Raw genomic sequence first — 56093 nt, forward strand, 5'->3', positions numbered from 1 at the left:
TAGCTCGCCGCATAGTTGATGACGATGGCAATAGTGAAGGCGGCAATCGACCAGGCCAACGCAGAATGGTTGCCGCCGGGCGACATGCCATGGTCGATGGCATAGCGGATGATCAGCGGGATGATGAGCTGCATCATCGTGAAGGTCAGAACGGCGACGACGGACCAGAGGACCTGACGGCGATAGGGGTGAACGAAAACCCAGATGCGCTTGACGATGTTGCCGTCGAAGGCCTTGCCGAACATCTCCTCCTCGACGCGATGCGAACCGACCACCGCCCGCGGCGGGCGGCGTCCATCCTCGCGAACGTCGGGACGCTCGGTTTCCAGTTCCTCGGCCATGACATTCCTCCCGCGGCCATCACTTCCGGTGGCCTGCATAGTCACTACACATTCCTCTCCACTTGGCAGCAGTGGGGAACGTCTCCGTTGCTAGGCACTCATCGCCTCGTCGCCCGGCCGCACCTGAAGGTCGTAGAGCGCCTTGTAGCGCCCGCCGAGCGAAAGCAGCGCCGCATGCGTGCCGCGCTCGACGATCCGGCCGTCTTCGACGAACAGGATCTGGTCGGCATGCATCAGCGAGCTCAGGCGGTGGGCAACGATGATCGTTACGCGGTCAGCGGCATAGCGGCGCATGGCACCGCGGATGCGCTGCTCGGTGGCCGCATCGATTGCCGCCGTCGAATCGTCGAACACCATCACCGCCGGTTTCAGCATCAGCGCGCGGGCGATCGAAAGACGTTGCCGCTGGCCGCCGGACAGCGAAACGCCACGCTCGCCGACGACGGTGCCGTAACCGGTGGGCAGGCCGAGCACGTAATTGTGGAGCTGGGCGCTTTCGCTGGCGCGCTCGATGCGGCCTTCCTTCGCCCACGGGTCGCCATAGGCGATATTGTTTTCGATCGTCGTGGTGAACAGGAAGGAATCCTGCTGCACGACGGCCACCGCCCGGCGCAGCGATTGCAGCGTCGCCTTGCGGATGTCCTGGCCGTCGATGGTGATCTTGCCGCCGGTGACGTCGTAGAAGCGCGGGATGAGATGGGCGATCGTCGACTTGCCGCTGCCCGGAGGCCCGACGATGCCGATCGTCTGGCCGCGCCTGGCTTCGAAGGAGACATCGTGGAGCACGGTGCGCTTTTCCGAACCCGGATAGGCGAAGCTGACATTCTCGAAGCGCAGCACGCCATCGGTGAGCTTCAATTCCTTCGCATCCGGCGCATCCTTGATTGATATGTCGAGGTCGAGCAGGGCAAAGAGGCGCGTGCCGCAGGTGGAGGCGCGGGCAAAGGCGTTGACCATCAGGCCGAGCTGGCGCACCGGCATCTGCAGGATGGTCATGAAAGTCAGGAACGAGGCCAGCGTGCCGACGGTGATCTCGCCCGACATCACCTTGCCGCCGCCGACCCAGAGCACCAGGCCCATCGCCGCGAAGAAGGAGAAGGTCATGGCGCTGGTATTGGTGACGCGGATGCCGACGCGCTGATGCGCGAGGGCCAGCGCATTCTTCGACGCCGCCTCGAATTTCGACATTTCGTGATCCTGTGCGGCAAAGGCGCGCACGACGCGGATGCCGCCAAGATTCTCCTCCATGATGCGGGTCAGCACCGACAGCCGCTCCTGCAGGTCGAGCCAGGTGGCGCGCAGCCTGAGCTGCGTCACCGAGGAGCGCCAGCCGACGAAGGGCACGAAGGAGAGCGCCAGCAGGCCAAGGACGATATCGGTCGACAGGAGCATATAGGCGCCGATTCCGATCAGGATCGACAGCAGGATCATCCGGACGAGCGCGGTGGAAAAATACATGCGCACGCCTTCGAGATCGAGCAGGCCGACGGTGATCAGGTCGCCGGAATGCACGGTGTCATGAAAGCTGAAGGAGAGCCGCTGGATCTTTTCGTAGCAGGCCAGCCGCAACTCGTAGCCGATGTGATGGCCGACCGATTCGCTGTAATAGTTCTGGACCATGGTGAAGAGGCCGCGCAGCACGCTGGCCCCGAGCAGCAGCAGCGCCGTGGTCAGAAGCGCGTCCTGCGCCACCTGGCCTGCCGCTCCGCCGGTCATCGCCATCTGCGTGTGGTCGACGGCCTGGCCGAGAAGGCGCGGGATCATCAGCTGGAAGGTGGAGGCGACGAGCGTGGCGCCGATCGCAAAGCCGGATTGCCAGGGGTGGCGGAAGGCCATCATGGTGATGCGCACCAATGTGTAGAGGCCTCGGCCCCAGCCTGCCGCAGTTGCAAGCGCCATCGAAGCCGAAGGCTTCGTCGCGCGTGTTAACGCATCGCTGCTCACGGTATTTTTTCCAATAGATGTGTGGTCGGACGCTGGCCCGAAAAGACGGCAAATCCATGAAGGGATTGATAGCATCTTCACTTTTGCCGATTCCATTTGGGGGTTCAAGTAAAGAATTCACCAGTTGGTTATTTTTACGTGAGGTCGCCTCGCCACCCCGGCGGGAACAATCTGCACGCGAACAGGTTGCAGCAGGCGAATGCCCGACAGCCAGCCTTTACCGGAGAGACCCATGCCGCTCAAAGCTCTCGCCCTCAATGCCACGCTTAAGACCAGCGACGCCAAGGAGGCGTCCTCGACCGACCGGATGATCGGCCTGATCGACAAGGCAATGTCCGCGCACGGTGGCGTGACCGAGGTGCTGCGCCTTGCCGATTTCAACATCAAGCCGGGCGTCACTTCGGACGAAGGCGCCGGCGATGACTGGCCTGATATTCGCGCAAAGCTGCTCTCCGCCGACATCCTGGTGATGGCGACGCCGATCTGGCTCGGCCAGCCATCCAGTGTCTGCAAGCGGGCGCTGGAGCGCATGGACGCCTTCCTCGATGAGACGGACGATCAGGGCCGTATGGTCTCCTATGGCCGGGTCGCGGCCGTCGCCGTCGTCGGCAACGAGGACGGCGCCCATCACGTGTCGGCCGAGCTCTTCCAGGCGCTGAACGACGTCGGTTTCACCATCCCCGCGAATGCGGTCGCCTATTGGGTCGGCGAGGCCATGAGTTCCACCAATTTCGTCGATCTCGACAAGGTGCCGAAGGTCGTGGCGACATCAGTCGAGATGCTGGCGCGCAACACGGTGCATCTGGCAAACCTGCTGAAGGCCAAACAATATCCGGGCGAGGGCAGCTGAAGAGGGGCGGCCCGGCCGGACTTTATCCGAAATATCTGTAAATTATCTTTATATTTCAATGGATTGAAACGATGTGGCAATAAAGCTCTTGCCACATGCGCCATTTAGCGCTTTCATACACTACTAGTTTAATAGACTATGGACGAGCGTGATTGCTCCCCTAGTTTCCTTGCGGGGCCGCTGGTTCGGACCGCCGATGCCGCGGCAGATGTTGCGAATGGCCGCATGAACCTCATCAACGCATGATCCGCTGTTTTATGCGTTGAAACCTCGATCGACCCATAGTGCGGATGAAGCCGCAAAGGAGTTGCGATGACGGTTCAGGGACTTTTTTCGGCGAGAGCCAATGCGGCGGCGCAGATTTCGGCCGTGCCGCGCATCGCCATCGTCGGGCGCGGCTTTTCCGGCATGATGACGGCGATCGCGCTGATGAAGACGGTGCGCGCGCCCTTCCATCTGCAGCTGTTTGATCCGAATTCGTCGGTCAGCGGCGGGCAGGCGCTGGCTTCAGCCCGCTCGTCGACGATCCTCAACACCCGCGTGCGCGATCTTTCGGTTTCGCTCGGCGATAATGACGATTTCAACGACTGGCTCTGCAGCAACGCCGCCTTCCGCGCCGCCGTGCCGGCGGCCATCCCCGGATTCCGGCAGATCTTCGTGCCGAAGGAAATTTTCAGCGATTATGTCTACCAGCGCTTTTCGGAGGCGCTGGCCGCCCGCAGGGACATCACCGTCCAGGTCTGCAACGATCCGGTCGTGGCGATCCGAAGGAGCCACGGCAACCGCTTCCTGCTAGAAAGCGCCAATCCCGCCAATCCGCTGTTCGATACCGTGATGCTTGCCACCGGCTACGGCCTGACTGCGCCGGATGCCGGCGAGCAGGAGGCTTCGCCGGTCAGAGCCCAGCGCCTGGTGGCGCGGCCGCATGCCGTGCTGCTCGGCAGCGGCATCCGCGTCGTCGACCAGCTGCTGCAGCTGCGCGATTCCGGTTATGCCGGCCAGGTGACGATCATTTCCCGGCACGGCTTTCTGCCCCAGAGCCATACGCCGAATTCCGCCGATCCGGTCTTCCCGGCCGAAGCGCTGCCGCAGAGCCTGCCTGACATCGTCCACTTCATCCGCCAGGCCTGTCGCGAGGCGGAGGAGGAGGGCCGGAGTTGGCAATCGGTGATGAACGGCCTCAGGAAACACGCCCGCTCGCTTTGGCGCTCGCTGCCGGCGCGGGACAAACATCAGTTCAACCGGCACCTCAGGGCGATCTACGACAGCCATCGCAACCGCCTGCCGGAGGCCATGCACCTGCGGCTGAAACGCGAGCTCGCCGAGGGTCGCACGGTGCTGCGCCGCGGCCGCGCTGGTCGCCGGGGCCTGAGCGGCCTGTTCTTCACGCCGGCCGGTTCCGCTGCCGAGGAAGTCATCCATGCCGAGCGCATCATTGACTGCCGCTGTCAGGCGCCGGATCTTTCCGCGCCGCTGATGCAGAGCCTGCTTTCGGCCGGCCTCGCCATGCCGGATGAGCTGTCGCTGGGGTTGGCGGTCAATGCGCGTGGCGAGCCCTTCCTCGAGGACGGTTCGACGGTCGCCGGGCTCTTTGCCGTCGGCCCGCTCGGCCTTGGCAGCCTGCCCGATATCGATCTCGTGCCGGAGATCGTCTCGCAGGCCTATGCGGCTGCCGAGCGCGTCGGTGAGCGGTTCTACCCGCAGGTCAAGGCCGTCTGAAATTCGAGGCTGTTTCGGAACCATCCGCCCGCCGCTGCGTTATAATGCGCTGGTGGTTAAGAGGGGCCGATGGAAGCGCTGAATCGACATGATACGTCTCTCAACGAGGAGGGACGCTTTCGCCTTCTGGTCGATGCCATCACCGACTACGCCATCTATATGCTGAGCCCTGAAGGCATCATCACCAGCTGGAATACCGGCGCTCAGCGCTTCAAGGGTTACAAGCCTTCCGAAATTCTCGGCGAGCATTTCTCCCGTTTCTATCTGGAAGAGGACCGCGCAGCGGGAGTTCCGGCGAGGGCTCTCGCCACGGCGGCGGAACACGGCCGGTTCGAGGGGGAAGGCTGGCGCCAGCGCAAGGATGGCAGCCGCTTCTGGGCGCATGTGATCATCGATCCGATCCGCCGCCCCTCAGGCGAGCTCATCGGCTATGCCAAGATCACTCGTGACTTGACTGAACGCAGGGCGGCCGAAAAGGCGATCCGTCAGAGCGAGGAACAGTTCCGCCGGCTGATCCAGGGCGTCTCGGACTATGCGATCTACATGCTCGATCCCAACGGCAACGTCAGCAGCTGGAATTTCGGCGCCGAGCGTATCAAGGGCTATCGGCCTGATGAAATCATCGGCCGGCATTTCTCGACCTTCTACACCCCCGAGGATCGCGCCACCGGCGTGCCGGAGGCCGCTCTCGCCATTGCGCGCGCCGAGGGCCGGTTCGAGCGGGAAGGCTGGCGCATGCGCAAGGACGGCACCCGTTTTTGGGCGAGCGTCGTCATCGACGTCATCCGCGACGACGAAGGCGGTGTGCTCGGTTTCGCCAAGATCACCCGCGATATCACCGAGAAGATGGAGACCCAGCGGGCACTGGAGCAGGCGCGCGAAGAGCTCTTCCAATCGCAGAAGATGGAAGCCATCGGTCAATTGACCGGCGGTATCGCCCATGATTTCAACAATCTGCTGATGGCTGTACTCGGCAGTCTCGAAATCCTCAAGAAGCGCATGCCGCAGGATCTCTCCCTGACGTCGTTGGTCGACAATGCCATGCAGGGTGCTCAGCGGGGTGCTGCCTTGACGCAGCGCATGCTGGCCTTTTCCCGCCGGCAGGAACTGCTGATGGAGCCGATCGACGTTTCCGGCCTGGTCCGCGGCATGATGGATATGCTGAGCCGTTCGCTCGGACCACTGACCGTGATCGAAACCTCTTTCCCGGTCAGGCTGCCGACGATCCTGACCGATCCGAACCAGCTCGAGATGGCGATCCTGAACCTCGTTGTCAACGCCCGCGATGCCATGCCGTCCGGGGGCCGGATCGTGCTTCGCGCGTCCGAGGAATCGGTGCCGGCGGGCAAGGGTCCGCTGCCGCCCGGCCGCTATGTCCGCATCGCGGTGATCGATGAAGGCGAGGGCATGGATGCAAAGACGATGGAGCAGGCAATTACTCCGTTCTTCACCACCAAGGGTGTCGGCAAGGGCACCGGCCTCGGCCTTTCCATGGTGCAGGGCCTTGCGTCCCAGTCCGGCGGCCGCCTCATGCTGAAGAGCAGCCTCGGCGAAGGCACGACGGCCGAAATGTGGTTCCCGGTCGTCACTGTCGAGCGGGTGACCGAGGCCGCTGCCGGCCTGCCGCTAGGCGAGGACAATGCGCCGCGCCGGCTGCGCATCGTTGCCGTCGATGACGATGGTCTGGTGCTGATGAACACGACGCTGATGCTGGAGGACCTCGGCCATACGGTGTTCGAGGCGATGGCGGGTTCCGAGGCGCTGGAGATCCTGCGCAAGCAGAAAGTCGACCTGGTAATTTCAGACCATGCCATGCCGCGCATGACCGGCGCACAGCTCGCACAGGCGATCCGCAAGGAATGGCCCGATATGCCGATCATCCTCGCAACCGGTTACGCCGAGATCCCCGAAGGGGCAGGCATCGTTGACCTGCCGCGCCTCGGCAAGCCGTTTTCGCAAGCGCAACTCGCCGAGGCGATCAGCCGGATCGCTTCATAGCGGCTTTCTCGCCGCGAAGAATGAACACCAGCAATGCCAACACCATCGCCGCCAGCCCGTACCAGGTGATCGCGTAGAGGAGATGGTTGTTGGGAAAAGCGATGATCGTGAGGCCGCCGACGGGCAGGCCGCCCGGATTGGCCGTGGCATCGGCGTCGATGAAATAGGGAGCGACCGCACTGATGCCGCGCTTTTCAGCGATCGCCGCGACATCGCGTGAATACCACCGGTCGGCTGCGACGTCGTTGGATTGCAGCAGCGATCCCTTCGGCTCCGTCATGCGCATCAGCCCGGTGATCTCGACCGGGCCGGACAGTTCGCCCTCGCGGCGCGAGGCCGGGTCGCGCCTGTCGGTCGGCACGAAACCGCGATTGACGAGGATCGATGTGCCGTCGGCAAGTGTGAGCGGCGCCATCACCCAATAACCCGGACCGAGTATCGTGGAGGCATAGACCAGCGTCTCCTTGTCGTTCGCCAGCATCCCCACCGCGGTCACCCGCCGATATTCGTCATCGGCGGCATTGACCTTGCTCCACTCGGCGCGCGTCGGTGCAGGCACGGGTGCGGCATGCACACGCTGGTCGACGCGGGCGATGAGGTCGCGTTTCCAGGCGAGGCGCTCAACCTGCCAGGTGCCGAGTGCCGCGAGTGCTGCGGCAAGCAGGATCAGGCAGACGGCGAAGACCGCGCGTTTTACCTGATAACGCCGTTTTTCCGAGGGAGCCTGCGGGTGACGCTGCCGCCGCCCCTTCGTAGCAGTCACGGCATGTTCTTCATCATTTCGGGGCTCATCGGCATCATGTTGGTGTTGAGATGATGCATGACCCAGAGCGAGCCGGAGAGCGCGATGGCGACGATGATGAGGGTGAAGATCAGCGCCATGATCGTCCAGCCGCCCTCGCTCCTGGTGTTCATGTGCAGGAAGAAGACCATATGGACGACGATCTGGATCGCGCCGAGGCCCATCACCAGCACCGCCGTCACCGCCGGGCTTTCGAACACGCCTGCCATCACAAGCCAGAAGGGAATGGCGGTGAGGATCACGGAGAGCACGAAGCCCGCCATATAGCTGCGGAACGTGCCGTGGCCGGCCTGATGGCCGTGGCTGTGGCCGTGATGAGCCTCGTGGGCATCCTCATGTGCAGGTGCTTGCGAACTCATCCGAGAACTCCCAGCAGGTAGACGAAGGAAAAGACGCCGATCCAGACGACGTCGAGGAAGTGCCAGAACATCGAAAGGCACATCAGGCGGCGGCGGTTGGCCTCGATCAACCCGTGCATCGACACCTGCACCATCAGCGTGATCAGCCAGATGATGCCGAAGGTGACGTGCAGCCCGTGCGTGCCGACCAGCGTGAAGAAGGAGGAGAGGAAGGCGCTGCGCGTCGGCCCGGCTCCCTCATGGATCAGGTGGATGAACTCGTAGAGTTCGAGCCCGATGAAGGCTGCGCCGAACAGGCCGGTCACACCAAGCCAGAACAGCGTTTCCGCCTTGGCGTTTCGCTCCATCTGCAACATGGCGAAGCCATAGGTGATCGAGGAGAACAGCAGCATCGAGGTGTTGAGGGCAACGATCGGCAGATCGAACAGATCGGCCGGCGACGGGCCGGCGGCATAGTTGCGGCCAAGCACGCCGTGTGTTGCAAACAGCACCGCGAAGATCAGGCAGTCGCTCATCAGGTAGAGCCAGAAACCGAGATTGGTGCTGTTCTCCGGATGATGATCTTCCGTCAGGTAGAATTCAGGCTTTTCGGCCGTGTCGATGGTGTGATCGCTCATGGTCTCTTACACCTGCTCGGCAAGCAGCGCGGTGCGCTTGCCTTCCGTTTCGGTTACCTCTTCGGCGGGGATGTAGAAGTCGCGTCTGTAGTTGAAGGTATGGCCGATCGCCACAGCCAGCATGGCGACGGCGGAGACGACCACCAGCCACCACATGTACCAGATCAGGCCGAAGGCAAGCGCGACGCTGATGCCCGACAGGATTGCGCCGGTGCCGGTGTTCTTTGGCATGTGGATCGGCCGGAAGCCTTGCAGCGGACGCGCATAACCGCGGTTCTTCATGTCGTACCAGCCGTCATGATCGTGCACGACGGGCGTGAAGGCGAAGTTGTAATCCGGTGGCGGCGAGGAGGTCGACCATTCCAGCGTGCGGCCGTCCCACGGGTCGCCGCTGTCGTCGCGCAATTCCTCGCGCTTCATGAAGCTGACGACGATCTGGATCAGGAAGGCGGCGATGCCGAGTGCGACCAGGCCGACGCCGAAGGCGGCGATGATGAACCAGATCTGCAGCGACGGGTCCTCGAACTGGCTGACCCGGCGGGTGACGCCCATCAGGCCGAGCACGTAGAGCGGCATGAAGGCGAACCAGAAACCGATCTGCCAGAACCAGAAGCTCAGCTTGCCCCAGAAGGGATCGAGCTTGAAACCGAAGGCCTTCGGGAACCAGTAGTTCACGCCGGCGAACATGCCGAAGAGAACGCCGCCGATGATGACATTGTGGAAATGGGCGATCAGGAACAGTGAATTGTGCAGCACGAAATCGGCCGGCGGCACGGCAAGCATGACGCCGGTCATACCGCCGATGACGAAGGTGACCATGAAGCCGACCGTCCACAGCATCGGCACCTCATAGCGGATGCGGCCGCGATACATGGTGAAGAGCCAGTTGAACATCTTCGCCCCCGTCGGGATCGAAATGATCATCGTGGTGATGCCGAAGAAGGAGTTGACGCTGGCGCCCGAGCCCATCGTGAAGAAGTGGTGCAGCCAGACGATGTAGGACAGGATCATGATCACACAGGTGGCGTAGACCATGGAGGCGTAACCGAACAGGCGCTTGCCGGAGAAGGTGGCGACGACTTCCGAGAAGATGCCGAAGGCCGGCAGCACCAGGATGTAGACCTCCGGATGACCCCAGATCCAGATGAGGTTGATATACATCATCGGATTGCCGCCGAGGTCGTTGGTAAAGAAGTTCGTGCCGGCGTAGCGGTCGAGCGACAGCAGCGCGAGCGTCGCCGTCAGGATCGGGAAGGAGGCGACGATCAGCACGTTGGTGCAAAGCGCCGTCCAGGTGAAGACCGGCATCTTCATGAAGGTCATGCCCGGAGCCCGCATCTTGACGATGGTGGCGATCAGGTTGATGCCCGACAGCGTCGTTCCGACGCCGGCCACCTGCAGCCCCCAGATATAATAGTCGACGCCGACGCCCGGACTGTAGGCCGCCCCCGACAGCGGCGGGTAGGCGAGCCAGCCGGTCTGCGCGAACTCGCCGATGAACAGCGACAGCATGATGATGATCGCGCCGGCGGTGGTCATCCAGAAAGAGAAGTTGTTGAGGAAGGGGAAGGAGACGTCGCGCGCGCCGATCTGCAGCGGCACCACGAAGTTCATCAAACCGGTGACGAAGGGCATCGCCACGAAGAAGATCATGATGACGCCGTGGGCGGTGAAGACCTGGTCGTAATGGTGCGGCGGAAGATAACCCTCCGAACCGTTGAAGGCGATCGCCTGCTGGATGCGCATCAGGATCGCGTCGGAGAAGCCGCGCAGCAGCATGATGACGGCCAGGATCACATACATGATGCCGATCTTCTTGTGATCGACGCTGCAGATCCAGTCGCGCCAGAGCGGACCCCAGAACTTGAAATAGGTGATAAGGCCGAGCACCGCGATGGCGCCGATGACGACGCCGATGAAGGTCACGACCAGGATCGGCTCGTGATAGGGGATGGCATCGAGGGTCAACCGGCCGAAGACGAACTTCAGGAGGTCAGGATTGGAAAACATGGAACAACCCGTTCATTATGTCTTGCGACGCAAAGCGCCAGGTTAATTGTTGTTGTTGAGCTGCGCCGGCGCCGGATCGGCGCCATTGCTCATGCCGGGCATGGAATGACCCTGATGCTGCATGTCCATCCCGGGCGTACTAGGCATGCCGGGCATATCGTGCTGCATGCTGCTGCCGTCGGAACGCTCGGGCTCGCTTCGGGCCGGAGCCCCGGTTGCCGGCACGGTGGCCGCCGGCGCCACGATGCCTTCGTCGGCATGACGATCGTCATAGCGCAGCTTCTCGTGGTTCTCCGCACTTTCCTTGCCGCCGCCGCCCATCATGTCGATGTGCATCATCTCGTTCATGCACATCTTGCCCGGCGCGGCGCACATGTTGAGGATGGCGTTGTAAAGGTCGGCATCGGCGCCGGCATAATAATGCACCGGTTCCTTCTCGCTCGGCTTTTCGAGCTTCAGATAGGCGTCGCGATTGAGCATCGTGCCCTGCTGCTTGACCTGCGCCACCCAGGCGTCAAATCCCTCTTTGGTCAGGCCATGGAACTTGAAGCGCATGTGGGAAAAGCCTGCGCCGCTGTAGTTGGCAGAGAAGCCGTCATACTCGCCTTCCCTGTTGATGACGGCGTGCAGCTTCGTCTCCATGCCCGGCATGGCGTAGATCTGGCCGGCAAGGGCAGGGATGTAGAAGGAGTTCATCACCGAGGAGGCGGTGATCTTGAAATTGATCGGCTTGTCCACAGGAGCCGCGAGCTCGTTGACCGTGGCAATACCGAGTTCGGGATAGAAGAACAGCCACTTCCAGTCGAGCGCCACGACCTCGACGGTCAGCGGCTTGGTATCGGCGGGAATGGGGCGCTCGGCATCGAGGCGGTCGAGCGGGCGGTAGGGATCGAGCTTATGGGTGGAAATCCAGGTCACGGCGCCAAGCGCGATGATGATCGCCAGCGGTGCTGCCCAGATCACGATTTCGAGGCGGGTCGAATGGTGCCATTCCGGCGCGTAAGTTGCGGCTGTATTGGCGCGGCGGTAGCGCCAGGCGAAGAACAGCGTCAGGAAGATCACCGGGATGATGATCAACAGCATCAGCACCGTCGAGATGACGATGAGATCGCGCTGTTGCATGGCGATGTCGCCGGAAGGCGCCATGACCACCATGTTGCATCCTGCCAGGAAAAGCAGCGGCAAGACGGATAGAAGGCGGGAAAACTTCATGAGTTTTGGCACGTCTCTAAGCTCTTGTTGTTTCATTTGATCCGCGACTAAAGCACTGAACCCGATCGCGACATGAGGCGGAAGGTCGCAGTGCAGCAATCTTGCCGCATTGCGGTACAAATCAGGTCGCACTACAGCTTCGAAATCCTGATGAAATCAAGAAGGATTTTTCGCGAGCGCATGTTTCGACCAATATATCCGCTACAGCCGGCCATGCCAGCGTTCCCATGGGAAAATCGCGGTCCCGATCACGCTATTTTTCCCATCCAAGCCTCATTTTGAGCCGCCATGACGAACTATTTACGTGTTACGGACTTGATAAGCCTGCAGGTTTGATCAAGATCAGGCTGAGGCGCCTTGGCGAAAGCGCTTCAACGAGGGAGGCGTTTTCATGGCTACAACATCGCATTACGGACCGTCATCGTCGTCGCTGGAACGCGACGCGCGGCGCATTCACGACGACAAACCGGTTTCGCCGGGCAGCATCGCCGTCGGCGTGGTGATCGGCCGCATGTCGGAATTCTTCGATTTCTTCGTCTACGGCCTCGCCTCGGTGCTGGTTTTTCCACAGCTGATCTTCCCCTTCGCGCCGGACAGGCTGACGGGAACGCTCTATTCCTTCGCCATCTTCTCGCTCGCCTTCCTGGCCCGCCCCGTCGGCTCCGTCGTCTTCATGACGATCGACCGGCTATACGGCCGCGGCACCAAGCTGACGATCGCGCTTTTCCTGCTCGGCGGCTCCACCGCCTCGATCGCCTTCCTGCCGGGTTACCAGGAGATCGGCGTCTGGTCGATCGCGCTGCTGGCGCTCTTCCGTCTCGGCCAGGGCTTCGCGCTCGGCGGCGCCTGGGACGGCCTTGCCTCGCTGCTCGCGCTCAACGCGCCGGCCAAGCATCGCGGCTGGTATGCGATGATCCCGCAGCTCGGCGCACCGATCGGCTTTGCGCTGGCAAGCACCCTGTTCGGTTATTTCGTTGCCAATCTTTCCAATGAGGATTTTCTCTCCTGGGGTTGGCGCTATCCCTTCTTCGTCGCCTTCGCGATCAACGTCGTGGCGCTGTTTGCGCGGTTGCGCCTCGTGATGACGAAGGAATTCGGCACGCTGCTCGAGCAGCATGAGCTGGAAGCAGCACCCATCCTCGACGTGCTGCGTGTTCATGGCCGCGACATCCTGATCGGCGCCTTCGTGCCGCTCGCAAGCTTCGCCATGTTCCACCTCGTCACCATCTTCCCGCTCGGCTGGATGAGCCTTTACGGCAACCAGCCGATCGGTGCCTTCATGGTGGTGCAGGTGGTCGGCGCCATGGTCGGCATCGTCACCATCATCGCGTCGGGCCTGATCGCCGACCGCATCGGCCGACGCGCCCAGCTTGCCATCTGCGCCGTCATCATCGCCATCTTCAGCTTCGTCGGGCCGATTTTGATCGCATCCGGCAACAGCGGCCACGACGCGTTCGTCATCATCGGCTTCGGCGTGCTCGGCCTGTCCTTCGGCCAGGCGACGGGCTCGATCTCGTCGCGCTTCGGCCGCGGCTACCGCTACACGGGTGCCGCCTTCACCTCGGATCTCGCCTGGCTGGTCGGCGCCGGTTTTGCGCCGCTGGTGGCGCTCAGCCTCTCCAGCCGCTTCGGCCTGACCTTCGTCGGCTACTACCTGCTGTCCGGCGCCATCTGCACGCTGGCGGCACTCGCCTTCAGCAGGGCGCTGGAACAGCGCGAATAGGCGGACTTAAATGCATGGGCTTGCATGGGAAACCATGCAGGCTTTCTTTTTCGGACTGCGCAATCCAATTATTGAATGCATTGCAATCGAAACGCTGAATGCGTCTTACTGCGCCATCTGCGGCTGCTTTGCCGCCCGCGCCGCGGTCAGTTCCGCCGTGGTGTGGTTCAGGCGGTCGGCCAGCACCCGCATGATCTCAACCGCCATCTCGGGGAAATCGCTGAGCAGTTTCAGGAAGTGCTCCTTGCTGATGCGCAGCACCTCGAGTGGCGAGGTGGCGCGCACCGTTGCCGTGCGCGAGACGTCGCAGAGGATGGCGATTTCGCCGACGATGGAATTGAGCTCGACGTCGGCGACCTTGATCTCACCGGCCGGTGAGGAGACGATGATGTCGGCGGTGCCCGAAAGAATGACATAGGCAGCGTCGCCGACATCGCCCTGATGGAAGAGGTTTTGCCCGGCTTTGTAGGTCATGCGGTCGGAGGTGAAGGCCAAAAGCTTGAGCTTTGCTGGTGCGATCCTGGAAAAGATCGGCACCCGTCGCAGCATTTCGACTTCGTCTCTCAACAGCATGAGCGTTTTTACCCCCTAACGCAGGGTCCGCGGGACCAGGCGTCTTCAAACTCCGAGGCGTCCCGCCGGGAACGCCCATTATCGCCGCTCCTATAGAATATTACGATAACAGTTCCTTGAACATCCCGTTTTTCTCGGAAAGTTCGGGATAGTTTCCGGCTTCGGCCAATCCGCCGCGGTCGAAGAGCAGGATCCGGTCGAACATCTCCGCCAGCCGGGCATTGGAGAGCACCCAGATGATCGCCGGCCGTTGGCCTTCCTCGTGCAGATCCTCGATGATGTTACGGGTGATCCGATCCTGAACGCGCTGGTCGAGCGCCGAGAGCGGCCGGTTGAAGATGAAATAGTCCGAGCGCTTCAGGAGCGCGCGGGCAAGGTTCAGCTTCTGCCGCTGCACCATGGTCAGCCGCTTGCCGCCGGAGCCGACGTCGAATTCGAGGCCGATCGACAGCACGTCGTCGTAAAGGTCGAGCGCGTCGAAGAGTTCGCCCATGATGCCGCGGATGCGGTCGGAGGCATCGGCCTGCTGGTAGGCGATGCGGCCGAAGAGCACATTGTCCATCAGGCTTGCCGACGGGGTGAAACGTTCGGCGTCGTAGCGCTCGATCAACTCGGCGAGATCGGCCGGTATATGCTCGTGGAACTGCTTGCGGGCGCTGACGATCTTGTCCATCAGCTCGTCCGTCAACAGGCCGAAGCGGTGGCGCGGCTCGATATAGGCAAAGCTCAGCCGGATGATGGCCGACCGTTCCTCAGGCGTTGCGTCCTCGAAGCGGCGGCTTTGCAGCTTCTGCAGCAGCGCCTGATAGGTCGGAATGTCGTCCGCCGTCATGAAGGTCAGTTGCTGGAAGAAGGGGTGGTCCGGCGGCAGGTCGTGGAAGAGTTCCACTGCGTTCTCGGCGATTTCGAGGCCCATGGCGTAGAGATCGGTGCTGAGGCCGGTCTCGCGGAATAGCTGTTGGAAATAGGGATGGGCGGCAAGCCGGCGATTGGTCATCAAAGGCCGCTTCATCGTGCCGAAGAGCAGGTTCTCGCCAACCGTCGCCTGGGCGTTATAGGCGTCGAAATCGAAAGGCACGACGATCGTGTCGAGCCCTTCGTCGCGCAGCCGGTCCCGCAGCGAGGCGCGTAGCGCCACGACGTGGTCGCTGACGGCAACGTGCACGTCGGTGTTGACGGTCGAACGCAGCGCCAGATCGAGGATGTCCTGCGAGATCAGGACGGCGTCTAGCACCGGGCGGATCGCTTTCAGCAGGTCCTCGGGCCCGCTGGCCCCTGCTGCCTTGTAGTCCACCCAGTCGCTGTTGAGGTCGAGCGTCGGATTGCCGGCCTTCACCGCCTCGGCGGAATGCCATTTATACTCCAGCGCTTCCCTCTCGTCATAGACGGGATCGGTCATCGGCGCGTGCTTGAGGCCGTAGAGCAGATTGCTGGCGAGCGTGCCGTGGAAGAAGAAGGTGTCGGCCGAGGCATAGGAGATCCGCCGGCCGGTGATCGATTCCGGCAGGTCCAGCAGATCGCGGCCGTCGATGGTGATGCGGCCGGAATCCGGCCAGACCATGCGTCCGAGCGCTTCGGCGAAGGCTTCGGCGCCACTGCCGTTCGGGCCGACGATCGCCACCGTTTCGTTCGGCTTGATCTCGACGGAGACGTGGTCGACGAGGCGGGCGCCGCTGTCGTCGGAGAGCGACAGGTTGGTAACGACGAGCGCGCTCGTCAGTGCGCCCACCGGAGCAGTGGCGAGTTCCTGGATGCGGCTGTCGATCAGCGGCTCGACGTTGAACTGCTCATAGACCTGCTGGTACTTCACCTGCACGTCCTGGCGCATCTGGTCCCAGTCGATCAGTTCCTTCAGCGGGCCGGGCAGGTCCTTGTAGGCCGATATGACCGCGACGAGCTGGCCGATGTCGAGCCGGCCCTGCAGCGCCAGATAGCCGCCGATCGCGTAGAACAGGAAGGGTGTCACCTGGGCGAGGAAGTTGTTGATGAACTTCACCAGGAACTTCCACTGGTAAAGGTCGTAGCGGATCGAGAAGATCCGGCCGAGCCGCGAGGCGATGTCGGCGCGCTCGAGGTTTGACGTGTCGTTGCCGTGGATCGTGCCGATGCCCTCGACGATTTCGCCGACGCGGCCGGAAAGCTCGCGTGCCGTCAGCTGCCGCTGGCGGCCGAGCTCCAGCAGACGCTTGCGCATGCGGGGAATGACGACGGCCTGCACGCCGACGATGCCGGCGGCGATCATGCCGAGCCAGAAATTCTGGACGATGATGAAGGCGAGCGCCGTGATCGCCTGGCCGCCGAGAAGGGCAGGCGAGACGAAGGCATCGCCGGTGAAGCCGCCCATCGGCTCCACTTCATCCTTGATCATCGTAGCGATTTCGGCCGATTTGACTCGCTTGAAGTGAATGGGCGGAAAACGCAGCACCCGGTCGATCAGCTCGAAGCGGATACGGCGCAGCATGCGCTCGCCGAGCCGGCCCTTATAGGTGTTGATGTAGAACTTGAAGAGGCCGTTCAGCACGACCAGCGCCAGAAACACCAGGCTGAGGGCCATCAGCATCTGGAAGCGGTTGAGCTGCAACCCTTGAAAGAATTCGACATGGCCGATCAGCGGAATGTCGTAGGCAATGTGCATGAAGGTCTGCTTTGCCCCGGGACCTTCGAAACCGTCACCCTGGATCGGTCCGTTGACGATCTGCTTCGGCAGGTCGAAGGACAGGAAGTAGGGCACCATCGAGGCGGCGACGACAGCCAGAATCCACAGCTGCTGCAGCCGCGTGTTCTTCCAGATGTAGCGGGCGAGGCTTTTTTCCATGGCTAACCGTCAGCTTGCTGGGACATTCCGGGGGCGCGATCCGGGCGCCGGGACAGGGAGGAAGCTTGAGAACAGGACCATGCAGCCGGACCGCCGATATCGCAATGAAAACAAGGCGAAGCGACCGGCTGCAGAAACGCCGATTCTCGCCGGAACTTTGCTTATATCACAGGAATTTTGGATTAGGCGAGCGATTCGGCAATCAGTGAGCGAATGATGCCGGCCGTCTTCTCCGCCCCGGCGAGATCGAGCAATACCGACCGCCGTCGCGGCGCTGCAAGCGCCTTTTCGACAGCCTCCTTCAGATGGCCCGACGTCAGTCCCTTTTCCGGCAGGATATCGGCAAGATCAAGCGCCTGCAGCCGTTCGGCGCGCACCGTCTGTTCGGTCTCGCCGTCGGCGACGAAGGGGATGAGGATCGCCCGGCATTGGGTGCGCAGGAGATCGCCGACCGTGTTGTAGCCCGCTTGCGAGATCGACACCTTCGCGCCGTGCAGCAGCGAGGGAAAATCCCTGCGGAAGCGCACCAGCGTCACATTCGCGGGCGCGTCCCGCGACAGCGCGGCGAAATCGGCCTCCGGCAGGTTCGGGCCTGATATCAGCAGCCAGCGAAGATCATCGGGCAGCATCGCTGCCGCCTGTTTTGCCGCGCCGATCAGTTCGGCGCCGACCGCGCCGCCGCCCGCCGATGCGATGATGTCGAAGGTCTCGATCGGTTCCGGCGCCGGTGGAGGTGCGACGAGGCCGGTGTAACGCAGCCTGTCGGCGATCTCGGGTGTCAGCGGGAAGGTGTCCTCAAGCCTGACGAAGCCGGGATCGCCATGGACGAGCACGGCATCGAAATGCTCCTTGACCAGTGCGACGGTCTCGGCGTCGCGGCCGGCCTTGCGGTTTTCCTGCAGGATGTCGCGCACCGAGCTTACAAGTTTCGGCCGGGGTTCGGCGTTTTCGATCGCGGCAAGCAGCGGCAGCAGTTCGAAGCGCATCTGCCGCCGGCCGAAGGGGAAGGCTTCGATGATCACGACATCGGGCCTTGCGGCATGAAAGGCCTCGAGCAGCCGCTCGCGGCGGGCATTGAGGAACTCCTCGCCGGCCGGCCGGCCATCGGCATCGGCGAGGCCGGAGAAGCCAGCATTGCTGGCGACGACCGCCGGCAAGGCGACGGTCTTGATGCCCTCGGCGGGAAAACCCGGCACCGGCAGGCCGCCGGTCACGACGGTCACGTCGAAGCCGTCCTTGACCAGCGCATTGGCGATACGGCTGGCGCGGGCGATGTGGCCGATGCCGAGCAGGTGCTGGACGTAGAAGAAGATGCGTGGTGCCGTCATGACGCCTTCTGCCATTCGGCCTCGAACAGGCCGGTGAGCTGTCTGATGCTGGAGTGATAGTCGAAATGTTGACGCACCTGGCGTTCGGCCGCATCGCCAAGACGCTTGCGCAGCGCCGGGTCGCGGATCGCCGCTTCCAGCGCTCCGGCGAGCTTCGCCGGATCCTCGGGCGGCACGACGAGGCCGTTTTCACCGTCCTTCAAAAGCTCCGGCACGCCGGATACGTCGGTCGAGAGGCAGACGAGCCGCTGGCTCGAGGCTTCCACAAGCACGTTCGGCAGGCCGTCGCGGTCGCCGTTGGCGGCGATGCGGCAGGCCAGCGCGAAGAGGTCGGCGCGGCGGTAATGGTCGAGCACCTCTTCCTGCGCCAAGGCGCCTTTCCAGACGATGCGACCGGAGATGCCGAGTTCGGTGGCCAGGACTTTCAGTTTTGCGAGCTCCTCGCCGCCGCCGATATGGTCCATGCGCCAGTGCAGGTCAGCGGGCAGCAGGGCCAGGGCCTGCAGCAGTACGTCATAACCCTTCTTCTCGACGGCGCGGCCGACGCTGAGGATGAAGGCCGGATCGTCGGGGTCGCTGCCGGTGCGGTCCGACCGTTCGCCGGCAAAATGGCCGAAGCGGGCAAGATCCAGACCGTGATAACTCAGATGCACCGCATCCTTTCGGTCGGTCAATTCCCGCATGTGTTCGTAGCCCGTTCTGGTGCAGGTGACCGCCCAGCGGGCGCTGCCGAGTTTTTCGTGCAGTTCCCAGTCCGGCGACGTCCAGATGTCCTTGGCGTGCGCCGAACAGGTCCAGGGCGTGCCCGTCAGGATGCTCGCATATTCCGTCACCGAGGCGGGCGTGTGGATGAAATGCGCATGCAGCCATTCGCCGCCATCCGGCCATTCGCGTCCCAGCACCAGCGCCTGGCCGAGACGGCGGAAGCGGTTGCGGGAGATGTCGCGCTTGAGATCGGCGAGGAAGCGTTTGATCAGCGCCGTGAAGCCGGGTTTGGAGAAGCCGGCGATCAGGCCCTTCAGCACGCGGATCGGCTCCTCGTGCAGATATTCCGGCAGATAGACGACGCGCGCCCTGATCTCGTCATGCACGGGATGACGCTTCCTGTCGGTCGGCCGGCGCATGGAAATCAGCGTGAGGTCGAAGCCGGCCTTTTCGAGGCCGAGCAACTCCTGGGCGATGAAGGTTTCCGAAAGGCGGGGATAGCCTTTCAGTACGACGAGGATCTTGCGGCGTGGTGGCAAGGCTGTGCCCTATTCCGCGCCGACGAGGGAAAGATGGCTGCCGCGGCCGTCGATCCAGCGGGCGACGGTTTGCGAGATGTGGTCCAGCCCTTCGAGACGCATATTGCCGCCGCTCTTCGAAGGCGGCTGGCGGGAGGGCAGGCGCTTCAGCGCCTCGGCCATGATGATCGGGTCGACCGACTGGTCCGGCAGCAGCATGTCGACGAGGCCGAGTTCACTGGCGCGCTTGGCGCGCAGGAGCTGTTCCTCGCGCGGCTTGACGCGCGGCACGATGAGCGCTGGCTTGTCGAAGGAGAGGATCTCGCAATAGGTGTTGTACCCGCCCATGGCGACGACACCGGTGGCGCCGTCGATCAGCTCTTCCATGTGATTGTCGAACTCGATCACCTCGATATAGGGGATGGCTTCCCCCTTCTGCACCAGCTTGGCGCGCTCGGCCGCCGGCATATAGGGCCCGAGCACGACGAGCGCCTTCTGCGTCAGCGTCGGATCGGCCTCGTAGGCGTTCATGACGTCGTGGACGAGATCGGAGCCGTCGCCGCCGCCGCCGGTGGTGACGAGGAGGTAATTATCCTTGCGGGCATTGATCGAGGTCTTGCCCTTGGAGACGCTGCGCTGCAGGAAGCCGACGAAATCCATCTTCCGGCGCAGGCTCGCCGGCACGTCGAGGCCGATCAGCGGATCGTAAAAGTCAGGCGGGCCATAGACCCAGACGCTGTCGTAATATTGGTCGATCTTCTGCATGATGCTGTTCTTCTTCCACTCGGCCTCGAGCAGATGCGGCGCGTCCATGATCTCGCGCAGGCCGAGCACCAGGACGGTGCCGCGGGCCTTGAGATAGGCGAGCGTATCCTCGACCTCGCCCTTCAGCCCCATCGGCTCCTTGTCGACGATGAAGATATCGGGCTGGAAAGTCTCGGCGGTGTGGCGGATGCTCGATTCGCGCATCTTCAGCGTCTCGTGCAGGTCGATATGGCTGGCGAGCGACGTATATTCGCCGTTGCGCAGCTTGATGACGCTCGGGATCTTCACGAAGTCGACGCGGGCGCGGTAGTCGAAGGCGCCGGCGATCGTGGCACCCGAAATGATCAGAATGTTGAGGCCCCGATAATCCTCGACCAGAGCATGGGCAATGGCGCGACAGCGGCGCAGATGGCCGAGACCGAATGTGTCGTGGCTGTACATGAGGATGCGCGCATCTTCGAGACGTCTGGACATGGGCATCCCTTCTGGGGTGAGCAACATACTTAGCACCCCCACCGTCCGGAGGCCGCAAGGCGGGGGCGGCGCCGTGAGGCGCCGCCGAGCTTTCTGCTATTTGTAGGGATCTGCCGCATCACGCAAGCCGTCTCCCAGAAAGTTGAACGCCAAAATGACAAGAACAACAGGAATGATCGGATAGAGCAGCCAAGGATAAAAGGCGATGACGCTGACGCTTTTTGCTTCGGTGAGCAAAATGCCCCAGCTGGTGATCGGCGGACGAAGGCCGAGGCCGAGGAAGGAGAGCGCGGTTTCGCCGAGGATCATGCCGGGGATCGAAATTGTCGCCGAGGCGATGAGATGCGACATGAAACCCGGCACCAGATGCCGGCCGATGATGCGCGGCGTGCTGGCGCCCATCAGCTGTGCGGCCTGCACGTAATCCTCTTCGCGCAGCGCCAGCAGTTTGGAGCGCACGGCGCGCGCTAGCCCGGTCCAGTCGATGATGCCGAGGATCACCGTGATGCCGAAATAGATGACGATCGGGCTCCACGTCACCGGCATGATGGCGGCCAGCGCCATCCACAGCGGCAGGCTTGGCAGCGACTGCAGCACTTCGATCAGGCGCTGGACGATGAGATCGAAAACGCCGCCCCTATAACCGGCAAGCCCGCCGATGACGATGCCGAGCACGAAGCTGATCGAAATGCCGATCAGGCCGATCGTCAGCGATATCCGCGCTCCGTAGAGGATGCGCGAGAGCACATCGCGGCCGAGCCGGTCGGTGCCGAGCAGGAACATCTGGCCACCGATCGCCGGGCAGACGAGGTGATAGTCGGAGGCGACGACGCCCCAGAACTTGTAGCCATCGCCGCGGCAGAAGAAACGGATCGGCTGCACGTCGTTCGGCCTGTCGGCATAGACGCGATGCAGCGTGTCGATATCGAGCGTCATGCTGCGGCCATAGACGAAGGGCCCGACGAAGCTGCCCTTGTCGAAGAAGTGGATGGTCTGCGGCGGCGCATGGATGAAATCGACGTTGCGCGTGTGCAGGCCGTAGGGCGCCAGGAACTCGACGATCAGGATCATCAGGTAGATGACGGCGAGAAAGATGCCGGAAATCAAGGCCAGCCTGTGCTGCTTGAACTTCCACCACATCAGCTTTTTCTGCGAGGCGAGATGGATGCGCGATTGCGCCGCCGTCATAGTTTCGGTCGCGTGCGGATCGAAGGGCGCGGTCGAGACGTAGTGCGGCAGCGGTGCGCCGGGTGCGGGAAGGGGCGACATTATTTGGTGCTCCTGCCTTGCAGACGGATGCGGGGATCGAGGAAGCCGAGCGCGATGTCGGAGATCAGCACGCCGATGACGTTGAGGAAGGCCAGGAACATCAGGAAGGAGCCGGCGAGATACATGTCCTGGCTCTGCAGCGCCTTGATGAGCATCGGCCCGGTCGTCTCCAGCGACAGCACGATGGCGACGATTTCGGCGCCGGAGATGATCGACGGCAGGATCGAGCCGATATCGGCGACGAAAAAGTTGAGCGCCATGCGCAGCGGATATTTAACCAGCGCTTTGAGCGGCGGCAGGCCCTTGGCGCGGGCGGTGACGACATACTGCTTCTGCATCTCGTCAAGCAGGTTGGCGCGCAGCCGCCGGATCATGCCGGCCGTTCCCGCCGTGCCGACGATGATGACCGGGATCCAGAGGTGAGAGAGGATCGATCGTGCCTTCTCCCAGCTCATCGGCGCCGAGATATATTGCTGGTCCATCAGATGGCCGATCGAGACGCCGAACCAGATATTGGCGAAATACATCAGGATCAGCGCCAGCATGAAATTCGGAATGGCGATGCCCATCAGGCCGAGGAAGGTGAGCCCGTAATCGCCCCAGCTGTACTGATGCGTGGCCGAATAGATGCCGATCGGAAAGGCGATCAGCCAGGTGAGCAGGATCGTCGTGAAGGAGACGAGGATCGTCAGCCAGAGCCGCTCGCCGACCACGTCGGAGACCGGCAGCTGGTATTCGAAGGAGTAGCCGAAATCGCCGTGCAGCATGCCGCCGACCCAGTAGAAATAGCGCACGATTTCCGGCTTGTCGAAACCGTATTGCTGGCGCATCTCCTCGATTTCCTGGAGATTGGCGGTCTCGCCGGAAGCGCGCAGCTCGGCGATCTGGCTCTCGAAGAAGTCGCCGGGCGGCAGCTCGATGATGGTGAAAACCAGCGCCGAAATGACGAAGAGCGTCGGCACCATGGCGGCGATGCGCCAGAGAATGTATCTGAGCACGCCTCAGGCCTCCTTGTACCAGAATGCATCCGGCATGTAGACGCCGAGATAGGAGGTGGGATCGAAGCCGTAGAGCGCTCTCGCCGGCAGGTTCTGCAGCTTGGCGGCACGAAGGATCGGCTGCGGCGTGCTGTTGATGAGGCCGATCGAGAACACCTGCTGCGTATAGAGCGACAGCATCTTGTGCCAGATCACCTGACGCTCCTCGAATTTCGGCGCCGCCCCCCATTGGCTGAGCAGGTCGACCAGTTCGGCTGCCTCCGGCAGGTCGGGTGCGACGCCCTCCTGGCCGGCCGAGAGGTAATGCATGCCCCAGAGCGGCCATTGCAGCTGATCGTCGAGCGTCGGCGCAAGTCCCGCGGGCGACATGTCGGCCGTCGGCACGCCATTGTCGAGGCCGTACCAGATCGACATCATGATCGAGCCGCTCATGGCGCGGTTACGGAAGACGTCGCGCTGCGAGGTGCGGGTATAGAGCGCCAGGCCGATATTGGCCCAGTGGTCGTGCACCAGTTCCAGCACGTCGGTGTCGAGATTGCTTTCGCCGGCGGTCTCGACGGTGATCTCGGCGCGTCGCCCGTCCGGCAGCAGCCGGATGCCGTCGTCGCCACGCTTGCTCAGGCCGAGTTCGTCGAGCAGGCGGTTGGCCTCGTCGGCATCGAATTTCACATAGGCATCGGCATATTCCTGCTTGAAGAGCGGGCTGTCGGGCAGGACGGTATCGGCGCTCGGGGTACCGAGACCGTAGAAGGCGACCATGTTGATCTCGTGCCGGTTGATCGCCAGCGACAGCGCCCGGCGCAGGCGCACGTCACGGAAGAGACCGCGCCACACCTCGTCGGCGCAGTTGAGGTTCGGCAACAGCGTGATGCGCGAGCCGCGCGCCAGCTTCCACAGATCGACCTTCACCGGGAAGCGCTTCTCGGCTTCCTTCAGGAAGGTGTAGTCGTTGAAATCGATGCCGGTCGCCTGCAGGTCGGCTTCGCCGGCTCCGGCCTTGGCGGCGATGATCGACGAGGAGGAGACGTTGAGGATGAAGCGGTCGAGATAGGGAAGCTGCCTGCCGGTCTCGTCGACGCGGTGGAAGAACGGGTTGCGCTCGAAGACGAACTGCTCGGCCGGCAGCGCCGTCGTATTGCGCCAGGGATCGAGCGTCGGCAGGTTCGGATTTTCCGGACGGTAGGAGCGCGCCATCTTGATGTGCAGATCCTGCCATTTCTTGACGCGATAGGTCTTCATCAGCTCGTCCAGCTTCGCCTGGTCCGGCTGGAATTTCTTGTGGAATTGCTTGAGATAATGACCGGGGCCGCAGATGACGAGCGGCAGCGGCCCTGCCAGCGTCGGCAGGAACATCGGGTTGGGTTTTTCCCAGGTGTAGCGCACGGTCAGCGGATCGAGCACCTCGAAGCGAGGCAGGCTGCCGTGCGGGCGAAGCTCCAGAGCGCCGCCGCCCGGGGTCAGCTTGTCGTTCAGGATGACGTCTTCCCACCAGTAGCGGAAATCGTCGGCCGTGAACGGCTGGCCGTCGGACCATTTATGGCCTTCGCGCAGCGTGAAGGTGAAGACTGTATCCTCCTCGGACTGGAAGGCAGCGAGGATATCCGGCTGGAACTGCAGGTGCTTGTCGTAGCCGACGAGGCGGGCATAGCCGTAGATCGTCATGAAGCGGATGTCGCGCTGGCTGCCGATGATGGTGCGCACCGTGCCGCCGTAGCTGCCGGGTTGAAGCCCCATCTCCTTCAGATTGACGATGCGCGGGCGGGCAGGAATGCGCTCTGCCATCGGCGGCAGGCTGCCGGCTGCGAGCCGCTCCTTCAGGAATTCCGGCTCGCCGGCTTGTTCGGCCCGAAGCACCGCTGGCGCGATTGCCGCACCGACGAGGCCGCCGAGAAACGTGCGACGCGTTACCATCAGCGCAACTCCTTGGCATCGGCGCCCTTGCGGGCGCGCACCAGATGGCCGTCGCCGAGATCGGCATAGGCAAGTTCGGAAGCGTCGTCATGCTCGGCGGTGAAGGTCTTGCCCCAGTTCTGCTTGTCGGCGGCGCCGTTTTCCCGGAGCGCCTTGAAATCGAGCGGCCGGTCAAGATCGGGGAAGGGGACGGCGGCGAGCAGCGATTTCGTATAGGGGTGCACCGGATCGCGCAGGATGATTTCGCGCGGCGCGATCTCGACGATGCGGCCCTTGCACATCACCGCAATGCGGTCGGCCATGTAATCGACGACGGCGAGATTGTGCGAGATGAAGAGATAGGTCAGCCCCAACTCCTTCTGCAGATCCTTCAACAGGTTGAGGATCTGCGCCTGCACGGAGACGTCGAGGGCCGAGACCGGCTCGTCGAGGATGACGAGTTTCGGGCCGAGCGCGAGTGCGCGCGCGATACCGATGCGCTGGCGCTGGCCGCCCGAGAAACTGTGCGGATAACGGCTGAGATAACGCTTGTCGAGGCCGATCGCAGCCATCAGCCCTTCGACCTTGCGCTTGCGCTCGGCGCTGTCGCCGCGGTCGTGGATCTCGAGGGGTTCGCTCAGGATGTTGCGCACCGTCATGCGCGGCGAGAGCGAGGAGACCGGATCCTGGAACACCATCTGGATCTTGGTGCGCATGTCCTGCAGTTCGGCGCCCTTGACGGAGAGGACGTCGACGACCTCCTTGCCGTCGTTGAACACCACCGCGCCGTCGTCCGGCGTGATGGCGCGCATCAGGATCTTGCTAAGCGTCGTCTTGCCGCAGCCGGATTCCCCGACGAGGCCCAGACATTCGCCGCGGCGAATGTCGAAGCTGACGTCGTCGACGGCGCGCAAGACGGTGGCTTCGTGCTTGCCGAAGAAACTGCGCTTGCGTGTCTTGTAGGTCTTCGAGAGATTGGCGACGGAAAGCAGGATGCCCGGCGCCTCTGCCTGGAGCGGCTTCTTCTTGCCGACGAGGGCTTCGAGATTGACCGTCACATCGCGCAGCGCTTTCAGCCGCTCGCCGGGTTTCATGTCGAAATGCGGAACGGCGGCCATCAGGCCCTTGAGATAGGGATGCTGCGGATTGCGGAAGATATCCTCGACCGGCCCGGCTTCCATGATCTCGCCATGATAGATGACGACCACCTCGTCGGCCATGTTGGCGACGATGCCGAGATCATGGGTGATGAGCAGCATCGCCATGCCGAGCTTGGCCTGCAGCTCGCGGAGCAATTCGAGGATCTGCGCCTGGATCGTCACGTCGAGCGCCGTCGTCGGCTCGTCGGCGATCAAGAGCGCCGGCTTGCAGATCAGCGCCATGGCGATCATCGCGCGCTGGCGCATGCCGCCGGACAGTTCGAACGGATACATGTCGTAGGTGCGATGCGGATTGGTAAAACCGACCAGGCCGAGCATCTCCTCGGTTTTCTCGCGCGCTTCCTGCTTGTCGACCTCGGTATGGATCAGCAGCACCTCGCTGATCTGGTTGCCGATCGTATGCAGCGGCGAGAGCGAGGTCATCGGCTCCTGGAAGATCGTCGCCATGCGCCGGCCGCGCAGATCGCGCATTTCCTCGCTGTCGCGTGGAAAGGACAGGATATCGGTCGTGCTGCCGTCGAGCGGATCGGTGAACAGGATACGGCCGGAGGCCTTCGCCGGATTGGGCAGGATGCCCATGATCGACTGGCTGATCACCGATTTACCGGAGCCGGATTCACCGACGAGAGCGGTGACCTTGCCCGGAAGGATGCGAAGATTGGCTTCCTTTACGACACGGAGTCGGTCGCCGAAAACCGAGAAGGAGACGTCGAGATTTTCAATACGCAACAAATCGGCCGCAGACGCCATACCAATGAAATTCCCCAGTCTTCTGTGTTCCCGTTAAGGCACACTATCGTACCGCAAACGGGGTGTCTAGCAGATGACAATCACAGGAAAACTGCCGCGTCCCGCCAAAGTTCCCTGAGGCGAAACAAGCAGATTCATGGCGGGGTCTTGGCGTTTTACTGGATGAATTTCTCCATGCTGGTGCGCTTGACCTGTTTCTTGGCGTCGCGATGCAGGAGAATGACCTGCTCGGCCTCGGAAAGTCCGTTCTGCACGGCCTCGCGGAAGCTTTCGTCGACGTTGATTTCAGGGGCGGGCGCGCGCGGCTGCAGCACCGTCACTTTCTGGCGGATGCCGCGCAGCTTCTCTTCGCCGAGCGTCGTCCATTCGCCGCCGCAATAACCGGCGAACGCCTGGCTGGCGACGACCTCGCGGCCGTATTTCTTGGTCAGGATCTGCAAACGCTGAACCTCGTTGACCGCCGAGCCGAAGGCGGAGAAGGTCAGGCGGTCCTTGAGGCCAACATTGCCGAACATGACGTTGCCGACATGCAGGCCGATGCCGTAGCCGACCCTGGTCAGGCCTTTCTGCTCGCGGTCCCTGTTGAGTTCGGCGACCCGTGCCTGCGCCTGATGGACGGCCGAAAGGGCTGCTTCGCAGGCAATTTTCGATGGGTCCTTGTGGCGCCCGCAGGGATAGACGGCGAGGAAGCCGTCGCCAAGGAAGCTCAGGATTTCGCCGCCATTGCGGTTGAAGGGGGCGGCTATGGCATCGAAGAACTGGTTCAGCGTGTCGATATAGGCCTGCCGGCCTTCCTTTTCGGCATACATGGTGGATTCGCGCATGTCGCCCATGACGAGGGCTGCGCGGATCGTCTCACCGTCGCCGCGACGGATCTGGCCGTTCAGCACCCGTTTGCCGGCGTCGCCGCCGAGATAGGTGGTCAGCATGTTGTTGGCGAGCTTGCCGAGCACCGCCATCTTGGCGGCAACCGCCAGATGGTTCTGCATCCTGAGCAGCGCATCGATCATGTCGTCGGAAAAGCCGGTATTTTGGTCCGTCGACCAGGAGCCCATCATGCCCTGCACCGAGCCGTCGCCGAAGGGCTGCACGAAGGCCAGGTAATCGGTGATGGCGTCCTTGCGCAGGTCCTCGAAAATGGGGAATTCGTTCGGCCCATCCTGCATCAGCCGGCGGCGGATGTGCTGCAGATTGTTGTCTAGCAGGTAATAATAAGGGCTCTGCAGGAAGCGGTCCGGCTTTTGCCCGGCGGGCATCCGGAAGCCCTCGATGGTGACGCCGCTGGCGCGCCGCCAGGTGAAGCTCAGCGCATCGTAGAGCGGATGCAGCATCGAGAAGGAAAGATGCACGCGCGCAAGCGGCAGGCCCGCAGCGGTGAGCCTTTCGCAGAAACCGCGCACGATGTTTTCAAGCTCGTCTCCGGCCAGCGATGAGTTCGTCAGCCATTCAGCGACCCGGTCCAACAAGATGGAGGACACGCTGGATTCGATCGTGCTCATTCTCGGTATGATCCTCATAAAGCACGCCATCCCCAAGAGCCAAAAGTCCCTCGGCCGGCACATTTTCATGCGCAGGTCACAGGGAAATCAGGATGTACGAGCGGTATTATTGTGTCAACGATCTGCCGAAGCCCGGCAGCAGCGCCCCTCAGCTCCCCATGCCGGGGATCGGACGGGTAGTCCTTTCCAGGTGGTTCATTATCAAAAGTCAAAATAGGGATGCTGCAAATGCGAAACAATGGGATCTGGAATTTTTTGTGCGCTCAAGTTGCAGCGAAGGGGCTGGGCGAGTCATTTCGGCCACACCCTGCTCCGACGGTGAGTAACGGCAGCGGGGTGAGGGAGGTAGCCATGGGGGCAAAACGGACAGCAGCATCGCCAGCGATAAGAGGAAGATCCGCACCCGGGTTTAATTTGCCCTGATCATGCATTAGATCAGCTTCTTGAATTTCCCGTTTGAAAGATCCCGCCTTGGCCATCTCCCCCTTCGATATGCTTTTGCATAAGATCGAAACCCGCACCGCCCGCGCCGGCATTATCGGGCTCGGTTATGTCGGCCTGCCGCTGGCGATCGCGGTGGCGCGCAGCGGCTTTGCCGTCACCGGCTTCGACATCGATCCCGGCAAGATGGTGGCGCTCGATGCCCGCCATTCCTATATCGACGCGGTCAGCGACGAGGCGCTGTCCGCCGAGATCGATGCGGACCGATTCAAGGCGACGACCGATTTCGCCGGCCTTGTCGATTGCGACGTCATCATCATCTGCGTGCCGACGCCGCTGACGAAGCATCGCGATCCCGACCTTTCCTTCGTCGAGGCGACGTCGCGCTCGATCGCCGCGCATCTGCGCCCCGGTCAACTCGTCGTGCTGGAATCGACCACTTATCCCGGCACCACCGATGACGTGGTGAAGGTCATTCTCGAAAGGGCCGGCCTGAAATCCGGCTCGGACTTCTTCGTCGGCTTCTCGCCGGAGCGCGAGGATCCCGGCAATCAGCATTATCATACCGCCACCATCCCGAAGGTCGTCGCCGGCGACGGCGCCGAGGCGCTGGCGCTGATGAAGGCCTTCTACGGTGCGGCGGTGTCGACCGTCGTTCCGGTCTCCTCGAATGCGACGGCCGAGGCCGTGAAGCTCACCGAGAACATCTTCCGGTCGGTCAACATCGCCCTCGTCAACGAGCTGAAGACCGTCTATGCGGCCATGGGTATCGACGTCTGGGAAGTGATCGACGCGGCCAAGACCAAGCCCTTCGGCTATATGCCCTTCTATCCCGGCCCCGGCCTTGGCGGCCATTGCATCCCGATCGACCCCTTCTATCTCACCTGGAAATCGCGCGAATACGAGCTGCCGACCCGCTTCATCGAGCTGGCCGGCGAGATCAATTCGGCAATGCCGCGTTATGTCGTCGGCAAGCTTGCTGAAGCGCTCGACATCCGCGCCGGCAAGGCGCTGAGCCGCAGCCGGGTGCTGGTGCTCGGGCTCGCCTACAAGAAGAACGTCGCCGATATAAGAGAGAGCCCGTCGCTGCGGCTGATCGAGATCATCGAGGAGCGTGGCGGACGGGCGGATTACCACGATCCCTTCGTCGCCGAGATCCCGCCGACGCGCGAATACCAGGCGCTGAAGGGCCGCAAATCGGTGACGCTGACCCCTGATGCCATCGCCGGCTACGATGCGGTGCTGGTCGCGACCGACCACGACCAAGTGGACTATGCGGCGCTGTCGAAAAGCGCGGCCCTGATCGTCGACACGCGCAACGTCTTCAACCGGCTCGGCCTCTCGGCCGGTCATGTCATCAAGGCGTGACGGAAACACTTGAAAAAGACTTGCCGGTCATCTGGCTTGCGGCCACGGCATAACCGCCCGCCGCCCCGTCGATGAAATGCACATGGTCGCGTGAAATCGGCGTCGGCACGAAGCAGGTCATCAGCGCCGACGTCTGCCGATGCAGACCGTAGCGGGCAATGCCCTTGGCGCGAGCCCCTTCCAGCAGCGTCTCGATCCGTTTCAGATGTTCGGCATCGACGTCGACCGTCATCTTCAGCCCGTCGTCGAACTTGCGGAAATCGGAATTGCCGGCGACGTCGCGTTTGTAGCGGCGGGCGTCGAATCTGCCGAGCGGAATGCCGAGCCTGTAGAACACGACCGTGATCGCGAGCTGCAGGAAGATGATGAGTTTCTGCCGCAGTCGCCGGCCTGCCGGCGCGGTGGCCTTGGCTTCGCGATTGATGCCGTGCAGCGAGAAGGCAAGGTTCGGGCCATCCGCCGGCACCGGATGGCTGTCCCGGTTCTGCTCGGTGGTAATGGCGACGATGCCGTTGACAAGATCGCGGAATTCTTCGCCCGGCCGGCCTTCGCCGGGAATCGCGATGATCGAGACGATCTCGCCGTTGCGTGCGTCGATCGGGCTCCAGCGACAGGAGAGGCCGGTGAGATCCGGGCGCGTTCCGGCAGTTGCCCGCTCAACGCCGTAACGGCCGAGCTTCATCTGTCTTTCGGCCCAGCTGGTGCCGCCGCCCCAGAACATCGCGTAGGTCACGTAAGGACTTGCGGCGTAACGCGCGACGCGGACGTCGAGGCCCTCGGCGCGAGTGTCGGCGACCGGCACAATGGCGATGCGCAGCATCAGGTTCAGATCTTCCTCAACCCAGACCTGCACGGCGGCAAGTGCATCGCGCGCCGCCTTCTCCAGCGAGCCGGGCAGCGCGATCAGCGCGCCGTCGCCGCCGAAGACGAAGGGATAATCGCCCTTGCCGACGCCATTCAAGACCGCCGAGATGACGCTGGCGCCCGCCATGTTGACGTCCTTGTAACGGCCGCTGGCGATCGCCTGCGTCGAGCCGACGATGTCGGCCAGCGCCAGCACCCATCCGTCCGGCAGCGGCCGGTAGTTGGCGGCGTCGGTCACGCCCTCGAATTCGCTGAAGAGCGGCACTTCGGCAAAGAAATCTTCATCGGTCACTGTTTTCATATTATCGAGCTTAGCACAGACCCATGTTGCCACTGCAACGCCATTTCCCATATACGGCAATCGACTTGGCGCGGTTTCATGTGTTAGCACGCCCACACGATTTTCATGACGGATACGGATTAGATGAGCCGCCTCGACAGCTTCATTCGCCGGTTGACGGCTCAACGCGACATTCTGAACTCGATCGTCGATCTGGTCGGGGAAATCGAAGGCCCTGTGCTGGAGTTCGGCCTCGGCAACGGCCGCACCTATGATCACCTGCGCGAAAACTTTCCCGGCCGGCGCATAGTCGCCTTCGACTGGGAGGTGCGCTCCTATTCGGCCTCGACACCGGAGGCCGAAGACATGGTGACCGGCAATATCCGCGAATCCGGCCAGGCCTTTGTCGGCATCGGCGCAGCCCTTGCCCATGCCGATATCGGAACCGGCCATGACGAGATCGACGCCGTGACGCTGACCTGGCTGCCGCAACTGATGGCCGGCGTGCTCGCCCAAAACGGCATCGCCGTCAGCGGCCTGCCGCTGGAGCATCCCGAGCTGGTGGCGCTGCCGCTGCCGGAGGGGATCAAGGAAGGGCGGTATTTTCTCTATCGCAGGACATGATCTCCGCTCATGAAGCGCAGGAATAGGATGCGGCAGAGCGCGCAGTGAGTTTTGCCTCGAAGTCGGCAGCGATTTCGTCCAGCGTCACGCTGCCCAGCCGCTGCAGGAGCAGGGACTGGGCTTCCTTCATCGCGTCGCCGAGGGCGATATTCACGGCCTGTTCTACCAGACATTGCGGCTGATCGTCGGCTGGGCCGATGGCGAAGAGATGCGGCTCGCCGATGGCGCGGTAGACGTCGAGCAGGGTGATTTCCGATAAGGGACGCACCAGCGTCCAGCCACCGCCATGGCCCTTTTCGGAGCGGACGTAGCCCTGTTCGCGAAGGCCGGCCATAGTGCGGCGCACGACCACCGGATTGGTGTTCAGCATTTTGGCAATCATTTCGGAAGTCGCCGAGTGCTGGTGCCTATCCATGTGGATCAGCACGTGCAGCATGCGTGAAAGGCGGCTGTCATTGCGCATGGTTTTCTTCCTGTCGATCGGACGGGGCATTATGACAAGTCAATCGTAACAAGACAAGTGACGTGATGCTTGACCGCGCCTCTTCATGTAACTTATGATGATTCATGATCGGTAGAGCCAAAGGAGAGTTTCATGTCCTACGAAGTCATCGTCATCGGCGGAAATTTTGCCGGCCTGTCGGCAGCCATGCAGCTTGCCAGGGCGCGGCGGCGCGTGCTGCTCGTCGACGCCGGCGCGCCGCGCAACCGGTTTTCTGAAGCATCGCATGGTTTCCTCGGCCAGGACGGCCAGACGCCGGCAGCGATCATGCGGGAGGGAAAACGGCAGCTTTCACTCTATGCGACCATCACCATCCGCGACGGGAAAGTCGTAAGGGCACAGAGGGATGGTGACGCATTCATCGTCGGCACCGAAGACAGCGGCGAAGAACGAGCCGCGCGCATCGTGCTCGCAACCGGCGTCAGCGACACGCTGCCCGAGATCTCCGGACTGCGGGATCGGTGGGGCCGCTCCGCGCTGCACTGCCCCTATTGCCACGGTTATGAGGTCAGCGGCGGCAAGCTCGGCGTTCTCGCAAACCATCCGCATTCGGCCCATTCGGCCATGATGATTCCCGACTGGGGAGCAACGACCTTTTTCACCCAGGCGCTCTTTGAGCCCGACGAAGAGCAACTGGTGCGGCTGACTGCCCGGGGTGTCCGGATCGAACGCAGCCCTATCGTGGAATTGTTGGGCGACAATCCGAAGCTTGAGGCGGTTCGCCTCGCCGATGGCCGCGTCGTGCCGCTGGACGCCGTGTTCGTCGCGCCGAAAACGACGATGGCGAGCCCTGTTGCCGAACAGCTCGGCTGCGCCTTCGACGACGGCCCGTTTGGGCCGATCATCCGGATCGCCGATAACAAGGAAACCACCGTCAAGGGTGTCTTTGCCGCCGGCGATGCGGCAAGCGCCATGCACAACGCCACCCTCGCCTCCGCCTCAGGCGTGCTCGCCGGCGTGCACTGCCATCAATCGCTGGTCATGCAGTCGGTCGCGTAAGGCAGAAACAGCACGCAGGGTGGAATTTCCCCCAGCAGATCAAGGACCTTCGTCCACCTCGTAATCCTCGCGGTGAAAATCTCAACGCGTTAATCATTGCTTTTAAAATAAGGAGCGGATGCAACCCACTTATTGCAATTTCTACGTTTGAATTGTAGCTGTTTTCATCTGAATGACTATCAAGCAAGACGATGGTGAGACCGTGGATCACCGTGCTTGCACCAAGCAGAAATGGGGGCATTTCAATGGGTTTTACTGAAGCTGTTCGGACTGTTCTGAAGCAGAAATACGCAACCTTTTCCGGCAGGGCTTCTCGGTCGGAATATTGGTGGTTCGTGCTGTTTTATGTGTTGGCGCTGTTCCCTACTGCAATTCTGGCGGGTATCCTCGCCATCCTTTTCAGTGGGGGCTTGGGCGCCGCGTCACCGGCTTCATTTGCCGTGGTCGCCTGGTTGTTGTTTACGCTTGCAATCCTTTTGTCGGTGATATCCCTGCAGGTGCGCCGGTTCCATGACCGCAACATTTCCGGTTGGTGGTATCTTGCGCTGGTTGTCCTGAGCTTTGTTCCCTATGCCGCTCTGGTCACAGTCCCGGCGATCATTGTTATTTCCGTGCTTCCGGGCACGGAAGGTCCGAACAAGTTCGGGACGGATCCGCTGCGTCCGGAACGAAGCGCAGAGGTCTTTGCCTAGAGCATGACCATCCGCAACAGCGGGAGCAAAGGGCAATGAACGGGAGAATGCCGCTTCGTCATCGCCCCATTGGACGGAGTGCGATTGAGCAGGCGGGTTCGTTTGGCAGTGTCGGAACGACTTGCTATCCCTTCTCCCCAGCGGGGAGAAGGTGGCCCCCAGGGTCGGATGAAGGGGCCGCACGGTAGGCGCCAACGATCAGTTTTCCGGAAGGAAGCCTACGGCAAGAACAGCACGTTGTACTGATCGAACTCGCCCGGCAGATCCCGCACCTTCATCTCCTCCTCACGGTCCTCGAAGAGGACGAGGCAATCCTCGTAGAATCCCGACAGCATTGATACGAAGGCTTTCGTTCCTTCCGGGCCGTAGAAGAGCGGCGTGAACTCCATGTAGAGCGGAACGCGGCGGGCAAGCAGCGGTTGCATCGACCGGCAGGCGACCGGCTCGTAACCCTCGATATCCATCCAGACGAGGCCGATCGCGGCCGGGTCGATCGAAAGGCCGGCAAGGATCTCGGAAACCGGCTTTACCGGCACGCTGATCTTCTTGTCCGTCGGGCTCTGGCGGATGGCGCTGCTCTTGCCGTGATTGTTGAGGTTGAGAAAAAAGTCGATCTCGCCTTCGCTCTCGCCGGCGGCGCAATTGACGAGCCGGACCTTCTCCTCCAGCCGGTTCTGGCGAATGTTGAGGGCAAGCAGCGGGAAATTGCGCGGGTCGGGCTCGATGCTGACGATCTTGTTGTAAGTATCGCTCAACGCGAAATAGACGGTCTGGGTGCCGATGTTGCCGCCGATCTCCAGCAGCGTCGCATCCTTTCTGAGCAGGCCGCGCTCGCGCAAGATGACGATCAGCCGGTCGACGGCCTCGCGCTCGAAATGGCCCTTCCGGAAGACCTTGCGGCCGATATAGTCGGCGGGCGAGAAGGTCATCCGATGGTCGCCGGCGTCGACCGTCATCGAGACGACGCGCGGGCCGATATTCTCGATCAGCAGGCGACGGCCGAAGCGGGTGTCGAAGAAGCGCGAAGCGGCGGCATTGCGCGCCTTGCGCAGGCGACGGCTCCAATATTTGGCGGTCAGCCAGGGCTTGCCGGGCATCAGTCTTTTCCTTCGAGCGGTTCTGCCGCTTTCTCTCTCGGAATGACGTAGACTTTCAAGGGCAAGGCCCGGCCGCGCACGCTGATTTCACGGCTTTCGATGCCGGCGAGATCAGCACCCGAAAGGTTCGCCACCGGCTCGGAGATGACGATCGCCGCTTCGAATTCCTTGGCGGCGGTCTCGAGCCGGCTCGCCACATTCACGGTATCGCCGATCGCCGTCATGCTGCGCACCCGCCCATATCCCATCGTGCCGACGACGGCCGGGCCGGTGTGAATGCCGATGGCGATGCGCAGCGGCAGCGCCAGTTCGTCGGCGAGCTCTGCGGCGAGTTTCTCGATCTCGGCGACGATCGCTGCTGCTGCGTTGAGCGCCTGGCGGCAGGCTTCCTCCGGCGCGGTGTTGAGGCCGAACAGCGCCATGGCGCCGTCGCCGATGAACTTGTCCAGCCGTCCGCCCGCCTGCTCCACTGCCTTGCCGATTATGGCGAAATAGCGGTTCAGCAGGAAGACGACGTCGAAGGGCAGGCGGGTTTCCGTCAGCGTGGTGAAATGGCGGATATCGACGAAGAGTACGGCGATCTCGCGCTCGCGGCCGGGGCTCGTTTCCTGACTGTTGGCGGGAAGAGCGGCCTCGGTCGCCGGCACGAGAAGCGGCGCAACCGCGACGTTGTGGTTCGGACGAAGCTGGCAGGCGAGCCGGACATCCGGGCCGGCATTGATGCGCCTCAATGTCGTCTGTTCCATCTTGTCGGGGGCCGGAAGGTTTTCGTAATCGCCAAGGATCTGCACCCGGCAGGTGGAGCACTGCCCCTTGCCGCCGCAGACGGCATAATGCGGCAAGCCGCCGAGCCGGCTTGCTTCCAGCACCGAGAAGCCGCGCGGCACACGGATCACCTCGCCGCCCGGATAATTCACGGCGACCTGGTCAAGCCGCTCCTTCAGCTTGCGCCGGGCGCGGGCGACGACGACGATCAGAAGCGAGGCCGAGAAGGCGCCGTAGAGCCCGGCACGGATCATGGCGACCTGACGGTGAACTTCCGGATTTGAGATGTAACGGGTGTTGACGCCCTCCTTGTAGGCGCTGATCGTCATTGCCTGTTGGTAGGATGGGTCGGCGAGCGTTCGGCCCATTTCGACGAAGCCGAGCAACGAAAGCACCGGCACGAGGATCGCAAGCGCCAGCAGAAGGGGCGCAAAATCCGGATACCAGGGCCGATAGCGCAACCAGAAATGGATGCCGATGCAGCCATGGATCCAGACGGCGACGACAGCGAAGCCCTGCCGCAATCCGTTCGCCGGATTCCTGATCCAGAGCATGCTGACGACCGCCTCATAGTCATCGATGTAGCCGTAGAACTCGTGGGCGATACGCGTGCCGATGACATGATCGAGGAGCAGCAGCGGGATCATCAAGCCGAGCACGATCTGCGCCATTTCCCCCTTCGGCATCACGAGGCTGCGTCTGACATAGATGGCGCGCAGCACCAGCGCGATATGGATGAGGACCGCCGAATAGAAGATGGTCGTCCCCAGAGGATTGCGCCAGATCATCAGGAAAAGATGGGCGGCTTTATCGGCGGCGGAGACCGAAATCAGGCCGATCGCATGGTTTGACAAATGCAGCAGGACGAAGATGAAAATGACGAGGCCGGAACCGAGCCTCGCCCTTCTGATCGCACGCTCCGAAAAAATCCCTGTGGCCGAGACCGTCGTCATTCATTCCCGTTCTTGTCGATGTAACCGCAGGCCCATAGAGATTGAGAAAGAGGCGGAATTGCTTCGATCGCGATCACATTCCATATGCTTATGCGCAAGTTTTAATGAAGGGGACAATAGCGGAATTTTTCGTGATAGCACGAGTGCCGGTTGTAAACAGTCTGTCTTATGTGAGGTGTCAATGCGGGTGGCTTTCTACGCGCCGATGAAATCGCCGAACCATCCGGTGCCGTCAGGCGACCGGCTGATGGCACGGCTGTTGATCCGGGCGCTGGAACTTGCCGGACACGAGGTCGAGGTCGCTTCCGAATTCCGCGCCTATGCCTCGACACCGGAAGCCGCAGCGGAGCTCGAACCCGCCGTCCACACCGAACTGGAGCGGCTGCGGTTGGCATGGAAATCCGCGCCGCGGCCGGATCTCTGGTTCTGCTACCACCCCTATTACAAATCGCCCGATCCCTTCGGGCCTGTCCTCTCTGCCGAATTCGCCATTCCCTATGTCACCGCCGAAGCCTCCTATGCGGCAAAACGCAACGCGAGCGGCTGGGCCGCGTCGCAGAAGCGCGTGGGCGCGGCGATCATGCAGGCGGCGGTCAATATCAGCTTCACCGAGCGTGACCAGGCAGGACTTGCCTCCGCCTTTCCGCAGGCGCGCCTTGCTCGTCTGAAACCCTTCATCGATACGACGCTGTTTGAAACGATTTCGCCGGAGCCCGATCGGCGCCGGCTGATGACGGTCGCGATGATGCGGGCCGGCGACAAGATAGACAGTTATGCGATGCTCGCAAAAGCATTGCGGCTGATCGAAGACCGGCCCTGGACGCTTGCCGTCATCGGCGATGGTCCGATGCGCCACGAGGTGCAGGCGCTGTTTGCCGATCTTCCCGGCCGCGTCGAATGGCTGGGCGAGCGGAATGCCGTCGAGATCGCCGAGTTGCTCGGACGCGGCGGCCTCTATGTCTGGCCCGGTTGCGGCGAGGCCTATGGCCTTGCCTATCTGGAAGCCCAGGCCGCCGGCCTGCCTATCGTCGCGCAAGAAACGGCGGGCGTGCCCGCGGTGGTCGAGGCTGGCGTGACCGGCCTGCTGACACCGGATGGCGATGTCGTGGCCTATGCCGGCGCCGTGGCCGCCCTGCTTGACGACAGGCAAAGGCGCGACGCCATGGGGCAGGCGGCACGGCGCTTCGTGCTCAGGGAGCGTTCGCTTCCCAACGCGGCGCGAGTGTTGAACGGAATTTTGCAGGACAATCTGGGAATGGGAGCGACGGGATGACCGACAAGATGGCCTGGGAGCCTCTGCGGCGCGAGCTTGACCGCTGGCAGGCGGCCGGCCGCGTGGCGCGGTTCTGGCTGCGGGATGACGATGCCGTCGAACCGACGCCGGCACTGGAGACACTGACGGCGCTCGCGGGCGAAAGCAACGTTCCGCTGACGCTCGCGGTTATTCCCGCCCTGACCGGCGAGGCCTTGGCCGCGCGCCTAGGGGAGGAAACAGCCATCACGGTTGCGGTGCATGGCTGGTCTCATACGAACCATGCGGGGCCGGAAAAAAAGAAGCAGGAACTCGGCGGCGAACGCCCGGCGGATGTCCTGCTCGGCGAGTTGCGGGAAGGCTTCCGGCTGTTGCAGCTGTTGCATCCGGCCCGCTTCCTGCCGATGCTGGTGCCGCCTTGGAACCGGATCGACGCTAGTCTTATCCCGGCGCTGCCGAGCCTCGGATTTACCGCCCTTTCGGTTTATGGGCGGGCAAGGCAGGACGGCCCGGTGCCGCTGCTCAACACACATGTCGACATCATCGACTGGCACGGCACGCGCGGCGGACGGGGCGAGGCGGAATTGGTGGCCGAACTGGTAGCGGAGCTCCGCGATCGGTTTGCCGGCAGCGAGGAACCTGTCGGCGTGCTCACTCACCATCTGGTGCACGATGCGGCCGCATGGGACTTCCTGTCGGCCTTGTTTGCAGTGACGGGCCGGCATCCGGCCGTCCGCTGGTCATCGGCGTCGGAGCTGCTTGAGCATGTCGCGCAATAGTGTGCCGCGGTTTTGCGATAACGACATGCGTAAAAACAAGATCAGGCGGCGTGAACGCGCCCGAGGAAGTCTCGCATGAGTGCGACGACGTCATCGAGATGCGTCTCGAGCAGCCAGTGGCCGCCGCCCAGCAGATGCAGTTCGGCATCCGGCAGATCGCGCAGATAGGCTCGCGCCGATCTTTCCGGCATGTAGTGGTCGTTGGGACCCCAGACGATCAAGGTCGCAGGCTGGTATTCCCGCAGGTATTTCCGGTGTTCCGGAAACCAGGCCCGGTTCTCCTTCAATCCGGCGATCAGGTCGATGGCGATTTCCTTGCGCCGCGGCGTGGTCAGCGACCAATGCAGCTTCCAGAGATCGGGCGGGATGGTACCGGCCAGAGCCGGCGGCAGATCGTTGAGGAATTCATCCCTGAAGGTGTCCTCGCTGACCGCTTCCGCCAGCGCCGTCCTCATCTCCGATAGTGGAAGCGTCCACGTCGCCTCGATATCGGCATACTTGGGTCCGAGGGCATCCTCATAGGGGATGTCGCCATTCTGGATGATGAGCGCCACGATGCGCCGAGGCTCTTTGATTGCCAGCCGCGCGCCGATAGGCGACCCGAAATCGTGCAGGTAGAGGACGAAGCGGTCGATATTGACGGCGTCGATAAAGGCCTGCAGCCAGGCGGCATAACCATCGAAGCTGTAGTCGAAATCGTCAGGCGTGCCGCTATAGCCCGCGCCAGGGAAATCCGGTGCGATCAGGCGCCAGCGGTCGGCAAGGCGCGGCATGAGATTGCGAAATTCATAGGACGAGCAGGGGTAACCGTGCGGCAGCAGCAAGACCGGAGCATCCGGCCGACCGGCCTCGCGGTAAAAAGTCTCGATGCCTGCGACCGTGATCGAGCGATGCCGGACGAGAGCGGACATCGGGAGGCTTCCGACGCTGCCGCTCACTTTCGATCCCCTTCATGCTGCTCGGCGCCCTCTACCGGCCGCAGCCAGGGCTCGCGGCGCTTGATCCAGAGTTCGTAGCACGGCACAAGCGGCGTCGGGGCATCGGACAGGATACCGAGCTTGATTTCCGCCTCTTCGTCATCGGCGGAAAACAGCCGCGAACCACAGCCGGTGCAGAAATGGCGACCTCGGAACTCGGCGGTTTCCCCAGAATGTTCGAATTGGCCGGCTGGCCAGATCCCGTAAAAGGTAAAGGCCGAACCGCTTTCTTTCCTGCAGTCGGTGCAATGACAGATCCCGACGCGCAAAGGTTCGCCGCGAACAGAGATCTGCACCTGCCCGCAAAGGCACTTTCCGGAAAACACGGTCATAGCTGGTCCCCGCGTCATGGTTTACCTGCCGGGAAACGGCCTGATCCAGCATCTGTTCCGTCAGCAGGCTGAGGTTTCGCGGGTTGCTAGATCACCACGGTCTGATTGTCGCGGGCGGCAAAGGATTCGGGGAAGGCGGCCTGCGCCTGCGCTTCCATCTCAGCCAGCTGTTCGTCGGTGCGCGAGGGGGCGTGGTGGAAGAGCGCGAAGCGCTTGGCGCCCGCCATCTTCGCAAGCTCGGTGCCGTGCTGCCAGGTCGAATGGCCGAAGCCCTTGAAACGCTGCATCTCGTCTTCATTGTAGGTGCAGTCGTAGACGACGAGATCGGCGTCCTGCATCATCTCCAGTGAGACCGGATCATAAGCGCCCGGAATATGTTCGATGTCATAGACGAGAGCGATCGAACGGCCCTGCCATTCGACGCGGTAGCCGATGGCGCCGCCCGGATGGTTCAGCATGAAGGTCTTGATCGCGATGCCTTCGTGGGGGGTCAGAACCTGACCGGGATGGAAGTCGCGGAAGTTCATCGTCGCCTGACAGATGTCGGTCTTGACGGGAAACCAGGGCGGGCTAATGAACTGATCGACCATTTCCCGCGTGCTCATCTTGCCGTCGAGGTGGCCGGACCAGATGTTGACGTTGATCGAGGGGTAATAGATCGCCTTGAAGAAGGGCAGGCCGATGATGTGATCATAGTGGCAGTGGCTGAAGAACAGGTCCACGTCGCTGACGCCGTCGGCGAGCAGCGACAGGCCCGCCTCGCGCAGGCCGGAGCCCGCGTCGAAGATCATCCGATGTTTTCCGCAGCGAATTTCGATGCAGGAAGTGTTACCGCCGTAGCGATCGAACTCGGGGCCCGACACTGGAATACTGCCACGGACGCCCCAAAATTTTACCTGAAACAGTTCTGTCGTCATCGTTCTTCAAACCGGCCTTCCCGCGTCGCCATCGTAGTCATTGTTTATCCCGATGCGAAGCAGTAGAATTCCACGGGTTTGCCTGCGCCCCCTTTCATTCTCCTAACCGCTAGCGGAAGAAGAAGTAGATTTTCCTAAGCAATCGGCTTTCGCTTCGGAAAGCAAGCCGGTTTGGTTGGTTTTCGGTAAACGGGCTGCTGGGGCGGGGCGTTTTCCGCAAGTCATGCCTATTAGATGGTTGCGCGCGATTGAAAAAACAATTGCTGCCTCCTCAGGCCCAGATCCACCGCATGCCTTTGTCAAGATCGTGGCACGCCAGCGCGGCGTCAGGCAGTTCCAAGCCTTTTGATATTTCCCATGAGGTCCGCGGCGAGACGCAACGAGGCAGCGGTTGCCATGGTCATTTGCGGCAGCAGCAGCCATTCGAGCGTCCAGGCAGCACCTGAGCGTTCCTGCTCGTGGACGAGGGACTGGTGGATGCCCGAGAGAACAGTGGCATTGAAGCGGGCGAGCGAGATCAGGACTTCGGCGGAAACCGGGTTCTGCTTGTGCGCCATCGCCGACGAGGTGCCGCCGCCGGCAATTTCGATTTCGCCGCCGACCTGGGCGAGCAGCGCGATATCCTGGCCTATCTTACCGAGGCTGCCCGATATCGACGCGAACAGGCCGGCGATATCGGCGATCGGCAGACGCCCGCTCTGCCATTGCGTTGCGTCGGCAAGGCCGAGTTCCTGGGCGAGCGAGGCGCGAACGGCTGCGGCCTGCGACCCGAGCTTATCAAGCGTGCCGGCCGCACCGCCGAACTGGACGGGAAAACTCTGCTCGGTCAGGCGGTCGCGATAGGTCGCAAGCGGCGTGCGCCAGGCTTCGAGGCGATCGGTGACGGTGATGGGGATCGCCGCCTGCATGCGGGTATGGCCCATCAGCCGGTTTTGGCCGAACTGGCCGTCGAGCGCATCGAGCCCTTTGAGGATGGCGGAAAGCCGGCCGGCAAACAGGAAGACGACGGCCTTCAGGCGGACCATCAGGCTGGTATCGATGACATCCTGGCTGGTGGCGCCGAGATGGAGACTCTTGGCCGCTTCCTCGCCGACAGCGGTGCGCAGCTGCTTGATGAGTTCGGGGATAACGACACCGTCCCTTGCCGTTGCCGATCGAAGGCTGGCCAGATCGGGCGAGAAGGCGGCGCAGATTTCGGTGATGCGCCTTGCCGCTTCGGCGGGGATGAGGCCATGGCCGGCTTCGGCCCTGGCGAGCGCGGCCTCGAAGGAGAGCATGGCGCGGATATCGGCCTCGGCGGAAAAATAGGGCGCGATTTCATCATCGCCGAGCAGGCCGGAAAGGAAGGGGTGGTCGAAGGGCGATGCGGTCATGATTGTCTCGCTTTGCTGGCCCCTCATCCGGCTGCCGCCACCTTCTCCCTATTGGGACGGGACTGCGGTGGCGTCCGCGCTTTATGGGCAGGTAATCTCGCGTGGGCACGTCCCTCTCCCCTCGGGGAGAGGGACGGTGAGGGGGAGGCTACTTGCACAGGGCTTTCCGAACAAGCCACCGGCATACCCTCAGATATCGAGAAATACCGTTTCCTTGGGACCCTGCAGATGGATGTCGAAATGGCAGGTCGCGCCGTCGCGGGTGGCGACCATCGTTGCGACGCGCTCGCGATGTTCGATGCGGGACAGCAGCGGGTCGGCGGCGTTGGCCTCCGTCTCCTCCGGGAAATACATACGCGTATGCAGGCCGATATTGATGCCGCGGGCGACGATCCAGAAGGTGATGTGCGGGGCTTGTCTACGGCCGTCCTTGAAGGGGACACGGCCGGGCTTGACGGTCTCGAAGCTGTAGACGCCATCCTCGGCGCGGGTCGGGCAGCGGCCCCAGCCGGTGAAATTCGGATCGGCGGTTCCGCGCATTTCCGAAGGGCTGTTGTAGAGGCCGGCGCTGTCGGCCTGCCAGATCTCGATAACGGCATCGCGCACCAATGCGCCGGCGCCATCGAAGATTCGGCCGGTGACGGTGATGCGTTCGCCGAGCGTCTTGTCATTGACCATCTCGATGCCGAGATCGGTGTCGTAGACGCCCTTTATGTCGCAGAAATTCGGCGTCAGGCCGATATGGACATAGGGGCCTGCCGTCTGCGACGGGGTTTCCTTGAGATAGCCGAGCTGCTGCATGGTCAGTTGCCCTCCAGCCTGTTTTCGAACATCGTCGAGCGGCGGCCGCGCAGCACGATATCGAATTTATAGGCGCGTGAATCCATCGGGATCGTGTTGCCCCAGTCGAGCGGCGCGATCAGCTGCTCGATCGCCGCCTTGTCGGGGATCGTGCCGACGATCGGACATTTCCAGATCATCGGATCGCCCTCGAAATACATCTGGGTGATCAGGCGCTGGGCAAAGCCGTGGCCGAAGATCGAGAAATGGATATGGGCCGGCCGCCAATCATTGACGCCGTTCGGCCAGGGATAAGCGCCGGGGCGGACGGTGCGAAAAGAGTAACGGCCTTCCTCGTCGGTGATGGCGCGGCCGCAGCCGCCGAAATTCGGGTCGATCGCCGCAAGATAGGTTTCCTTCTTGTGGCGATAGCGGCCGCCGGCATTGGCCTGCCAGAACTCGACCAGGGCGCCGGCAACCGGCTTGGCACGCTCGTCGAGCACCCGGCCATGGACTATGATGCGTTCCCCGATAGCGCTTTCGCCGGGGCGCGCATAATTCAGGATCAGGTCGTTGTCGAGTTCGCCGATCATCGAATGGCCGAAGACCGGCCCGGTGGTTTCGGAAACCGTGCCGTCGAGCGACAGCAGCGCACGCTGCGGCGCGCGCAGCAGGGAGGTCTTGTAGCCGGGGGTCAGCGCCGGCGCATGCCAGGCACGGTCGCGGCCGAAGAAGGCGCCGGTCTCGGGTTTGCGATTTGCTCGTTCGGACATTTTTCCCCCTCAGGCCGCCTTGTCGGCGTCCATCTGTGCGAAGGTCTGCTTTGCGATCTTGATCGCGTGATTGGCGGCGGGAACGCCGGCATAGATCGCCACATGCAGCAGCGCCTCGCAGATATCCTCACGGGAGGCACCCGTATTGACGGTGGCGCGCACATGCATGGCGACCTCGTCGTCCTGGCCGAGCGCCGCGAGCAGAGCGATGGTGACGATCGAGCGTTCGCGCTTCGTCAGCGCCGGGCGCGACCAGACATGGCCCCAGGCGGCTTCGGTGATCAATTCCTGGAAGGGACGGTCGAACTCCGTCGATGCGGCGGCGGCTCGGTCGACATGGGCGTCGCCGAGCACGGTGCGGCGGGTCGCCATGCCTTGGCGATAGCGCTCGGAGGAGGACGCGGTTTCGTTCATGGGCTGTTTTCTCCAGGCGTAATGGATGTGAGGAAGGCGCGGATGACCGCCGTCAGCGCTTCCGGCTGCTCGACGCAGGGAATGTGCGCGCAATTGGGGATGACCTCATAACGCGCGTCGGGGATAAGCTTGGCGGTCGAGAGCACCAGATCGGGCGGCGTCGAGCCATCCTGGTCGCCGACGACGCAGATTGTCGGGACAGTGATCGTCTTTGCAGTTTCGGTAAAATCGGCGTCGCGGATCGCGGCGCAGGCAGCGACATAACCTTCGACCGGCTGACGCGTCAGCATGTTGCAATAGCCTGAATAGGCGGTGTTTTCGGGCCGGCGGAAGGCCGGCGTGAACCAGCGCTCCATGATGGCGTCGACGATGCTGCCGATGCCGTTTTTCTCGACGGCGGCAATGCGGGCGTTCCAGCTCTCTGCTGTGCCGATCTTATGGGCGGTGTCGCACAGGATCAAGGCACTGACCAGGTCCGGCCGGCGCTGATAGAGCGACTGGGCGATGAGGCCGCCGACGGAGAGGCCGCAGATGACGGCCTTCTTGACCGACAAGAGATCGAGCAGGCCGGCGAGATCCGTCGCATGATCCGCAATCGATGAGGGGAGCTGGCCGACATCGGACAGGCCGTGGCCGCGCTTGTCGTAAAGCACGATGGGGAATTCGCCGGCAAGCCGCACCACGACGTCGCGCCAGATGCGGAAATCCGTCCCGAGCGAATTGGTAAAGACGATCACCGGCCTGTCGGCTGGTGCACCGATGACCTGATAATGGATCGTCACGTCGTTTATGCGGGCGAATTGCACGTCATTCTCCTCCTGAAGGCGAAATTGAATGTTTGATCCGGTTAAGTAAAATGATATTTTTAGGCTTTTCGATAACTTCGGAGTTATGTGAGCGATGATCGACAGCCGCGTCAAGTTTCGCCATCTGCAGACCTTTGTCGAGGTGGCGCGGCAGAAGAGCGTCATGAAGGCCGCCGAATTGCTGCATGTCAGCCAGCCGGCGGTCACCAAGACGATCCGCGAACTGGAACAGGTGCTGGGTGTCGATGTCTTCGAGCGCGACGGCCGCGGCATCAAGATCACCCGTTACGGCGAGGTCTTCCTGCGGCACGCTGGTGCGGCGCTGACGGCGCTGCGCCAGGGTCTCGATTCCGTCTCGCAGGAGCAGTTTTCCGAAGCGCCGCCGATCCGGATCGGCGCGCTGCCGACGGTGTCATCGCGAATCATGCCGCGGGCGATGGAGCTCTTCCTCAAGGAGAATACCTGGAGTCGGGTGAAGATCGTCACCGGCGAGAATGCGGTGCTCTTGGAGCAGCTTCGTGTCGGCGATCTCGATGTCGTCGTCGGGCGTCTGGCAGGCGCCGAGAAGATGGCCGGCTTTTCCTTCGAGCATCTTTATTCCGAACAGGTAGTGTTTGCCGTGCGCCCCGGCCATCCGCTGCTCGACGGCCGGCAATCGCTGTTTTCAGGTTTCGGCAACTACACGGTGCTGATGCCGACGCGGGGTTCGATCATCCGGCCGGTGGTCGAAAATTTTCTCATCGCCAATGGCGTCGCCAGCCTGCCCAACCAGATCGAGACGGTATCGGATTCCTTCGGCCGCGCTTTCCTCCGGGCAAACGACGCGATCTGGATCATTTCCCACGGCGTGGTGGCCGACGATGTCGCCGACGGGCGGCTGGCGCTTCTGCCGATCGATACCGGCGAGACCAAGGGGCCGGTCGGATTGACGATGCGCGCCGATGCCGTGCCGTCGCTGCCGCAATCGATCCTGATGCAGACGATCCGGGAGGCGGCAGGCGAGGTTTCCTGAGGTAATGGAGGACGGACCGATGGAGGATCAGAAGAGGAGTCTCGGCAGGCGGGCGACGGAAGCGACTGTGAAATTCGTCGCAGTGCTTGCGGCGATGATCTTCATCGCGGCGGGCTCGCTGTCCTATTGGCAGGGCTGGCTATTCCTTTTCAATTTTGGCGGCTGGATTGTCGCGACGACGGCCTATTTCCTGAAATATGACCGCGCCTTGCTGGAACAACGGCTGCATGTCGGGCCGGCTGCGGAGCGGGAACCGGCACAGAAGCGCATTCAGCTTTTCAACGGCATTGTGCTGATTGCGCTCTTCATCGGTTCGGCGCTCGATTACCGGTTCGGCTGGTCGGCCGTTCCGGCGCCGATCGTGATTTTCGGCAATGTTCTGATGGCGGCCGGCTTTTACGGCTGCTTCCTCGTGCTGCGGCAAAACAGCTTCGCTTCGGCAACGGTCGAGATCCGCCGGGATCAGCGGGTCATTTCAAGCGGGCTCTACAGCGTCGTGCGCCATCCGATGTATGCGGCGGCGCTGGTGCTCTTCATCGGCATACCGCTGTCGCTCGGTTCCTATTGGGGCCTGCTGGCCATCCCTCCTGCCTTTGCCGGACTTGTCGCGCGGCTGCTGGACGAGGAGAAACATCTGACAAGAGACCTGCCGGGTTACGCCGAATACCGCCGCAAGGTCCGCGACCGGCTGCTGCCTGGGCTATGGTGACGGCTCCATTGGAGCAATTCTTGAAATCTGTTGCCGAATGCCCAGATTTGGACTATGTCTAATTCAAGACAGGAGGCTGTTATGCAGCATGCGCGACGCACCGAGCACCGGGAAGGCCAGGGGCCACAGCGGCTGGACATGGAGCGCTTTGCACCGGCAAACCGCAAGAGGCTGAGCGCACCGGCCTTGCGCACCTTCCTGGCGATCGCCGATCTCTGGGGACTGACGGAAGAACAGCGTCTGCTCGTGCTCGGTTATCCCTCCCGGTCGACCTACCACAATTGGGCCAAACAGGCGCGCGAGCACGGCGCTTTCACGCTGGATGTCGATACGCTGACCCGGATCTCGGCGGTGCTCGGCATCCATCAAGCACTCGGTGTGCTTTTTGCCGATGAGCGCGCCGGCGTCGCCTGGCTGCGCACGCCGCATCAGGCGCCGGTTTTCGGCGGACATCCGCCACTTGATATCGTGACCAGCGGAACCCAGGACGGGCTGATGACCGTCCGCCGGTTTCTCGACGGCGCGCGCGGTGGTCTCTACATGCAGCCGAACAGGCTCGACGAAGCCTTCACGCCTTACGAAGATGCGGACATCGTCTTCCGGTGAGGGATCGTTTTGCAGAGGCGCCGCGTCCGTCACACCGGCTGATCCCGTCGCAATTTCCACCGATCGGGCTTTTCGAGACGGTGACGCGGGTGTCCGACCTTGAAGCGGTGATGGAACTCGTCGGCTGGACCAACGACCGTCTCGTCGCCGATCGCATCCAACGGCTTCCCCAGGCTGAATGGGTTTATGGCACGCCAAACGCCAGCATCGTCATGGCGGCTTTCCTGCATGTTGCGCCGGGAGGAATGCGGTTCAACGGCTCTGATCTCGGCGCCTGGTATGCCGCCGATGATCTCAGGACAGCCGCTGCCGAGGTCGGCCACCATCTTCGGCGCGAGGCTGTCGCACGCGGGGTGGCGATGATGGCGCGCACCTATCGAAGCTATGCGGCCACCCTGATTGGCGATTACCTCGACATTCGCGGCGAAGAGTTGCTGCGGCCCGATGTCTATGACGGCGCCAGCTATGCGGCGTCGCAGGTGCTGGGGGAAGAGGTCCGCTCGAGCGGTGGCGCCGGCATCCTCTATGACAGTGTCCGGCTGAGGGGCGGGGTGGTCATCGTCGCGCATAGACCGCGCAACATCCGGGACGTCGTGCAGGCCGACCATTTCGAAATCACCGTTTCCGCCACTGACCGGCGCATCGATATCAGGAAGCTTGCCGCCTGATATCGGCAATCGCAAGGTGAGCCTCAAACCGGCAATCGTTCGGCCCAGGCCTTTGCCGCCTTGGCCATCGTGGCGAGGTGATCGGCGCTGGAGAAGCCGGAGATCGTCTTGCGCGGCTTGAGGTCGTGGTCGCCATCCTCGAGCCAGAGGATCTCGATCCTGTCGGAGAGATCATAGCCCGGCACCTCGTCTCGTGTGCCGAATTCGTCGCGCGTTCCCTGGCAGATCAAGGCGGGCGTCGTCAGCCCGGTAAGGTGGGCGGTGCGCAGCTTCTCCGGCTGGCCGGGCGGATGGAAGGGATAGCCGAGGCAGAGCAGGCCGGCGATCTTCCCCCTGTGATAAAGATCGTCGGCGATCATGCTGGCAACCCGGCCGCCCATCGACTTGCCGCCGATGATAAGCGGGCCGCTGGCACCGAGCGTGGCAATGGCCGCCTCATATTCGGGATTGAGCGTTTCGGCGCGCGGCGGCGGCTTGCGGCCTTCCGAGGTGCGGCGGGCGGCCATATAGGCGAATTCGAAGCGGGCCACACGGAAGCCAACGCCGGCAAGCGCATTTGCCGCTGCTGTCATCGACGCCGAATCCATCGGCGCGCCGGCGCCATGGGCCAGAAGGATCGTGAAGCGCGCATCCTGAGGCCCCTGCAGCAGAAACCTGTCAAGCATCGGTAATCCTCCATGCCATCGTCGGAACCATGTCGACGGCCGTGACTTCTTCACTGAAAGGAGACTGACAATGTCGACGAATGATCAAAACGTAAAGCCCGAGCAGCGGCGCCCCAAAGATGTCGGCGCCGTTCCCGACAAGCCTGAGCCCGCCGACGCAGAATCGATGGCGCCGCCGGCGGTGCAGCCGGCCGGGGTCGGGGACAAGAGCGAACGACCGGTGGTCAATCCCGTCAGTGGAGTTGCCATCTGACGGGCCTTGTCAATGTCCTGCCGAATAGCCCTTGAAACCGGGGCGCAAAGGGTCCATATACCGGCCCTGCCTGAAAAATGGATGCGCACGGTATCGACGTCGTCGAACTGTTCGTTGTCCGACAGGATAAGGGCGCTCCCCGCAAGGGTCGAGCGCCCTTTTTGCTTTACAGCCCTTGCGCATATCACCGCTTTCGTCTTGTCGTTTGATGGCGGAAGGGATTCCAGCGAAGCGAGGCCCTGTGGCGCGAATTACCGGCAAGACTTGTAGAAACGTGGGCGGAAATAATAACCACGGAACAGCGGCCGCACCTTGTTACGCCGGGAAAGGGTTTCTCCACGCATCTAGTTGTTCAAGCCGTTCGTACCACGCCTGAATATGCGTAAACTCGGAAAGTGGAATCTCAGCAGAAGTCGCATAAGGAAGTGCAGCGGCCAATGCGAAATCTGCGACAGTCAGCGTCTTCCCGACCGCGACGCTGTTAGTGGCCAAATGGTCGTCGAGCACGCGAGCATGTAGTCGGAAGCTCGTCTTCGCATCTTCGATCACGGCGACGTCAGGCTCCCCGCCGAACAAAGGTTTGATCAAGTATTCAAACCACAAGGCTGCCGCGTGCCGGGTGAAATGACTCGCGTCCCAGCTCAGCCACCGGAGGACGTCGATCTGCCTGTGGTCATGCGGCCAGAAATCCGAGCCAACTCTGTCAGACAATCGGCACATGATGGCATTCGCTTCCCACAAGGTTCCGGCATCATCCTGCAGCACAGGGACTTTCCCGTTCGGGTTGAGAGCCAGGAATTCCGTGGTACGCTGCTCTCCGCTGGCTAGGTCAATCCTTATGAACTCCACGTCGGCTTTAAGAAAACGGGCAGCGGCGCAGGCCTTCCGAGGATTGAGCGTCTCGCAATAGTAAAGCTTCATCGCCGCCTTACTCATGATCCGGCCTTTCGGACGTAGCCCCCAGAAAAACGCCCAGTCGCTCGAAGCTTTGCGACCAACCACCTTCATGACCCTTAAGTGATGATGCGTCTTCAAATCCACTTTGCCGAAATGTCATTTCCGTTCCTCCGTCGCTTTCCTTTAACGTGATGGTGACGACTGTTTCCGGGCTTTTTTCGCCGGTTCCGATCTCCCAGGCATGTGTGAAGACAAGCCTGTGCGGAGGGTTGACTTCAAGGTATTTTCCGCTAACCCAGTGCTCCTCTCCATCTGGCGCTATCAGACAGGCGCGGTGTCTACCGCCGGGCCAGACTTCAAGCTGGTCGCCCACCGCCTTGAAGCCGTGAGGACCGCTCCATTGCGCTAGCGCTTTGGGGTCGGTCCATGCTCTGAAAACGAGATCGCATGGGGCATCGAACCTTCGTACAAAAACCAGATCGCGGGCGTTGTCAGTATCAGTCTCCGGATTTGTCATCTTCGTATCCTTGTACCTTGGACAAATAGGCATCGAGACGATCAAAGCTCTGATCCCAGAAGCGTCTGTAATCGCCAATCCAATCAGAGATTTTCTTCAATGCGTCCGGCTCAAGTTCGCGGGGACGCGAAGTCGCTTCACGGCCGGAGCGGATCAATCCGGCCTGTTCCAGGACCTTGAGATGCTTTGAAATGGCAGGCTGAGACAGCTCGAAGGGATCTGCGAGTTCGGCCACGGTCGCCTTGCCGTGAGCAAGCCGCCCAAGAATTGCTCTCCTTGTTGGATCTGAAAGTGCGGAGAAAATCGCATCGAGGCTGCTTTTCATATATCACCACATGGCTATATAACCGAATAGATATATTACTTATCGCGATGTGTCAAAGGCAATCTTCCGGTAGGTTGGCAACAGAGACTCATGCGTTGGCAACAGAGCGGGAAGTCCCGCGTCTGTCGTGCCGGAGTCGGAGGCGACTACGGGATCTCTTTCTGCCGCTCTGCTGATGAAATGTTTCCGGTTGCAGAGGCACACCGCGCTCGCTGATGCCGCCGCGGAGCAGTTTGAGTTTGCTGAGGAGGCAGAAGACCGGGAAGGGCGCCTGGTATAAGCATGTCGGCGGCTTTGGTGGCTTCAGCATGGCGGGCAATGAGGCCGGCGACCGTTTCCCTGCCAACTGGTGCCCATGCTGACGCTGGCGATGCCGAGGCGGCTAAAGCGCCCCTTAAGAAATATTCTCCTTTCCATTATGCGGCCTCCAAAACGAGCTTCGGCATGCGAGCGAAGATCACGGAACGGTTCTTGCACGGTTACTAATATGTTTACTGTGGGGAGACCTAATGTCATGAAGTGGTGCACATCCGCAGAGTTTGCCCCTCTGATGTTCGTTGTGAGTGGGTCGGAAAAATACAAGCTTGTCGCAACTCTTTTCCAGGCTGCCGAGATGCTGACAGTTGGTTGGCCGATCGACGACGGAGAAGAGTACCTTATAGCGATTAGTGCGTGCCGACATGCAATTCATGGGGAAATTCCGGCGCAGGACGCGCGAGCAGCGCTTATCCGTGCCGCCGACGAAGCTGGCATTCCGGTGATCACCGTTCACTGAGTTTCGCAGCCGACGGTGAAATGAGTTCGGGGCGGCGTCCTCTAGGAAGGGCGCAATGCTGATCATGATCTGGTTCGATGATCCGCATTTCGGAACGCGCGATCTTGATCTGCTTGGCTTTGGCGATCCGGGCACCGGGCCGGCCAAAGCGCGGGGCGAATATTTTCCGTCGGCTTCTGTCGATTTTCGCATCAGCCGATCGTCCTTGTAATGATGTGCTGCGACCCGGTCGTGGCTTCAGCACGTCCTTTGCGCGCCTGAGGCGCGCGGCAACAGAAGGAGGAATCGTCATGGATAATCGGCATCTGGTACCCGCCGCCGTGCTTGTGGCTAAGAACGGCGCCCGCTTCCCGAATGAGAGCGAGGCCTATCGCAGCGCCCGCGATGCGCTGCTGGCCGAAGAGATCGAATTGCGCCGTCATATCGAGCGCGTGGCAAGACAGCGCCGGGCGCTGCCGCCGGGCGGCGAGGTGACAAAAGAATACCGCTTCGAAGGCAGCGATGGGCCGATCTCCTTTGCCGAGCTCTTCGCCGACAAGGATACGCTGATCGTCTACAGCTACATGTTCGGCCCACAACGCGAGCGCCCATGCCCAATGTGCACCTCGCTGCTGTCGGCCTGGGACGGCGAGGTACCTGACATCCAGCAGCGCGCCGCCCTTGCGATCGTCGCCCGCTCGCCGATCGAAAGGCTGCTCGCCTTCAAGAAGGAACGCGGCTGGCACCACCTGCCGCTCTACTCCGACATGACGGACGATTACAGCCGCGACTATCGCGCGATCGGCAGCGACGGCAGCGATGGCGCCGCCTTCAACGTCTTCACGCGGCGCGACGGCACCATCCGCCATTTCTGGAGCGAGGAGATGGGCGAAGCGACGGCCGATCCCGGCGAGGATCCGCGCGGCGCACCTGATCTGATGCCGCTCTGGACCGTGCTCGATGCGACGCCCGAAGGCCGGGCGCCGGACTGGTATCCGAAACTGTCCTATTAAGATCGGCCGCGTCGTCCGTCAGCCGGTGGAGCGGTTTCTGGAGGTCTCGACCCATTCGATGTTGGTGACCGCGGCATCCGGCAGCGGCGGCGGATCGATGTCGTAGACATAGCCGCTGAGCATATCGGCGGCGCGTTCGGTCGCCTTGATCTTCGCCTCGGTTTCCGCGACCGCTTTGGCGATGGCTTCGATGCGGGCACGGAACATGTGGGCAAGCACATCGCGACCGGACTGCTTTTCGAGCCGTTCCAGATGCAGGCCGATGCGCGAGGCGTGGCGCTCCAATTCGCTCTTGCTGAAACGGGCCTTGCGCAGTTCTTCGGAAAGGCTTTCCTGCATGACAGCGACGGGATCGAAACTTCCCGGCGCGCGCTCGTCGAGCACGGCGTCGGTGACGAGCTTCTCGATCATCACGAGCGCCTGCAGCTCGGCGGCATCGGCGAATTCAACGTCGTAACCGGTATCGTCGTAGACCTTGCGCCGGACCGGATCGAGAAGCAGCCCATAGGCTTTCTGCAAATTGGCAAAGGCGTCCGAATCACCGCCCGAATCGGGGTGGGCAACTTTCGCCAGACGCCGGTAGGCGGCCTTCAGCTGCGCCTCGTCCGCATCGCGTTCAACGCCGAGAATATCGTATGGATCCGTCACGCCTGCTCCCTTGCTCCCCGCATGTTGCGGGCAGTCTAGGTCTTCTTCTGCATCAGAAGGGCAAAGTTTAGACCGAAAGCAGGAATGACGTCCATGGCCCGAGATCGGGATAGTCGATGCGCATGCCTAGCCAAATTCTCGATTGTTCAATCTTTTCAAATCGTTGTTTGAAAGTCAGCCTGTGGTGATCGATGCGAGATAACATTTGGCTTCACCATCGACCTCAAGCGCGATCGCGGCCGCGTCCTCAATCAGCAGCGCATCGCCGGCCGCAAGCGCGCCGGTCTCGCCGCCCCGCCGGAAGGAGAGCGCGCCGCCATGGCAGAGGAACAGGCATGTCGAGGGCGGCAGCGGCAGGGTGCTGCTGCCATCGACGTCGATCCGGACCAGCCTGTGGGCGAGCCCGTCGCGGCGGGTCATGACGTTGAGATCGGTGATGGCGCCGTCCTGGAGCCTGGCCGCGACGGGGATATCCGCCGGGAAGGCCAGGGGATCGCTTGCCGTCGTCAGCAGCACCGGCGTGCTGCCTTCGATATCGAGCACCATGCCGTTGCCATCGAGGATCGCCAGCGTGCGGTCGATGCCGGGAAAAATCGAAAACGGGCCGTCGGTTGCGACGGTCGCCATACTGACGCGCCAGTCGAAACCGGCAAGACCAGCATTCTCAGGCGAAACGGCGATTTCCACCGTTTCGCCGCCGCCGTTCTTCCAGGGCATGCGTTTACAATCACCGGCGCGCAGGATTCTCACCGGGTTCAGTTCCCGAGAATGCCGGGCAGGCGCAGGCCCTTTTCCCGGGCGCAGTCGAGGGCGATCTCGTAGCCGGCGTCGGCATGGCGCATGACTCCGGTCGCCGGATCGTTCCAGAGCACGCGTTCGAGACGCTTTGCCGCATCATCCGTGCCATCCGCGCAAATGACGACGCCGGAGTGCTGGGAGAAGCCCATGCCAACGCCGCCGCCATGATGCAGGGATACCCAGGTGGCGCCCGACGCGGTGTTGAGCAGGGCGTTCAAAAGCGGCCAGTCGGAGACGGCATCGGAGCCGTCCTTCATCGCTTCGGTTTCGCGGTTCGGCGAGGCGACGGAGCCGGAATCGAGGTGGTCGCGGCCGATGACGATCGGAGCGGAAAGCTCGCCGTTCTTGACCATTTCGTTGAACGCCAATGCGAGGCGATGACGATCGCCGAGCCCGACCCAGCAGATGCGCGCTGGCAGACCCTGAAAGGCGATGCGTTCCCTGGCCATGTCGAGCCAGTTGTGCAGGTGGGTATTGCCGGGGGTCAGCTCCCGCACCTTGGCGTCGGTCTTGTAGATATCCTCGGGATCGCCGGAAAGGGCCGCCCAGCGGAAGGGACCGATACCGCGGCAAAACAGCGGTCTTATATAGGCCGGCACGAAGCCCGGGAAGGCGAAGGCGTTTTCCAAGCCTTCTTCCTTGGCGACCTGGCGGATGTTGTTGCCGTAGTCGAGCGTCGGAATACCGGCGTTCCAGAAGGCGATCATCGCTTCGACATGCTCGCGCATCGAGGCACGCGCTGCCTTTTCGACAGCCTTCGGATCGCTCTCGCGCTTGGCCTTCCATTCGGCCATCGTCCAACCCTTCGGCAGGTAGCCGTTGATCGGATCATGCGCCGAGGTCTGGTCGGTGACCATATCGGGGCGGATGCCGCGGCGGACCATCTCCGGCAGGATTTCGGCGGCATTGCCGAGCAGGCCGACGGATTTGGCTTCGCCGGCCTTGGTCCAGCGGTCGATCATCGCAAGCGCTTCGTCGAGCGTCTCGGCTTTGGCGTCGACATAGCGGGTGCGCAGCCGGAAATCGATCGAATCCGGATTGCATTCGACGGCGAGGCAGCAGGCGCCGGCCATGACGGCGGCGAGCGGCTGGGCGCCGCCCATGCCGCCGAGGCCGCCGGTCAGGATCCATTTGCCCTTGAGATTGCCGCCGTAATGCTGGCGGCCAGCCTCGACGAAGGTCTCGTAGGTGCCCTGGACGATGCCCTGCGTGCCGATATAGATCCACGAGCCGGCCGTCATCTGGCCGTACATGGCAAGGCCCTTCTTATCCAGCTCGTTGAAATGATCCCAGGTCGCCCAATGTGGCACCAGGTTGGAGTTGGCGATCAGCACGCGCGGCGCATCCTTGTGGGTGCGGAAGACGCCGACCGGCTTGCCGGATTGCACGATCAGGGTTTCTTCTTCCGTCAGCGTCTTCAGAGTCGCGACGATGCGGTCGAAATCCTCCCAGGTGCGGGCGGCGCGGCCGATGCCGCCATAGACGACGAGTTCGTTCGGATTTTCGGCGACGTCGGGATCGAGATTGTTCATCAGCATGCGCAGCGGCGCTTCGGTCATCCAGCTCTTGGCATTGAGATCGTTGCCGCGGGGCGCGCGGATTTCACGGATATTGTGGCGTGGATTGGTCATGGCGGTTCCCCTGTTCTCAGGTTTCAATCGTCAGGTTTCGGGCGTCAGCGTTTCAGGCCTGGTGCGATCTGTTCGAGGCGCACCAGAATGTCTTTGAGATGCACGCGAAGCCTGTCCGCCTTGGCGGCGTCATAGGCAAAGGGCGGTGCCTCGGTCTGGAGATGCGTCGATTGTGCAAGCTCCATCTGGATCGCGTGCACACCGGTTTCCGGCTTTCCATAATGGCGTGTCGTCCAGCCGCCCTTGAAGCGGCCGTTGAGCGCGCGGTCGTACCCCTCGGCGGCTTCGAC

55 protein-coding genes (2 of these 55 cut by a window edge) are annotated in these 56093 nt (G+C 62.3%); 18 read left to right on the forward strand and 37 right to left on the reverse strand.

From position 1 onward, the window contains the following. Together EEQ99_RS03635 and EEQ99_RS03640 are read right to left on the reverse strand one after the other, a co-directional pair. Positions 1-341 carry the 5' portion of an ABC transporter ATP-binding protein gene (locus EEQ99_RS03635; protein ID WP_097543512.1) on the reverse strand. Its footprint begins 1558 nt before the window's first position, so the window shows 341 of its 1899 coding nt (coding positions 1-341); its start codon is at positions 339-341; the stop codon falls past the left edge of the window. 90 nt (positions 342-431) lie between these two features. Then, entirely contained in the window at positions 432-2393 is a 1962-nt protein-coding gene (locus tag EEQ99_RS03640) for an ABC transporter ATP-binding protein (protein WP_028756177.1), read from the reverse strand. A gap of 124 nt (positions 2394-2517) precedes the next feature. Here EEQ99_RS03640 and EEQ99_RS03645 point away from each other — a divergent pair, with 124 nt between their 5' ends. The 3 genes from EEQ99_RS03645 (at position 2518) to EEQ99_RS03655 (ending at position 6852) form a co-directional block, all read left to right on the forward strand. Then, positions 2518-3135: a flavodoxin family protein gene (locus EEQ99_RS03645; RefSeq protein WP_028756178.1), complete on the forward strand. Its 618-nt coding sequence runs from the start codon at positions 2518-2520 to the stop codon at positions 3133-3135. A gap of 312 nt (positions 3136-3447) precedes the next feature. Beyond that, on the forward strand, positions 3448-4854 hold the full coding sequence (locus tag EEQ99_RS03650; protein ID WP_028756179.1) for an FAD/NAD(P)-binding protein: 1407 nt from the start codon (positions 3448-3450) through the stop codon (positions 4852-4854). Between the two features lie 69 nt (positions 4855-4923). Continuing rightward, a complete protein-coding gene (locus tag EEQ99_RS03655) occupies positions 4924-6852 on the forward strand; it encodes a hybrid sensor histidine kinase/response regulator (protein ID WP_028756180.1) in 1929 nt (642 codons plus the stop codon). Here the strand turns inward: EEQ99_RS03655 and EEQ99_RS03660 are convergent. Genes EEQ99_RS03660 through cyoA form a run of 5 tightly spaced genes read right to left on the reverse strand, consistent with a single transcriptional unit; the run spans position 6833 to position 11864 of the window. Beyond that, positions 6833-7615 (reverse strand): SURF1 family protein, encoded by a 783-nt coding sequence (locus EEQ99_RS03660; RefSeq protein WP_097543510.1) that lies wholly within the window; start codon positions 7613-7615, stop codon positions 6833-6835. The genes EEQ99_RS03655 and EEQ99_RS03660 overlap by 20 nt on opposite strands. Beyond that, entirely contained in the window at positions 7612-8013 is a 402-nt protein-coding gene (cyoD, locus tag EEQ99_RS03665) for a cytochrome o ubiquinol oxidase subunit IV (RefSeq protein ID WP_028756182.1), read from the reverse strand. The genes EEQ99_RS03660 and cyoD overlap by 4 nt, the downstream gene beginning before the upstream one ends. Next, entirely contained in the window at positions 8010-8630 is a 621-nt protein-coding gene (cyoC, locus tag EEQ99_RS03670) for a cytochrome o ubiquinol oxidase subunit III (protein WP_028756183.1), read from the reverse strand. The genes cyoD and cyoC overlap by 4 nt, the downstream gene beginning before the upstream one ends. A gap of 6 nt (positions 8631-8636) precedes the next feature. Continuing rightward, positions 8637-10640 carry a cytochrome o ubiquinol oxidase subunit I gene (gene cyoB / locus EEQ99_RS03675; RefSeq protein ID WP_028758834.1) on the reverse strand — a complete coding sequence of 668 codons (2004 nt, stop codon included), beginning with the start codon at positions 10638-10640 and terminating at the stop codon, positions 8637-8639. 42 nt (positions 10641-10682) lie between these two features. Further along, entirely contained in the window at positions 10683-11864 is a 1182-nt protein-coding gene (gene cyoA / locus EEQ99_RS03680; protein WP_028755858.1) for a ubiquinol oxidase subunit II, read from the reverse strand. Positions 11865-12243: 379 nt separating this feature from the next. Here cyoA and EEQ99_RS03685 point away from each other — a divergent pair, with 379 nt between their 5' ends. Next, the gene (locus EEQ99_RS03685) at positions 12244-13575 is read left to right on the forward strand and encodes an MFS transporter (RefSeq protein ID WP_028755859.1); all 1332 of its coding nucleotides are present in this window, start codon (positions 12244-12246) and stop codon (positions 13573-13575) included. A 105-nt stretch (positions 13576-13680) separates the two neighbouring features. Here the strand turns inward: EEQ99_RS03685 and EEQ99_RS03690 are convergent, their stop codons facing one another. The 10 genes from EEQ99_RS03690 to EEQ99_RS03735 form a co-directional block, all read right to left on the reverse strand. Further along, positions 13681-14148: a cyclic nucleotide-binding domain-containing protein gene (locus tag EEQ99_RS03690; RefSeq protein ID WP_003563501.1), complete on the reverse strand. Its 468-nt coding sequence runs from the start codon at positions 14146-14148 to the stop codon at positions 13681-13683. Positions 14149-14248: 100 nt separating this feature from the next. Further along, on the reverse strand, positions 14249-16963 hold the full coding sequence (locus EEQ99_RS03695; protein ID WP_028755860.1) for an ABC transporter ATP-binding protein: 2715 nt from the start codon (positions 16961-16963) through the stop codon (positions 14249-14251). Between the two features lie 182 nt (positions 16964-17145). After that, entirely contained in the window at positions 17146-18291 is a 1146-nt protein-coding gene (locus EEQ99_RS03700; protein WP_028755861.1) for a glycosyltransferase family protein, read from the reverse strand. Continuing rightward, entirely contained in the window at positions 18288-19535 is a 1248-nt protein-coding gene (locus tag EEQ99_RS03705) for a glycosyltransferase family 4 protein (RefSeq protein WP_028755862.1), read from the reverse strand. Before EEQ99_RS03705 ends, EEQ99_RS03700 begins: the two co-directional genes overlap by 4 nt. Before the next feature lie 9 nt (positions 19536-19544). Continuing rightward, positions 19545-20753 (reverse strand): glycosyltransferase family protein, encoded by a 1209-nt coding sequence (locus tag EEQ99_RS03710; protein ID WP_028755863.1) that lies wholly within the window; start codon positions 20751-20753, stop codon positions 19545-19547. Positions 20754-20849: 96 nt separating this feature from the next. Beyond that, a complete protein-coding gene (locus EEQ99_RS03715) occupies positions 20850-22022 on the reverse strand; it encodes an ABC transporter permease (protein ID WP_028755864.1) in 1173 nt (390 codons plus the stop codon). Next, positions 22022-23020 (reverse strand): ABC transporter permease, encoded by a 999-nt coding sequence (locus EEQ99_RS03720; protein ID WP_028755865.1) that lies wholly within the window; start codon positions 23018-23020, stop codon positions 22022-22024. The genes EEQ99_RS03715 and EEQ99_RS03720 overlap by 1 nt, the downstream gene beginning before the upstream one ends. Before the next feature lie 3 nt (positions 23021-23023). Then, positions 23024-24931 (reverse strand): ABC transporter substrate-binding protein, encoded by a 1908-nt coding sequence (locus EEQ99_RS03725; RefSeq protein WP_028755866.1) that lies wholly within the window; start codon positions 24929-24931, stop codon positions 23024-23026. Continuing rightward, positions 24931-26820, reverse strand: a complete 1890-nt coding sequence (locus tag EEQ99_RS03730) for an ABC transporter ATP-binding protein (protein WP_127430023.1) — start codon at positions 26818-26820, stop codon at positions 24931-24933. The genes EEQ99_RS03725 and EEQ99_RS03730 overlap by 1 nt, the downstream gene beginning before the upstream one ends. A gap of 155 nt (positions 26821-26975) precedes the next feature. Beyond that, complete coding sequence (locus tag EEQ99_RS03735; protein WP_127430024.1) at positions 26976-28319, reverse strand: adenylate/guanylate cyclase domain-containing protein; 1344 nt, start codon at positions 28317-28319, stop codon at positions 26976-26978. Positions 28320-28790: 471 nt separating this feature from the next. Here EEQ99_RS03735 and EEQ99_RS03740 point away from each other — a divergent pair, with 471 nt between their 5' ends. Further along, positions 28791-30128: a nucleotide sugar dehydrogenase gene (locus EEQ99_RS03740; protein WP_127430025.1), complete on the forward strand. Its 1338-nt coding sequence runs from the start codon at positions 28791-28793 to the stop codon at positions 30126-30128. Here EEQ99_RS03740 and EEQ99_RS03745 read toward each other — a convergent pair. Next, positions 30118-31293 (reverse strand): DUF3095 domain-containing protein, encoded by a 1176-nt coding sequence (locus EEQ99_RS03745; RefSeq protein ID WP_063475962.1) that lies wholly within the window; start codon positions 31291-31293, stop codon positions 30118-30120. The genes EEQ99_RS03740 and EEQ99_RS03745 overlap by 11 nt on opposite strands. A gap of 123 nt (positions 31294-31416) precedes the next feature. Between EEQ99_RS03745 and EEQ99_RS03750 the strand changes: the two genes are divergently transcribed. Beyond that, positions 31417-31896, forward strand: a complete 480-nt coding sequence (locus EEQ99_RS03750) for a class I SAM-dependent methyltransferase (RefSeq protein WP_028755871.1) — start codon at positions 31417-31419, stop codon at positions 31894-31896. A gap of 7 nt (positions 31897-31903) precedes the next feature. On the opposite strand, the gene EEQ99_RS03755 is transcribed toward EEQ99_RS03750, so the two are convergent. Next, positions 31904-32359: an Rrf2 family transcriptional regulator gene (locus EEQ99_RS03755; RefSeq protein ID WP_063475964.1), complete on the reverse strand. Its 456-nt coding sequence runs from the start codon at positions 32357-32359 to the stop codon at positions 31904-31906. A gap of 132 nt (positions 32360-32491) precedes the next feature. Between EEQ99_RS03755 and EEQ99_RS03760 the strand changes: the two genes are divergently transcribed. Together EEQ99_RS03760 and EEQ99_RS03765 are read left to right on the forward strand one after the other, a co-directional pair. Continuing rightward, positions 32492-33397, forward strand: a complete 906-nt coding sequence (locus EEQ99_RS03760) for an NAD(P)/FAD-dependent oxidoreductase (protein ID WP_047612669.1) — start codon at positions 32492-32494, stop codon at positions 33395-33397. A gap of 245 nt (positions 33398-33642) precedes the next feature. Continuing rightward, positions 33643-34089 (forward strand): DUF805 domain-containing protein, encoded by a 447-nt coding sequence (locus EEQ99_RS03765; protein WP_063475965.1) that lies wholly within the window; start codon positions 33643-33645, stop codon positions 34087-34089. A gap of 218 nt (positions 34090-34307) precedes the next feature. Here the strand turns inward: EEQ99_RS03765 and EEQ99_RS03770 are convergent, their stop codons facing one another. Continuing rightward, positions 34308-35186: an FkbM family methyltransferase gene (locus tag EEQ99_RS03770; RefSeq protein WP_028757732.1), complete on the reverse strand. Its 879-nt coding sequence runs from the start codon at positions 35184-35186 to the stop codon at positions 34308-34310. Beyond that, a complete protein-coding gene (locus EEQ99_RS03775; RefSeq protein ID WP_063475966.1) occupies positions 35186-36904 on the reverse strand; it encodes an adenylate/guanylate cyclase domain-containing protein in 1719 nt (572 codons plus the stop codon). Before EEQ99_RS03775 ends, EEQ99_RS03770 begins: the two co-directional genes overlap by 1 nt. A 181-nt stretch (positions 36905-37085) precedes the next feature. Between EEQ99_RS03775 and EEQ99_RS03780 the strand changes: the two genes are divergently transcribed. Together EEQ99_RS03780 and EEQ99_RS03785 are read left to right on the forward strand one after the other, a co-directional pair. Then, positions 37086-38177, forward strand: a complete 1092-nt coding sequence (locus tag EEQ99_RS03780; RefSeq protein WP_028757728.1) for a glycosyltransferase family 4 protein — start codon at positions 37086-37088, stop codon at positions 38175-38177. Next, complete coding sequence (locus tag EEQ99_RS03785) at positions 38174-38935, forward strand: polysaccharide deacetylase family protein (RefSeq protein WP_063475967.1); 762 nt, start codon at positions 38174-38176, stop codon at positions 38933-38935. Before EEQ99_RS03780 ends, EEQ99_RS03785 begins: the two co-directional genes overlap by 4 nt. Positions 38936-38976: 41 nt before the next feature. On the opposite strand, the gene EEQ99_RS03790 is transcribed toward EEQ99_RS03785, so the two are convergent. The 8 genes from EEQ99_RS03790 to pcaD all read right to left on the reverse strand — a co-directional run bounded on the left by EEQ99_RS03790 (position 38977) and on the right by pcaD (position 45307). Then, positions 38977-39846 carry an alpha/beta fold hydrolase gene (locus EEQ99_RS03790; protein ID WP_028757483.1) on the reverse strand — a complete coding sequence of 290 codons (870 nt, stop codon included), beginning with the start codon at positions 39844-39846 and terminating at the stop codon, positions 38977-38979. Between the two features lie 23 nt (positions 39847-39869). Beyond that, the gene (locus tag EEQ99_RS03795; protein ID WP_028757482.1) at positions 39870-40244 is read right to left on the reverse strand and encodes a GFA family protein; all 375 of its coding nucleotides are present in this window, start codon (positions 40242-40244) and stop codon (positions 39870-39872) included. A gap of 86 nt (positions 40245-40330) precedes the next feature. Next, entirely contained in the window at positions 40331-41161 is an 831-nt protein-coding gene (locus EEQ99_RS03800) for an MBL fold metallo-hydrolase (protein ID WP_028756262.1), read from the reverse strand. 326 nt (positions 41162-41487) lie between these two features. Beyond that, on the reverse strand, positions 41488-42534 hold the full coding sequence (locus EEQ99_RS03805; protein ID WP_028757481.1) for a 3-carboxy-cis,cis-muconate cycloisomerase: 1047 nt from the start codon (positions 42532-42534) through the stop codon (positions 41488-41490). 189 nt (positions 42535-42723) lie between these two features. Further along, positions 42724-43335, reverse strand: a complete 612-nt coding sequence (gene pcaG / locus EEQ99_RS03810) for a protocatechuate 3,4-dioxygenase subunit alpha (protein WP_028756260.1) — start codon at positions 43333-43335, stop codon at positions 42724-42726. 2 nt (positions 43336-43337) lie between these two features. After that, entirely contained in the window at positions 43338-44087 is a 750-nt protein-coding gene (pcaH, locus tag EEQ99_RS03815) for a protocatechuate 3,4-dioxygenase subunit beta (protein WP_028757480.1), read from the reverse strand. A 9-nt stretch (positions 44088-44096) separates the two neighbouring features. Beyond that, positions 44097-44501 (reverse strand): 4-carboxymuconolactone decarboxylase, encoded by a 405-nt coding sequence (gene pcaC / locus EEQ99_RS03820; RefSeq protein WP_028757479.1) that lies wholly within the window; start codon positions 44499-44501, stop codon positions 44097-44099. Continuing rightward, the gene (pcaD, locus tag EEQ99_RS03825) at positions 44498-45307 is read right to left on the reverse strand and encodes a 3-oxoadipate enol-lactonase (protein WP_028757478.1); all 810 of its coding nucleotides are present in this window, start codon (positions 45305-45307) and stop codon (positions 44498-44500) included. Before pcaD ends, pcaC begins: the two co-directional genes overlap by 4 nt. A 94-nt stretch (positions 45308-45401) precedes the next feature. On the opposite strand from pcaD, the gene pcaQ reads away from it, so the two are divergent. The 4 genes from pcaQ (at position 45402) to EEQ99_RS03845 (ending at position 48302) form a co-directional block, all read left to right on the forward strand. Continuing rightward, positions 45402-46319: a pca operon transcription factor PcaQ gene (pcaQ, locus tag EEQ99_RS03830; RefSeq protein WP_028757563.1), complete on the forward strand. Its 918-nt coding sequence runs from the start codon at positions 45402-45404 to the stop codon at positions 46317-46319. Positions 46320-46338: 19 nt separating this feature from the next. Beyond that, positions 46339-47028 carry a methyltransferase family protein gene (locus EEQ99_RS03835; RefSeq protein ID WP_028757562.1) on the forward strand — a complete coding sequence of 230 codons (690 nt, stop codon included), beginning with the start codon at positions 46339-46341 and terminating at the stop codon, positions 47026-47028. Positions 47029-47109: 81 nt separating this feature from the next. Further along, positions 47110-47634: an MbcA/ParS/Xre antitoxin family protein gene (locus EEQ99_RS03840; RefSeq protein ID WP_028757561.1), complete on the forward strand. Its 525-nt coding sequence runs from the start codon at positions 47110-47112 to the stop codon at positions 47632-47634. Next, the gene (locus EEQ99_RS03845; RefSeq protein WP_028757560.1) at positions 47631-48302 is read left to right on the forward strand and encodes an RES family NAD+ phosphorylase; all 672 of its coding nucleotides are present in this window, start codon (positions 47631-47633) and stop codon (positions 48300-48302) included. The genes EEQ99_RS03840 and EEQ99_RS03845 overlap by 4 nt, the downstream gene beginning before the upstream one ends. Positions 48303-48325: 23 nt before the next feature. Here EEQ99_RS03845 and EEQ99_RS03850 read toward each other — a convergent pair whose 3' ends face one another. Further along, complete coding sequence (locus tag EEQ99_RS03850; RefSeq protein ID WP_028756054.1) at positions 48326-48967, reverse strand: alpha/beta hydrolase family protein; 642 nt, start codon at positions 48965-48967, stop codon at positions 48326-48328. 70 nt (positions 48968-49037) lie between these two features. Here EEQ99_RS03850 and EEQ99_RS03855 point away from each other — a divergent pair, with 70 nt between their 5' ends. Further along, on the forward strand, positions 49038-49220 hold the full coding sequence (locus EEQ99_RS03855) for a hypothetical protein (RefSeq protein ID WP_028756053.1): 183 nt from the start codon (positions 49038-49040) through the stop codon (positions 49218-49220). 315 nt (positions 49221-49535) lie between these two features. Here the strand turns inward: EEQ99_RS03855 and EEQ99_RS03860 are convergent, their stop codons facing one another. The 3 genes from EEQ99_RS03860 to EEQ99_RS03870 are packed head-to-tail and all read right to left on the reverse strand — an operon-like array spanning position 49536 to position 50959. Beyond that, complete coding sequence (locus EEQ99_RS03860) at positions 49536-50156, reverse strand: glutathione S-transferase family protein (protein WP_028757559.1); 621 nt, start codon at positions 50154-50156, stop codon at positions 49536-49538. Continuing rightward, entirely contained in the window at positions 50149-50634 is a 486-nt protein-coding gene (locus EEQ99_RS03865) for an SRPBCC family protein (protein WP_080759865.1), read from the reverse strand. Before EEQ99_RS03865 ends, EEQ99_RS03860 begins: the two co-directional genes overlap by 8 nt. Further along, on the reverse strand, positions 50615-50959 hold the full coding sequence (locus tag EEQ99_RS03870; RefSeq protein ID WP_028757205.1) for an ArsR/SmtB family transcription factor: 345 nt from the start codon (positions 50957-50959) through the stop codon (positions 50615-50617). Before EEQ99_RS03870 ends, EEQ99_RS03865 begins: the two co-directional genes overlap by 20 nt. Positions 50960-51473: 514 nt before the next feature. Here EEQ99_RS03870 and EEQ99_RS03875 point away from each other — a divergent pair. From EEQ99_RS03875 to EEQ99_RS03885, 3 genes are all read left to right on the forward strand, one after another. Next, on the forward strand, positions 51474-51734 hold the full coding sequence (locus tag EEQ99_RS03875; RefSeq protein WP_028757206.1) for a DUF982 domain-containing protein: 261 nt from the start codon (positions 51474-51476) through the stop codon (positions 51732-51734). Positions 51735-51789: 55 nt separating this feature from the next. Beyond that, complete coding sequence (locus EEQ99_RS34865) at positions 51790-51945, forward strand: hypothetical protein (protein WP_174824428.1); 156 nt, start codon at positions 51790-51792, stop codon at positions 51943-51945. 79 nt (positions 51946-52024) lie between these two features. Beyond that, positions 52025-52726, forward strand: coding sequence for a DUF899 family protein (locus EEQ99_RS03885; RefSeq protein WP_028757207.1), 702 nt, complete (start codon positions 52025-52027; stop codon positions 52724-52726). Positions 52727-52744: 18 nt separating this feature from the next. Here EEQ99_RS03885 and EEQ99_RS03890 read toward each other — a convergent pair whose 3' ends face one another. The 4 genes from EEQ99_RS03890 to hutG form a co-directional block, all read right to left on the reverse strand. Beyond that, positions 52745-53374, reverse strand: coding sequence for a J domain-containing protein (locus tag EEQ99_RS03890; protein ID WP_028756049.1), 630 nt, complete (start codon positions 53372-53374; stop codon positions 52745-52747). 174 nt (positions 53375-53548) lie between these two features. Then, on the reverse strand, positions 53549-54124 hold the full coding sequence (locus EEQ99_RS03895; RefSeq protein ID WP_028757208.1) for a HutD/Ves family protein: 576 nt from the start codon (positions 54122-54124) through the stop codon (positions 53549-53551). A 5-nt stretch (positions 54125-54129) separates the two neighbouring features. Beyond that, positions 54130-55803 carry a urocanate hydratase gene (hutU, locus tag EEQ99_RS03900; protein ID WP_028757209.1) on the reverse strand — a complete coding sequence of 558 codons (1674 nt, stop codon included), beginning with the start codon at positions 55801-55803 and terminating at the stop codon, positions 54130-54132. A gap of 44 nt (positions 55804-55847) precedes the next feature. Beyond that, on the reverse strand, positions 55848-56093 hold the end of the coding sequence (hutG, locus tag EEQ99_RS03905; protein WP_028757210.1) for an N-formylglutamate deformylase. Its footprint extends 558 nt past the window's final position; the window shows 246 of its 804 coding nt (coding positions 559-804); the start codon falls outside the window, past its right edge; it ends in the stop codon at positions 55848-55850.

The sequence above is a fragment of the Rhizobium anhuiense genome (genome assembly GCF_003985145.1).
Lineage (GTDB): Bacteria > Pseudomonadota > Alphaproteobacteria > Rhizobiales > Rhizobiaceae > Rhizobium > Rhizobium anhuiense.

Bases quoted from the DNA above. Each gene is read 5' to 3' on its own strand.
- EEQ99_RS03735 (WP_127430024.1), bottom strand. From the start codon at position 28,319: ATGAGCACGATCGAATCCAGCGTGTCCTCCATCTTGTTGGACCGGGTC.
- EEQ99_RS03790 (WP_028757483.1), bottom strand. From the start codon at position 39,846: ATGTCCGCTCTCGTCCGGCATCGCTCGATCACGGTCGCAGGCATCGAG.
- EEQ99_RS03710 (WP_028755863.1), bottom strand. From the start codon at position 20,753: ATGTCCAGACGTCTCGAAGATGCGCGCATCCTCATGTACAGCCACGAC.
- EEQ99_RS03875 (WP_028757206.1), top strand. From the start codon at position 51,474: ATGAAGTGGTGCACATCCGCAGAGTTTGCCCCTCTGATGTTCGTTGTG.
- EEQ99_RS03885 (WP_028757207.1), top strand. From the start codon at position 52,025: ATGGATAATCGGCATCTGGTACCCGCCGCCGTGCTTGTGGCTAAGAAC.
- EEQ99_RS03650 (WP_028756179.1), top strand. From the start codon at position 3,448: ATGACGGTTCAGGGACTTTTTTCGGCGAGAGCCAATGCGGCGGCGCAG.
- EEQ99_RS03775 (WP_063475966.1), bottom strand. From the start codon at position 36,904: ATGACGACGGTCTCGGCCACAGGGATTTTTTCGGAGCGTGCGATCAGA.
- EEQ99_RS03855 (WP_028756053.1), top strand. From the start codon at position 49,038: ATGTCGACGAATGATCAAAACGTAAAGCCCGAGCAGCGGCGCCCCAAA.
- cyoD (WP_028756182.1), bottom strand. From the start codon at position 8,013: ATGAGTTCGCAAGCACCTGCACATGAGGATGCCCACGAGGCTCATCAC.
- EEQ99_RS03700 (WP_028755861.1), bottom strand. From the start codon at position 18,291: ATGACGGCACCACGCATCTTCTTCTACGTCCAGCACCTGCTCGGCATC.
- EEQ99_RS03750 (WP_028755871.1), top strand. From the start codon at position 31,417: ATGAGCCGCCTCGACAGCTTCATTCGCCGGTTGACGGCTCAACGCGAC.
- EEQ99_RS03840 (WP_028757561.1), top strand. From the start codon at position 47,110: ATGCAGCATGCGCGACGCACCGAGCACCGGGAAGGCCAGGGGCCACAG.
- EEQ99_RS03860 (WP_028757559.1), bottom strand. From the start codon at position 50,156: ATGAGTAAGGCGGCGATGAAGCTTTACTATTGCGAGACGCTCAATCCT.
- EEQ99_RS03685 (WP_028755859.1), top strand. From the start codon at position 12,244: ATGGCTACAACATCGCATTACGGACCGTCATCGTCGTCGCTGGAACGC.
- pcaQ (WP_028757563.1), top strand. From the start codon at position 45,402: ATGATCGACAGCCGCGTCAAGTTTCGCCATCTGCAGACCTTTGTCGAG.
- EEQ99_RS03800 (WP_028756262.1), bottom strand. From the start codon at position 41,161: ATGACGACAGAACTGTTTCAGGTAAAATTTTGGGGCGTCCGTGGCAGT.
- EEQ99_RS03850 (WP_028756054.1), bottom strand. From the start codon at position 48,967: ATGCTTGACAGGTTTCTGCTGCAGGGGCCTCAGGATGCGCGCTTCACG.
- EEQ99_RS03780 (WP_028757728.1), top strand. From the start codon at position 37,086: ATGCGGGTGGCTTTCTACGCGCCGATGAAATCGCCGAACCATCCGGTG.
- EEQ99_RS03730 (WP_127430023.1), bottom strand. From the start codon at position 26,820: ATGGCGTCTGCGGCCGATTTGTTGCGTATTGAAAATCTCGACGTCTCC.
- EEQ99_RS03645 (WP_028756178.1), top strand. From the start codon at position 2,518: ATGCCGCTCAAAGCTCTCGCCCTCAATGCCACGCTTAAGACCAGCGAC.
- pcaH (WP_028757480.1), bottom strand. From the start codon at position 44,087: ATGTCCGAACGAGCAAATCGCAAACCCGAGACCGGCGCCTTCTTCGGC.
- EEQ99_RS34865 (WP_174824428.1), top strand. From the start codon at position 51,790: ATGCTGATCATGATCTGGTTCGATGATCCGCATTTCGGAACGCGCGAT.
- hutU (WP_028757209.1), bottom strand. From the start codon at position 55,803: ATGACCAATCCACGCCACAATATCCGTGAAATCCGCGCGCCCCGCGGC.
- EEQ99_RS03725 (WP_028755866.1), bottom strand. From the start codon at position 24,931: ATGGTAACGCGTCGCACGTTTCTCGGCGGCCTCGTCGGTGCGGCAATC.
- EEQ99_RS03690 (WP_003563501.1), bottom strand. From the start codon at position 14,148: ATGCTGTTGAGAGACGAAGTCGAAATGCTGCGACGGGTGCCGATCTTT.
- EEQ99_RS03755 (WP_063475964.1), bottom strand. From the start codon at position 32,359: ATGCGCAATGACAGCCGCCTTTCACGCATGCTGCACGTGCTGATCCAC.
- EEQ99_RS03760 (WP_047612669.1), top strand. From the start codon at position 32,492: ATGTCCTACGAAGTCATCGTCATCGGCGGAAATTTTGCCGGCCTGTCG.
- EEQ99_RS03805 (WP_028757481.1), bottom strand. From the start codon at position 42,534: ATGACCGCATCGCCCTTCGACCACCCCTTCCTTTCCGGCCTGCTCGGC.
- EEQ99_RS03655 (WP_028756180.1), top strand. From the start codon at position 4,924: ATGGAAGCGCTGAATCGACATGATACGTCTCTCAACGAGGAGGGACGC.
- cyoC (WP_028756183.1), bottom strand. From the start codon at position 8,630: ATGAGCGATCACACCATCGACACGGCCGAAAAGCCTGAATTCTACCTG.
- EEQ99_RS03865 (WP_080759865.1), bottom strand. From the start codon at position 50,634: ATGACAAATCCGGAGACTGATACTGACAACGCCCGCGATCTGGTTTTT.
- EEQ99_RS03695 (WP_028755860.1), bottom strand. From the start codon at position 16,963: ATGGAAAAAAGCCTCGCCCGCTACATCTGGAAGAACACGCGGCTGCAG.
- EEQ99_RS03795 (WP_028757482.1), bottom strand. From the start codon at position 40,244: ATGACCGTGTTTTCCGGAAAGTGCCTTTGCGGGCAGGTGCAGATCTCT.
- EEQ99_RS03715 (WP_028755864.1), bottom strand. From the start codon at position 22,022: ATGTCGCCCCTTCCCGCACCCGGCGCACCGCTGCCGCACTACGTCTCG.
- EEQ99_RS03835 (WP_028757562.1), top strand. From the start codon at position 46,339: ATGGAGGATCAGAAGAGGAGTCTCGGCAGGCGGGCGACGGAAGCGACT.
- pcaC (WP_028757479.1), bottom strand. From the start codon at position 44,501: ATGAACGAAACCGCGTCCTCCTCCGAGCGCTATCGCCAAGGCATGGCG.
- EEQ99_RS03870 (WP_028757205.1), bottom strand. From the start codon at position 50,959: ATGAAAAGCAGCCTCGATGCGATTTTCTCCGCACTTTCAGATCCAACA.
- EEQ99_RS03770 (WP_028757732.1), bottom strand. From the start codon at position 35,186: ATGCCCGGCAAGCCCTGGCTGACCGCCAAATATTGGAGCCGTCGCCTG.
- cyoB (WP_028758834.1), bottom strand. From the start codon at position 10,640: ATGTTTTCCAATCCTGACCTCCTGAAGTTCGTCTTCGGCCGGTTGACC.
- EEQ99_RS03765 (WP_063475965.1), top strand. From the start codon at position 33,643: ATGGGTTTTACTGAAGCTGTTCGGACTGTTCTGAAGCAGAAATACGCA.
- EEQ99_RS03745 (WP_063475962.1), bottom strand. From the start codon at position 31,293: ATGAAAACAGTGACCGATGAAGATTTCTTTGCCGAAGTGCCGCTCTTC.
- EEQ99_RS03785 (WP_063475967.1), top strand. From the start codon at position 38,174: ATGACCGACAAGATGGCCTGGGAGCCTCTGCGGCGCGAGCTTGACCGC.
- pcaG (WP_028756260.1), bottom strand. From the start codon at position 43,335: ATGCAGCAGCTCGGCTATCTCAAGGAAACCCCGTCGCAGACGGCAGGC.